Here is a 57671-nt window from a genome sequence, read left to right on the forward strand (position 1 = left end):
AAAAAGCTGCCTTTATGGCAGCTTTTTTTATGTCTGAAATTCGGCTGCGTGTCTGAGGTGCAGGAATTCGACGCCTCAGGCGTCGAATCCGGGGGATGATTTCAGCAGCAGGTCTTTGGCGCTCTGACGATCAAAAGGCTTTTGTTCCTGCTCGTGCTGAGCTTCGATTTCGTCTATTTGCTGAAACAGGTCAATTTCTTCATCGGTCAGGAAGTGCAGGCAATCACCGCCGAAAAACCACAGCAGATCGCGGTCGATGGCTGGCGACAATTGCGGCAGATGGTTAAAAATATGGGTGATCCAATCCTGCCCCTGGGTGTAGCCTGAATCAGTATGTTGCGTGAGCTGATCAATAACCTGCGTCAGCTGATGTAGAATCTCATCGCTGATAATCCCGCCAGCCTGGCTCTGTGCTTTGCTCAGGCGTTCATGAACCTGTTGCAACAGGTGGATATGATCATTCAGTCGTTCACTCATTAATACGCTCTTAAGGTCAAAAATTATGGTTCCTGCCCTGGTGGTACGAAATTTATCCAAAGTTTATGGCAATGGCTTTCAGGCATTGAAAGGCATTGATCTGACTGTAGAGCAGGGCGATTTCTTCGCCTTACTCGGGCCAAATGGCGCCGGTAAGTCGACCACGCTGGGTATTCTATCGGGTCTGGTGCAAAAAACATCCGGCAATGCCGAAGTTATGGGTTTTGATGTGAACCAGCAGGCATTCTCTGCCCGTCGTTATCTGGGGGTTGTGCCGCAGGAGTTTAATTTTAATCAGTTCGAAAAAGTGTACGACATCGTCATCACTCAGGCTGGTTATTTTGGCCTGACCGCGGCTCAGGCCGCGCCAAACACCGAGAAGCTGCTGCGTGCGCTTGATCTGTGGGAGAAGCGTGACCAGCAGGCGCGGATGTTATCCGGTGGAATGAAGCGCCGCTTAATGATTGCGCGGGCGTTGGTACACGAGCCTAAAGTTCTGATTCTTGATGAGCCGACCGCCGGCGTTGATATTGAGCTGCGTCGTTCTATGTGGATCTTTATGCAGGAACTGAATCGCGCCGGCACCACGATTATTCTGACCACGCATTACCTTGAAGAAGCGGAACAGTTATGCCGCAATATTGCCATTATTAATGATGGTGAAATTGTACAGGCTACGAGTGTCCGTAACCTGCTGAGCCAGCTGAGTACCGAAACGTTTATCTTTGATCTTAATTCCACTGTGGCAGAGGATTTTTCTCTGGCGGGGTTCGAGTGTCGCCGTGTCGCTGATGATTGTATTGAGGTGGTGGTGGAGAAAGGTCAGAGCATTAACCATATTTTTGTGTTGCTGACGCAGCAGGGCATAGAGGTTCGCAGTATGAGAACCAAGTCTAATCGTCTGGAAGAATTATTTGTCGATCTGGTCAGGGGAGCAAAAGCATGAGTCCGATGCGTATTCAATGGGTTGCCTTCACCACGATTCTCACTAAAGAAATCCGGCGCTTTACCCGTATCTGGCAACAGACGCTGTTGCCGCCGGCCATCACCATGACGTTGTATTTTGTGATTTTTGGTCAGTTAATCGGATCGCGAATTGGTCCGATGGGTGGCGTAGATTATATGGCCTTTATCGTACCGGGACTGATTATGATGAGTGTGATCACCAGTGCGTACGCCAATGTATCGAGCTCATTTTTCAGTAATAAATTCCAGCGCAGTATTGAAGAATTGATGGTCGCACCGGTACATCCCGGAACTATTTTGCTCGGCTATGTGTGTGGCGGTATTGCCCGCGGTGTGGGGGTTGGCATTATCGTTACGCTGCTGTCGCTGTATTTTACTCATTTGCAGATACACAATCTGCTTGTGGTTTTTCTGGTGATTTTATTGTCGGCCATGCTGTTTGCATTGGGTGGATTTATTAACGCTATTTTTGCCACCAAGTTCGATGATATATCCATTGTACCAACCTTTGTGATTACGCCGCTGACGTATCTTGGCGGGGTGTTTTATTCGATTAGCCTGTTACCGGATTTCTGGCAGGGTGTGTCTCTGTTTAATCCGATTTTGTATATGGTTAATACGTTCCGCTACGGCATTCTGGGAGTGTCAGACGTTAATATCTGGTTCTCATTAGGCATGCTGGTATTTTTTATTGTTGTTCTTGCGACTTACAGTCTTTGGCTGTTACGTCGCGGTGTCGGTATGCGACAGTGATCGAGGTGTAAAATGGCGTCAGTAACAAGCGAACAAAACCCGCTGGGTAAGGTTTCAGCCTATAAAGATGAATACGATGCGACGCTGTTGTTTCCGATTGAGCGGGAAGAGAGCTGGCGTGCCCAGGGTTTGAATCGCCACGAAGTACCGTTTTTTGGTGTTGATATCTGGAACGGTTATGAAATTTCCTGGTTGAACAGTAAAGGCAAACCGGTGGTTTGTCTGGCTGAGTTTCGTATCCCGGCTGTCAGTCGTTATCTGGTGGAGTCCAAGTCATTCAAGCTGTATCTGAATTCGTTTAATCAGACACGTTTTAACGACGCAGAAGACGCGCGTTTACGCATGGTGGCGGATTTATCGGCTGCTGCTGAGGCTGATATTGACGTTATTTTCCATGCTGTTGATGCAACATTTCCAACGCCACCGGCCGCCCGCTGTATTGATGATCTCGATATTGAAGTGAGCCGTTATGCACTGGATGCTTCTTTGTTAAAAACAACCGGAGGGCAGTTTGATGGCTGGCTATGCAGCCATTTGCTGAAATCCAATTGCCCGGTTACTGGTCAACCCGACTGGGGCACGCTGTATATTCATTACCGTGGTGCGCAGATTGATGAGGCTGGTTTGTTGAGTTATATCGTCTCATTACGCCAGCATCAGGATTTTCATGAGCAGTGCGCTGAACGCACTTATCGTGATATCTCACTGGCATGTAAGCCCGAGTCGTTAACTGTGTACGCACGTTACGTGCGCCGTGGCGGTCTGGATATTAATCCTTACCGTACATCCGAAGCCGGATTTATTGCCGAGAATTTCCGTCTGGTGCGCCAGTGAGCTTGGCGTCGGCCAGTAATGGCTGCGGTTAAAAAGGGCGGTTGCCGGAATAAAAAAACAGTGGCCTTGGCCACTGTTTTTTTATGCTGATTTTTATGGAAGTTTACTGTTTCTATACGGTTTTTATTAAGCCCGATTCTTTATTGGGTGCCATCGATGTCAGTTATTCACTTTGCCACGGATTTTATTAGCGGCTTTTTCCAGTGCGTCAGCCACTTTTTCGCGTTCTTCTTCACGGATTTTGTCCGACTCAAGGTAAAGCGAGAAGCCTTCCGATTCGTGGTTCATAAAGCTCGGGTTGGAACCCAGGTCGCGACGATAATCGATAACCTGATACAGCGGCACCGGGTCACGGAAGCCTTTAACCATCGCGCTGCCACGCTGGCGACAAATGATTTTATCTTTAATTAACGCGTAGGTTTCGTGGGAAACCAGAATCTCGCCGGCATCCGCTTCGCTTTCCAGGCGGCTGGCGAGGTTTACCTCTTTGCCGATGATGGTGTAATCCATGCGGCTTTCGGTGCCGAAGTTACCGACAGTGCAATAGCCGGTATTGATCCCCATACGAATTTGCAGCGGAGCGGTCATACCGTGCTCTGCCCATTGTTTGCGCAATTTCAGCATGTGACGGCGCATTTCAATGGCCATTGAGACGCAGGCAAGTGCATCACGTTTGGTGCCTTTACTCTTCGGGTCGCCAAAGAAAATCATCATGCCGTCGCCGATAAATTTATCGATGGTACCGCCGTATTTAAGGGCGATGCGTGACATGTCGGTCAGATATTGATTGAGCAAGTCAGTAAAGGCTTCGGCTTCCATTTGTTCGGAAAGGGATGAGAAACCCACAATATCAGAGAAGAAAATAACCAGTTTTTTACGCTGAGTCTCAAGCTTAGCCTGGCGTCGGCCGGAAAAAATGGATTCCCATACCTGAGGGGCGACGTATTTGGATACCTGATGGGACAGCGCCTGAAAGCGTTCAACCTGGCCCTGAAATTTTTGCTTCAACCGTATCAGATCGCGTGCCTGACGGTTGCTGTTAAAGGCTGATATTCCCAGATGCAGTCCGACGCCAAAGGCGGCGGTCAAAAACAGCTCGGGTGGAACCGGGGCGGCCGGCTGATGGCCGAACAGCAAAATACCGGCGGCGGCTCCGGAAATCAGTGAAATAATACAGAACGCCCAGGCGGTGATGCTGCCGACGATAATGAAGCTGGTATTGATCATAATCAGAAACAACACCGTCAGCTCGATTGGCAGTTGGATGTAGCCAAGAAAAACACCGCAGAGTACGGCATCAAAATGAATCAGAAACTGGCGTGTGGAATAGGCGCGTTTTTGCCGGAACGGACGGCTCAGAACATAAACGGCATGCGGATAGAGTATGCTGACGACGGCGACGACAATGGCCTGGTCTTCAAAATAGCCTTGCAGTATGCCCATCAGAACCGTGACAGCCGCTACCCCATAGCCCAGTATACGGGCCATGTAATCTTGTTTTGGTAGTGTGGTTTCCGCGAAATGAGACGGATCCTGACGGTTAGACATTGTGAGGGCCTGGAAAAATAATTGTTCTTATAATGGGTAACACGGCTCGGCCAGTGGCAATGATTGAGAACATCTATATACCCAGAATAACGCAGCTCAGCAAGTGCATGACGGCTAAGTCAGGCTTTTCATTGACGGTCACGACTTTACAATAGACATATGACGAACATATTGATTTGGATGCGCTAATGGAAGCTTTACGCATGTTAACTGAACGGGTTTCGGCTCCGCAACTGACCGGCCCTGGCATCACACCACAAGAACAGAATATTTTGCTGCGTTCTGCTTTACGCGCCCCGGATCACGCCTGGTTGCGTCCGAGCCGTTATCTTCTGATTGAGGGGGAAAACCGACGTGCGCTGGGAGAGATATTCCTGCAGGCAACGCCTGACTGGCAGAGTCTGAGCGCTGAAAAACAGCAAAAAGTGTTGAATATGCCGTTACGGGCACCGCTGTTGATTGTGGCCGTCAGTTGTATTCAGGAGCACCCTAAAGTGCCGCGTGACGAACAGCTTTTGTCTACCGGTGCAGGTGTACAGAATATTCTCAATGCCGCCTGGGCTTTGGGCTTGGGCGCAATCTGGCGTACCGGCGACATGGCCACTAATCCGCAGGTGATTGAGGCGCTGGGATTGGCACCACAGGATGTGATCGTCGGCTTTGTTTATATCGGCCACATTAACTGCACCCTGAAGCAACCCCCAGAGTTGCCGCTGGACGATTTTGTTACCCGCTGGAAAGCGAAATCGTCATAAAAACAAGCAATTAGCTCAGGATGGGTGTTGACGCTCAGGTCGCTGCTGCGTATAGTACGCGGCCTCTGAGCAGTGCTCAGATTAGGTGAGGTGTCCGAGTGGCTGAAGGAGCACGCCTGGAAAGCGTGTATACCGCAAGGTATCGAGGGTTCGAATCCCTCCCTCACCGCCACGAATTCTGAAAACCGCATGGTCCTCGGGCTATGCGGTTTTTTTATGCTCCGCGTTTACGTTGGAGAGCGGTGAAGGGAGGGTGCCCAACCCTCGTGGGTTCGTACCGACCGGGTTTATGCTGTGGCGTGGTCGGGATATCCCTCCGCTTTCTCTCGTCGGCCACTAATTTTAAAAACCGCGTACTTGCAAAAGTTCGCGGTTTTTTTATATCTGAAGCTTTGAGCTAAAGGCGGTGGGGTTGGGGTGAGAACCCTCGTGGGTTCGTACCGAGCGTAGCGACAAACGACCGGAGCCTGCGACGGCGTTCATCCCGACCGGGTTTATGATGTGGCTTGGTCGGGAGATCCCTCCGCTTTCTCTCGTCAGTCACTAATTCTGAAAACCGCGTACTTGCAAAAGTTCGCGGTTTTTTTATATCTGAAGCTTTGAGCTAAAGGCAGTGGGGTTGGGGTGAGAACCCTCGTGGGTTTGTACCGAGCGCAGCGACAAACGCCCGGAGCCTGCGACGGCGTTCATCCCGATCGGCGGTTTTTATCGCTGCAATTTTCATTCTGCCGGTATGTCGTTATCTGTTCCTGCTTACCGGTGCGTTGTGCGCGTGAATTCTCTATAATCGTCGGCCTTAAATCCGCATGTCACAGAGAATTCCATTTATGACGGTCCGCACCCGTGTTGCACCTTCGCCTACCGGCGATCCGCACGTAGGTACAGCCTACATCGCTTTATTCAATCTGGCGTTTGCCCGACAGCATGGCGGGCAGTTTATTCTGCGTATCGAAGACACTGACCAGGCCCGCAGTACACCGGAATCTGAACAGGCCATTATGGACAGCATGCGCTGGCTGGGCCTGGAGTGGGATGAGGGTCCCGACGTTGGTGGCGAGCACGGCCCATATCGCCAGAGTGAGCGCCGTGATGTCTATCTTGAGCACGTGCAGAAGCTGCTCGACAGTGGTCATGCGTTCAAATGCTACCGCACGGCGGCTGAGTTGGACGCTCTGCGTCTTACCCGTCAGGAGCAGGGGTCGCTGATGGCGTTAAAGCCTTCTGATTTGCTGTTGCCGGCCGACGAAGTGGCCCGCCGTGAAGCGGCAGGTGAGCCTTATGTGGTACGGATGAAGGTACCGGAAGAGGGTGTCTGTGTGGTGAATGATATGCTGCGCGGAGCCATTGAGCTCGACTGGGCTCAGGTTGATGCACAGATTCTGCTGAAATCCGATGGCATGCCCACCTATCATCTGGCCAACGTCGTCGATGATCATTTGATGAAAATCACCCATGTTATTCGTGGTGAGGAGTGGATTAACTCCGCACCCAAGCATAAGTTGCTGTATGAATACTTTGGTTGGGATATGCCGCATCTGTGCCACATGCCGCTGCTGCGTAACCCGGATAAAAGCAAGCTGAGTAAGCGCAAAAATCCAACGTCTATTCTGTTTTACGATCGCATGGGCTATATGCCGGAAGCACTGCTCAACTATCTGGGCCGTATGGGCTGGTCGATGCCGGATGAGCGTGAAAAATTCACCCGTGATGATATGTTTGCTCATTTTGATATCAAGCGTGTGTCTCTTGGCGGGCCGGTGTTTGATGTGGAAAAACTGCGCTGGCTGAACAGTTTGTGGGTGCGTGAGCTGGATGCTGAAACCTTTGCGCAGCGCTTTGCTGCCTGGGGTCTGCGTCCGCAGAATATTCTGTCGATCATTCCGCATGTACAGCCGCGTATTGAAACATTCTCGGATGTGGTGCCGCTGGCCGGTCATTTCCTGTCGGGCTTAACACCGCTGACGGCTGCCAGCTTTGAGCACAAAGCCTACGACGAAGAGCGTCTGCTGACGGTGCTGCAGTTTGGCTTATGGCAGCTGGAAGAGATTCGTCACTGGAATAAAGAAGACATTGAAGCGCGCCTGTTTGCCATGGCGCGTTTGTTGGACATTAAAGTCCGTGACTTCCTGTTCCCGTTCTTTATTGCCATTGCCGGTACGTCAGCCACGATCTCTGTGCTCGACAGTATGGCGCTGCTGGGGCCGGACATGAGTCGTGCGCGCTTGCGTCATGCGATTGATGTGCTGGGCGGTGTCGGTAAGAAGAAAGCCAAGAAGATGGAAAAGGACTACCAGCAGCTGTCAGCAGCGATTGCCGCTGAACTGAGTGCTGCGGCAGAGTCCTGATTTGCTGCGCCCGCTCATTCTGTCCGTAAGGGCAGGGTGGGTGGGCTGCAATGCCGGTTAAATCGGCTAAGTTATTGTTTCAGAAAATTTTTTCGCGTATTTCGACGCTTGCCGGTTGACAGTGTCGGGGGGCGTCAGTAATATTCGCGCACGTTTTGAGACGGGGCCTTAGCTCAGCTGGGAGAGCGCAACACTGGCAGTGTTGAGGTCAGCGGTTCGATCCCGCTAGGCTCCACCAAATACTCAAAGCAGTCCTTGTGTCCCCATCGTCTAGAGGCCTAGGACACCGCCCTTTCACGGCGGTAACAGGGGTTCGAATCCCCTTGGGGATACCACTTTGCGCCAACCTGATAGGGTTGTTCTGCATACGGGGCCTTAGCTCAGCTGGGAGAGCGCAACACTGGCAGTGTTGAGGTCAGCGGTTCGATCCCGCTAGGCTCCACCAATTTTTACGTACGTCCTTGTGTCCCCATCGTCTAGAGGCCTAGGACACCGCCCTTTCACGGCGGTAACAGGGGTTCGAATCCCCTTGGGGATACCATCTTTTCGGTTGTTATCAATCGTATCTGCTTACATTCCGTTTTCTTCATTTCTGTTGCTTCAAAGCGCTTATTCTTTGTTGTCGGAGCATTGCGCTGCTGATAACACTGCTCTGACAAACGCGTTACAATAGCGGACAATATTTCGGCTCTGCCTGGTTGGCTGTTGCAGGCCGTATTCCCGCATTAGCGTTTTCAGGATGCAGTTATGGTACATCTGCCCAATGTCATAAAAGAGAAAGCCCGCGCAATTAAGTTGGTCGTGTTTGATGTGGACGGGGTGCTGACCGATGGCACCCTGACGTATTCTGCCGACGGCGAGCAAGTAAAGCATTTCAATGTTAAAGACGGTGTTGGCATTAAATTGCTCGACGCTTATGACATCGTTACCGCCATTATTTCCGCCAAAGACTCTGCGCCATTGGCGCGTCGCGCTGCCGATCTTGGCATTCAGCATTTCTTTCCGGGTACAAAAGATAAATGGGCGGTGTTATCGGCGTTAATGGATGAGCTGTGGTTTGAGCCTGGTGAAGTCTGTTATGTCGGCGATGATGTGATTGATCTGAAAGTAATGAAAAAAGTAGGGCTAAGCATCGCCCCTGATGATGCCTTCTGGATGGTAAAGGATCACGCCGATCTGATTACTGATGCCGGGGGCGGTCGTGGCGTTGCCCGTGAAGTGGCGGATATTATTCTTGGCAGTCGTATGCCGTTGGATGAAGCCTATATTAAGGCCATGCTGCCTGAGTTTGAGGATAAAAAAATATGAAAATTCTGGTAACCGGTGCAGCCGGTTTTATTGGTGCTTTTACCAGTAAACGCTTTGTTGAACAGGGCCATGAGGTTGTTGGTATCGATAACCTGAATGATTATTACGATGTGAATTTAAAACACGGTCGTCTGGGCTGGTTGGCAGAGCAGTCCGGTTTTACTTTTAAACAGGTGGAATTATCCGACCGTGCGGCTGTGGATACGGTGTTTGCTGAGCATAAATTTGACCGCGTTGTTCATCTTGCGGCGCAGGCCGGTGTACGTTATTCGATCACTAATCCGCACGCTTATGTCGATAGTAATTTAATTGGCTTTGTAAATATTCTTGAAGCCTGTCGTCATAACGAAGTAGGGCATCTGGTCTATGCATCGTCCAGTTCGGTTTATGGTTTGAATACCAAAATTCCGTACAGCACGTCTGATCGTGTGGATCACCCGGTGTCATTGTATGCGGCGACTAAAAAATCGAACGAATTAATGGCGCATACCTATGCGCATCTTTACGGCTTGCCTGTGACCGGTCTGCGTTTCTTTACCGTGTATGGTCCCTGGGGCCGTCCGGATATGGCGTATTTCAGTTTTACCCGCGATATTCTCGAAGGCAAAACCATTAACGTCTTTAATCATGGAAAAATGCAGCGTGATTTCACCTACGTTGACGACATCGTTGAGGGTGTGACCCGCATTACCCAGAAAATTCCACAGGGCGTGAGCGGCTGGACACCGGAAAGCGGTGACTGCTCGCGCAGTTCGGCACCGTATAAAATTTATAATATTGGTAATCACAACAGCGTTGAGCTGGGTACGTTTATCGAAACCATCGAAAATGTGCTGGGTAAAAAAGCCAATAAACACTACATGGATATGCAGCCGGGTGATGTATTGGCAACCTATGCCAATGTTGATGATCTGGTGGAAGATGTTGATTTTGCGCCGAACACGCCACTGGCCGAAGGGATTGAACGTTTCGCCCGCTGGTATCGTGATTTCTACAAGGTTTAATAAGACAAAATGGTTGATTATAAAATTGTAATTCCGGCTCGCTATGGCTCCAGTCGTCTGCCGGGTAAGCCACTGATTATGCTGGCGGGTAAGCCGATGATTCAGCACGTGTATGAGCGAGCACAGGCAACCGGTGTGCAGGATATTGTAATTGCCACCGATGACGAACGCATTCAGGCCGCTGCGTTGGCATTTGGTGCCGATGTGGTAATGACCTCCGTGGATCACGAAAATGGTACTGAGCGTATAGCTGAGGTCGCACAGATCAAAGGCTGGGGCGCTGATGCCGTGATTGTGAATTTACAGGGTGATGAGCCGTTAATTCCGCAATCGTTAATTGAAAAGACAGCCGCCAGTTTGCTGGAAAATCCAGAGGCAGGTATGAGTTCGGTGTGTACGCCGTTGCGTGATGCGGCCGATGCATTTGACCCGAATGTCGTGAAAGTGGTGCTTGATCGTGCGCATTTTGCCATGTATTTCAGCCGTGCTTCGATTCCCTGGGATCGTGATGCTTATAAAATCAGCCTGCAGGAAATGACCAGTAAAATGCCGGTGTATCGTCATATTGGTATGTACGGTTATCGTGTGTCTTTTTTACAGCAGTACACGGGCATGGAGCCGTGTGCGCTGGAAACGACCGAGTCGCTGGAGCAGCTGCGCGCGCTTTGGTACGGCGTCAAAATTCATATGTCGGTGATTGAGCAGGCGCCGGGGCATGGTGTTGATACGCCAGACGATGTGGCCCGGGTGGAATCACTTTTAATGAGTTTGAGTTAAACGCCTCGCAGCTCAGCGCGGTGTTTATGATTAAAAAGGCTGCTGTGTCTGACACAGCAGCCATTTTTTTAGATACTTTTCTTTCTGGCTGGGCTATTTTTAGGCTGTAAGTCTTTGAAAAATCTGCTTTTCGGGACCTGGGGCCGGATTCACCTGGTGTGAGCAGGCCCTCACAGATGTTGTTGAAGTAAGGAGTACCACGATGGCATTGTCTATTTCTGAGAAGCTCGGTTATGCCGGTTTGCTGCCTTTTATTGCTGGCGCAGCAGCGGTCGTGCTGGGTGTTGAAGGGGGCGAAGAATTTTTTAAATTATATTCGCTGTTGATTCTGGCTTTTATGGCCGGTGGTTGCTGGGGGGTTGAACAGGCTAACCCGGAACAAATTGATGAGATTCCGCTGGAGTTATCCATCGGGACTTTTCTCTGGGGATTACTGGCGTATTTCCTGCCTACCAATGTCGCGGTGCTGATGTTTGTGGTTGGCTTCTGGTTGTTATTATGGACCGAAACCAATCCTATTTTTAAACGTGCTTATGCTGACTCTTATAAGCGTTTGCGTAATATTCTGACAGCAGCCGTGACGTTGCTGAATGTGATCGTATTTATTGCCGTTCACTGAGCGGTAATTAACGGGTGGGGCGATTACAGCCCCAGTCTGCGTCCTTCTTTGCATGGCTGGCTGCTGCGCCACCATTCCTGAAACTGATCCAGCATACGGGCAACTCTGGCGCGGTCATTCATACAGGCCGTCACTTTATTGCGCTCAATACCGATAAAAACCGCCGGGGTCATCAATATCTGATGGGTATTCACTGCTGAATGCACCTGCAACTGCATGCGGCTGCTCATGCGTTGCTGCAATTGCAACAGCGGGTGGTCAGCAATACCTGCATATTCGCGTGCAATTAACACGCGGATCGTACGTTGACGGGCGCCACGGATATAACGATTAAGACAGGTCAGTGTGGTTTTATCCGACCACAGCGGATGACTGAGATCGGCGATGCAAATATGTATCGCAGCCGGGCCAAAATGGCTGGCAATCTGCAGCAGACCTTCGGCCGCAGCGGGTTGTTCCAGAACGTACACTTCATTGTCTTTGCCCGGAATAAACTGCTCGCTGCTCTGGCTGGGGCGGCCAAGCACTTTGTTCATGCGCACATGGGGAATACCTGCATCCCAGCAGAACTCTTGTTCCGGTGAGAAACCGTTGCGGTAATAAAAACCGTAAGCCTGGGTTTGTACGGTGGCGCGTAACATACGGCCACGCATTTCTTTTTCGTAGTGATGTTCCACTGCCCGCAGCAGGCGGGTGCCCCAGCTCTGGCCACGGTATTCCGGCAGCACCGCCATGCGGCCGAAATAGCCATTGCTCAGCAGTCGTGCGCAGCCAACCGGGCGTTTGCCGTCGCGGGCAATAAAATGCACGGCGGTAGCGTCGTCGGTATCCCACTCCAGGTCTTCGGCGATGTCCTGCTCCCGAATAAATACGCGCTCACGGATGGCGCGCAATATGTCTCGGTGTTCTTTCCAGTTCGCGGTTTCAATCTCCAAGCTCGGTCTCCGGGCTGTACAGCATGTGTCGTTGCCAGAGGTTGACCAGCAGGCTTTGCGCCGTTGCGCCTGATGCCAGTTCCTTTAGCGTGTCTCCTTCATACTGGCTGTTGTCGGCCAGATAGGCAACTAACGCCAGATCACTTAATGGCAGATTCCAGCTGTGGCCGAGGGCGAAGAAGCTGCATTGATTCTCCTGTTGGCTGTAGGCGAAACGGGCGAATTCGGAACGACGCCATTGCGGGTATGCGTCCAGTTCGTCGTTTACTTCTTGCCAGCTGGCATCGTCTCTTGGTTCCGGCAGCTGTTCCGGGTATTTGGCTTCGGTCATCAACTTGCCCAAAACCTGCTGCAGACGCTCGTCATCGTTGAGGGCCGCGGTCAGCAGGGCACGCAGGCGCGCGATCGCGTCCTGATCAATCAGGCCCGGGGTCTGGGTTGGGCGGATGCCGGCATCGGTGTAGCGCTGGTCTTCGCTGGCGCTGGCGAGAATATCGTCCATTGCGGCCTGTGCCAGTTCCGCCTGGCTGGGCGCGCGAAAGCCGATGGAGTAGGTCATGCATTCGCCCTGGGCGATGCCGTAATGGGCCAGTTGTGGTGGCAGGTAAAGCATGTCGCCGGGGTTCAGGGTCCAGCGCTCGATTTCGTCGAACTGTTCCAGTACGCGGATTTTCGGGCCTTTAAGGATTGGCGAATCATCGTTGCACATCTGGCCAATACGCCATTCGCGCTGACCTTCGGCCTGCAGTAAAAAAACATCGTATTGGTCGTAATGCGGGCCGACCGAGCCGCCGTCGACGGCGTAGCTGATCATCAGATCGTCGATGCGCCAGCTGGGCAGAAAGCGGAAGTGTTCAAGAATATCGGCCGCTTCCGGAATCCAGTGGTCGACGGCCTGAACCAGTAAGGTCCATTTGCTTTCCGGCAGGGCGCGGTAATCGTCTTCTGTGAAAGGGCCGGTGCGGATGCTCCAGGGGCCGTCTTTGCCGTCTTCTTCGACCAGGCGTGATTCAATTTCTTCTTCCAGGCTCAGGCCGGCCAGTTCGGAGGAGCTGAGCAGGGGCTCGAAGTCCGGCCAGGCGTTGCGGATCAAAACCGGTTTCTGTTGCCAGTAATCGCGCAGGAATTCTTCAACGGACAGATGACCAAGGATATGCATAGTTGTTTACTCAGAATGCGGGTACAAAAAAGCCTCCGTCAGGCATGTACTGACGGAGGCTTTTGATTTTAAAACCGATTAAACGTTTTTCGCCTGATCTGCGGCATTACCGATGTAACTGGCCGGCGTCATTGCGTTTAATTCGTCTTTGACGGCTTGCGGCAGCTCCAGTGAGGCAATGAACTCGCCCATTGCATCGCGGGTAATGGCTTTGCCACGGGTAAAGGCTTTCAGTTTTTCGTAAGGCTGTTCAATGCCGTAGCGACGCATCACGGTCTGTACTGGTTCGGCCAGCACTTCCCAGGCGCTGTCGAGATCCTGAGCGATACGTTCAGCATTCACCTGCAGTTTGCTGATGCCCTTCAGGCTGGCCTGATAAGCCAGCAGGCTGTAGCCCAGACCTACGCCCATATTGCGCAGTACGGTGGAGTCGGTCAGGTCGCGCTGCCAGCGTGAAACCGGCAGTTTCTGCGCCATATGGTTCATAACCGCGTTGGCGATACCGAGGTTGCCTTCGGAGTTTTCGAAGTCAATCGGGTTCACTTTGTGCGGCATGGTGGAGGAGCCCACTTCACCGGCGATGGTACGCTGTTTGAAGTAGCCGTTGGAGATGTACGCCCAGATATCGCGATCGAAGTCGATCAGGATGGTATTGAAGCGGGCGATGGCATCAAACAGCTCGGCGATGTAATCGTGGGGCTCGATCTGGGTGGTGTACGGGTTGAAAGTCAGCCCCAGAGAGGTCACGAAGGTTTCAGCGTTAGCCGCCCAGTCGATATCGGCGTAGGCCGACAGGTGGGCGTTGTAGTTACCCACGGCGCCGTTGATTTTGCCCAGCAGTTCAACTGCTTTGATCTGCTTGATCTGGCGCTCAAGACGGGCGACAACGTTGGCCATCTCTTTACCCAGAGTGGTTGGCGAAGCGGTCTGGCCGTGGGTGCGGGACAGCATCGGCAGGGCCGCGTGCTCGTGTGCCAGAGCACGGATCGCATCGGTGACTTCCTGCATAACCGGCAGCATAACGTCGTCACGGCCGGCTTTCAGCATCAGCGCATGGGACAGGTTGTTGATGTCTTCAGAAGTGCAGGCGAAATGCACGAATTCATTAACCGCCATCAGTTCGCTATTGTCGGCAAACGTTTCTTTGATGAAGTATTCCACCGCTTTCACATCGTGGTTGGTGGTGGCTTCGATGGCTTTGATGCGCAGGGCATCTTCTTCACTGAAGTTGGCAACGATGGCATCCAGCTGTTGCTGGGTGGCTGCCGAAAAGGCCGGTACTTCGGTAATGGCTTCATGGGCCGCAAGGCGCTGTAACCAGCGGATTTCTACTTCGACGCGGGCACGGATCAAGCCGAACTCGGAGAAAATCGGACGCAGTTGCACGGTTTTGTTGCCGTAACGACCATCAATCGGAGAAATAGCGGTCAGGGCAGACAGCTCCATTGGGTTCTGGGAGGACATAGCGACTCTCAACGGACAATGAATGTAAGAATTTTAAGGCGCGCAATTCTACCGGATTTTTTTGTATATCTCAGCACCGGCGGTGATTTAACTGCGCTTTCATGTCGCGAGTGCCCGTTGCTGGCGGTGAAGGGGTGCCGGTAAGGGCATTTTGCCGCCGGGTTGGGCGTTATTGTCACTCACCCGTCACGCAGTTTCAGGTAGAATGCTGCGCAAATTTACAGGCCGTTAGCTGAGAAGTATTCATGCTGGACTCATTGCTGAGTTATTCCGACAGCCCCTTGTGGCTGGTTCTGGTGGTGATTGTATCGACCTTTATGCTGGAAGACCTGGCGATTATTGGCGCCGGGATGCTGGCCGCGAGCGGTAAGCTGGCGCCGGAAGTGGCCTTTGCCGCAACCTGTACCGGTATGTTTATTGGCGATACGGCGTTGTATCTGTTTGGGCGGTTGGCGCATGTCTGGCCATGGCTGGCGAACAAATTCCGCCATGATCTGATTCAGCGTCAGGTAAAACCTTTGCAGCAGGCTCCCTGGCATCAGCTGGCGCTGATTCGCTGCATGCCGGGGCTGCGTACCTTTGGCTATATCGCCTGTGGGCTGGCGCGGGTGCCGGGCTCGACATTTACCGTCGCCAATGTGGTTTCAATCGTGATCTGGGCGGCGATGATTTTTACCGTGGCCTTTGTGCTCGGTAAGCAGTATGCCGAAACCCTGCACGAGTGGCTGTGGTTTGTGCTGCCGCTGGCACTGCTGGTGTTTATTCTGGGTCAGCGGCGTTTGCGGGCACGGATGGAAGCTGCCTGACAGCAGGCCAGATCAGACAGCTCCGGGCATAAAAAAAGCGGCCTTGCTATTGGATTAGGGCCGCTTTTTTATTTTTCAGGCGTCAGATTCAGGCGTTGGCGATGGCACCTTTGTTAACGCCTTCAAATGCACGCACTTTGACACGGCTGTCAGGGTGTTGTTGTTTGATGGTATCGGCCAGGTGGCGGGCGATAAATTCGACGGTGGTGTCGGTGTTCATCATGTAATTGCGGCTGGCGGGCAGGGATAATTCAAATTCTCCCTGTTGCGCGCTGTAGCGGAATAACAGCTGTCCATCCTGTTCGCTGATGAGGTCTTCTTTGCTGCCCAGATAAATATCGGCCCAGCGTTCTGCCCATTGCTGTTCCAGTGCACTGCTGCGCTCATCGTCAAGCCAGATCTGAATGCGTGAGCGGTGACCGTGAGCAATGCGCTGGCAGTTGCCGTTGTGTTTTTTCAGGCCGTGACTGTAGTGGTAAGAGGCGCCATCAATGGTTTCTGCCACGAAGCTCAGTGTCAGTTGTTCAACATTGACCGGGAAATGACTGCGCAGTTGCTCACGGCACCAGTGGGCCACGCTTTTGGCGGTGATCTGTTCGGCATCGACCAGAGCAACGGCCTGACGCGGCGCCCGCATTTCCAGCAGGTCGCCGTTATCACCGTGCCAGCTGAGTTCAATGATGTCACCGCTGTGTTTCAGCGTCAGGGCTGGCGAATTGACCGGCAGCAGCAGGCGGTGATCGAGTTCGTCGTCCAGCCAGTTGCGCAGTGTTTTTTTAACAATGCCGAAATCACACACCATGCCTTGCTCGTCGAGTGCGCCGTCGAGTACGGCTGATGCCCACCAGGTTTCACCCACCAGGCCGCGTTTGGCGTCCAGATAGCTGAAGTCGACGTTGGTGAGTTGCTCTACGAATAACTGCATGGTGTTCCTCTGTAAGGCAAAGCCTGAAATAGCTGCGCATTCTAGCGGAAAGCAGCCGTGACGGCATAGCGTTACGGCGGTTGCTCCGTCTGTCGTGGTTGATTGAACCTGTCTCAGCTGTCCGGGTCTATGTGCTGCGCTGGATTCATAAAGAGTGGTTCCTGAGCTATCACGGCTGACAAAGCCTGTTATGATAGGCGGCATTTTTATATCTGAAGGATGCGCGAGTCGCTACGCGTCCTGTATTAACTGAGTGATTTCTTTGTATGGCTATGCATAAACTTCTGACGGCTTCTCTGATGTTTCCTACGCTCGCGGGTCTGATGTCCGGCTGCAGCGATAGTGGCTCTTCTTCCTCGTCAACAATTTCGGTCTATGTGCAGGCCGGGCAGGAAGATGTTTACAGTGCGGTGGTGCGTTCCGTCGCCATTACCGAAGCCGGTTTGCCAAACGAAGATGCCGAAGGACGTTTTGTGCGTTCTGAATACATCACGGATAAAGAAGCGACGGTGAAAGCCGTTGTCGCCAGCGGAGAGCTGCAGTTGTTTCAGTTAGTTGGCCGTGATGGTGATACCGATACCAGCACAGATGCCACGACCGTTCGCTGTCAGTGGGTTGCCGGGTGCGCGAACGGCGCGTTTGCCGCCGATATGGTGCAAACCACAAACCTGGACTGGCGTTCGGTGGCTTATGATCTCGGCAAAAATGAGCGTATCCGCGTCACGCCGCTGACTGATCTGGCCGCCCAGCTGGCGCTGGATTATGTCTATAACGAGAGTCTGGACAGCGGTTCCGGCACGGTGACGGATGTGCCTGTTGGCTGGGTTGAAACCGGCTATTACTCCGCGTATTCCACCGAACAGGCTATCTCTCAGGTTTCCCGGGTGTTCGGTATCAGCAATGTGCAGACGACGGAACCTGCGGATCTGACTCAGATTAATGAATGGCGTAAAGCCGATGCCGCCAAAGCGGCTGACAGTATTCGTTATGGTGCCTTGCTGGCCGCCTGGGCGCACCTGGCTGAAACCTATGGCAATGGATTTACCGAAGCCGTAGCCGCCGATTTCAGTGCGAATAAAGGCCAGATGATGCAGCAGGGCGGTGCTCAGACGCTGACGCTGGCGGCGCTGTACAGCGATGCCATCACTAACCTGCAGGCGCTGAACGTTACGGATACCACGTTGCAGGGTTATATCGCCGGGGTTGTCTCCGGATTGCAGGCGGATTTTGATTCATTTGTTACTCCGGGAGCTCTGACGAATAAGGTCCCTGATACCCTGCTGTCTCTGTTCGGACAGGGGGATTATGACGACTTCGTACTGGGCATTAAGCGCACCAAAGCGTTTGTCGGTGTGATGCGCAACTATAGTGAGGCCTTTTTCGAAGATGGCTATAAAGCCGAGATTGATCAGTACGTTGATCTGCTGAAAAAAATCGGCGATGAGCATGCCGCTAATCTGGATGCCATTGTGGTTGCCCAGCGTGAAACTCAGGCGCTGTACCTTCAGACCTATCTGGCCAATGCCGGTAATACCTGTGCTGATACGTCGGCCTATGTCTGGATTACGCCGGGCTCCTGTACCTATAACAACCAGACCCGTGTGATGACGCTGAACAGCGGCAAAATTATCGTCAGCCAGGCCGTGGCCGACGTGAATACCACCGATGCCGATGATAAGCCGACATCGTCCAATGCCATCGATGTATTGATTCGTGGCACCTACGAGCAGGGCACACTGCGCTTTGTCGTCGATAATGTCTATGAAGGTGACAATGCCGCCAACGATATCCTCTCGGCTTCCGGTGTGCGCGTGTACTACACAACGCCCGTCAGTACGCTGGCCGATCCGGCTGGTAACGAAATTCTGGGTTACGAAATGCGCTGGTCGGATTTCTCACTGTACGACACCAGTCGTGTGGGTGGTGCGGAAGAAGCCGAGGTTACCGGCAGTTACCGTATTTTCTTCCGCGGTGTGAAAGATCCGCAGGACAGCAACAGTGAGCGTCGTTTCAATATCGACACCGTGGTACTCAACGGCCGGATCTCCGATAAGGTTGGTGATGACAACGATCTGGATGTCGACTACTCGTCTGTGTATGTCGCCGCTACCAGTACCAATGCGTCGGAGTATTATCCGGCTAAACCTTTTGCTTCATTTAATGGCTTTTTCACCCCTAATCCTGCGTTTGCCAAAGGTGATTTATCCAATAACCTGGTCAGCTACGTGACCGGCGAACAGACGGTGGCTGGCCAGGCTGTGCAATATCTGGATTTTTATGTGCCGCTCGGCGAGTCACAACGTTTCCGTTTTTATCCGACGGTGAAGCGTGAAGATGTTAACGATGTAGACAATGATGACGACCGCACAGAACTGGTCAGCACCCACGATTTTGAAATATGCGATCTGAGCAATAGCGGCAGCGGTTGGGTGGTGAGTACGTGTCAGCCTAAGCAGCGCTTGTATGCCGAGCGTGATTTCCAACTGGCCATTAATGATCTGTGGGAAGCCGGTGTGTTCTCGCGGGTTGAGATACCGGGACGCGGGGTGTATTTCGTTACCTGGCCGACCAAGCCTGCCGATGCCAACGGTTGTCTGGCGCTGGCCGATCTGGCATCAACAGAAACTTCAATGGACGGAACCCTGTACGATCCGATGATGCTGGGCCTGAATGCCGTGCGTGTGACCAGCGAGGTTCGCTTGGACGATCAGCCGCGCACCTTATTTGATGTCTTGCTGAATGCACCGACCATGGATCGCTACAAACTCACCGCTGCGCTGTCGCATGACTATTCCAGTCTGACCAGTGGCGATGTGTATCTGGGCTCGGGTTCTGCGCTTGATCGTATCGTGTTGAGCCTGGATACCGACTCGTCGTTTAAAACCACCGGCAGTGTCGCGGTGTACAAAGACGGCGTTGCTCTTACATTGAATGACGGCACCGAAACCACCATCGACAGTGAGCTGACCGCCTATCTGCAGCAAAACTACAATCTGTCTCCGCTGCCTTATAAATACATCACCGGCAGCGATGGTAAATACGATCTGTGCGTGCTGGATAATAGCGCCGAAGCGACGGACAATACCGTGCTTGCCGATGCTGCCTTTACTCTGAATTTCCGTGATGTGGTGTATGGCCGAATTCGTCAGGAAAGTGGAATCTGGGTGATCCGTTACATTGATGGCAGCTGGGAAACGCTGTAATCCTGCTGTGTTCAAAGCATAAAAAAAGCGACTTACGGGTCGCTTTTTTTATGCCTGCAGGACAAGGTTCCGAAGGATCAGGCAAACAGCCAGTAATGCCCGGCGGTGCGCAAGGCTATGCCGATCAATGCGCCATAAATCGCGGGCCGGGCAACGGCTGCGACGGGTTTGCCAGCGGCAATAAGAATGGCAACACCGGCAACATCCAGCGGGCACAACAGCAGACCGGCGAGCAGGTTGATGTCCTGTGCGCTGAGTAATCCGAGCTGTATCTGTTCCATGGCAATGCCCATCATTGCCGTTCCACCGGCAATGTATTTGGTGATAACCAACAACAGTGTTTGCTGCGGAAAACCGGCCGCGCTGAGCAGGGGAGACAACAGGCTTTCCAGTGCACCAATGGCTCCGGTCAGGCGAATCAGATTCACTGCCACCAACGCAACCACCAATAAGGGCAATGCGCCCATGGCAATATCCCAGGCATCGCTACCGGCGCGGCGGATAACCTGCAGCAGCTTGCCGTGGTCAGGGTCGGCCTGCGGCAGCAGTTCGGCCGATGGTGGTGCGCTTTCTTCTGCACTCAGCGTGCGTCCGAATACGTAGTAGGTTGCGGCGGCGGCAATCAGACCGGCAGGGATGGCCAGCAGCAGTGTGGTTGGGATATCCAGCCCGGCAGCGGCCATCGGAAATACAACATTGGCCTGCGCCAGTGCCAGCACCATGGACAATGTCGCGGCGATATGACGCGGTGATGATCCGTTGCGCGCCATGATGGCGAGCGTGGCAATGGGGGCGGCGAAGCTCACCATCGACACCTGAATCAGGGCAAATACCCCCAGCCCCGTCAGTCCGAAAGGGCGCAGCAGTGGGCTGACTACGCGGACAATACGGTGCAGCAGGCCGCGAGCTTCCAGCCAGCGCATGATGCTGAGCATCACAATCATAATGGGCAGCAGAATAAACAATGCCAGTTCAACGGCGGAACGGCCGGAACTGAGAATGGTGGTAGCGATTTGGTCCATAACGGAGTGTCTGTTGCAAAAATGGCGACGATATCAGACTTCTTCATTGCTGGCCTGAGTGTTTATTTATACCGTTATCTATTTGGTGTTTTTACTGGGTCCTGGTTGCGGGTTATGCGGTTGTTCAGCCGAGGTGGGTTAGCAGTCGCCAATTCGTTCCTGTATACTTCCGCGTCTTAATTTGTAGCTGGCGATTGTCCGCAGTCGTTCAGTAGTGGTCAGAATGACCGGCAGCAGCCGGTTGTGATTGAATTTTTTTTGAGGCTTAACAATGACTGGATACGTTCAGAAGGGTGGCTTGCAGGTTGCTCAGGCGCTGTACGACTTCGTAAACGAAAAAGCGATTCCGGGTACTGGTATCGATGCAGAGAAATTCTGGGCAGAGTTCGACGTTCTGGCGAACGAACTGGCTCCTAAAAACAAAGCGCTGCTGGCCAAGCGTGATGATCTGCAGGCGAAAATCGACGCTTACCACACTGGACGCAAAGGTCAGTCTCACAATGCTGCAGAGTACAAAGCATTCCTGCAGGAAATCGGTTATCTGCTTCCGGAAGGCGCTGACTTTGAAGCAACAACCGCCAATGTAGAGCCAGAAATCGGTCAGATGGCCGGTCCTCAGCTGGTTGTGCCGGTGATGAATGCCCGTTTCGCTCTGAACGCTGCCAACGCCCGTTGGGGTTCTCTGTACGATGCGCTGTACGGCACCAACGTTATTTCTGAAGAAAACGGTGCGGAAAAAGGCACTGGTTACAACAAAGTCCGTGGCGATAAGGTTATTGCCTACGCCCGTGCGTTCCTGAACGAAGCGGCCCCTCTGCTGAGCTGCGACCACGTTGACAGCACCAAGTACGCGATCGAAGAAGGCAAGCTGGTTGTTACCCTGAAAGACGGCTCAACCACCACGCTAAAAAATGCTGCTCAGCTGGCTGGCTACAACGGTGATGCTGCTGCACCTGTTGCGATTCTGCTGAAGAACAACGGCCTGCATTTTGAAATTCAGATCGATGCAACCACGCCGGTTGGCTCTACCGATGCGGCTGGCGTTAAAGACATCCTGATGGAATCGGCACTGACCACCATCATGGACTGTGAAGACTCTGTTGCTGCGGTTGATGCGGCCGATAAAGTCGTAACTTACGGCAACTGGCTGGGCCTGATGAAAGGTGACCTGGCGGAAGAAGTGACCAAAGGTGGCAAAACCTTTACCCGTACCATGAACGCTGACCGCGAATACACCGGCCTGAACGGTGAAACCGTGAAGCTGAAAGGTCGTTCCATGCTGTTTATCCGTAACGTTGGTCACCTGATGACTAACCCGGCGATTCTGCTGGCTGATGGCAGCGAGATTCCTGAAGGTATCATGGACGGCATGATCTCGACTCTGATCGCCATCCACGACCTGAAAGGCAATGCGCCATTCCGCAACTCCACCGCCGATTCCGTGAACATTGTTAAGCCTAAAATGCACGGACCGGAAGAAGTGGCATTTGCCAACGAACTGTTTGGCCGCATCGAAGATGCATTGGCTCTGCCGCGCTTCACTATGAAAATGGGCATCATGGATGAAGAGCGTCGCACCACCGTTAACCTGAAAGAATGTATCCGTGCCGCGAAAGACCGTGTTGTGTTCATCAACACCGGCTTCCTGGATCGCACCGGCGATGAAATTCATACATCTATGCTGGCGGGTCCGTTCGTGCCTAAGTCGGTCATGAAGCAGCAGTTATGGATCAACACCTACGAAAACTGGAACGTAGACACGGGTCTGGAAACCGGCCTGCAGGGTCGTGCGCAGATCGGTAAAGGCATGTGGCCGATTCCGGATGAGATGGGCATGATGATGGAGCAGAAAATTGCTCACCCGAAAGCCGGTGCTAACACCGCATGGGTTCCATCACCAACGGCGGCAACACTGCACGCGATGCATTATCACAAAGTGGATGTGTTCGCCGTTCAGAACGAACTGAAAACCCGTGAACATGCTTCTGTTGATGGCATTCTGACCATTCCTCTGATGACCGCTGAAGAAGCTGCTGCGCTGACGCCTGAACTGATTCAGAACGAAATCGACAACAACTGTCAGGGCATCCTGGGTTATGTTGTGCGTTGGGTTGATCAGGGCGTTGGCTGTTCCAAGGTACCGGATATCAACAACGTTGGTCTGATGGAAGACCGCGCGACTCTGCGTATTTCTTCGCAGCACGTTGCTAACTGGCTGGAGCACGGTATTTGTACCCGTGAACAGGTTGAAGACAGTCTGAAGCGTATGGCAGCCATTGTGGATGGCCAGAACGCTGGTGATGCAGCCTATATCAACATGGCTCCAGGCTATGACGGTATTGCCTTCCAAGCGGCGTCTGACCTGATCTTCAAAGGTAAAGAGCAGCCAAGTGGTTACACTGAGCCACTGTTGCATGCTTATCGTCTGAAGTTCAAAGCCGCTCAGTAATCTGACGGTCTAGCGCTCACCTGGTGTGAGCTGAACAAAAAATGCCCGGTTTTGTCCGGGCTTTTTTTTGTGTAAAAGGGGGGTAAAAGCTGGGTCACTGCTGGCTGCTGACAGGGCGGACGGTTACAATCTGGCTACTTTCGCACTTAAAAGAAAAATAACTATGTTCTCAGTCCCCCGCATTTCTCTTCTGCTGGCGGTTTGTCTGTTGGCCGCATGCAGCGGCAATGGCTCCAGTACGAGCCGCAAAACGGAACCGGTAAAATACGTAAACGGCTATGTTGGCAGCAGCAGTGTACAGCGCGCGCTGATTCAGGCTGTGCCTATTGATGTGCAGGGGCAGACTGCGACCGAAGTTATCGACACAGACGATGGTCAGAAAGAAACCTATGCCGGTGCAAAAGCAAGCTCAACAACCTTGGCGTATTACCAGGTGCAGCTTGGCCGTGATGATATTGGCCGGCCAATAACCCTGATTGTCAGCGGCAAAGAAGACAACTCAACGCTGGAACGGTGTGAACTGGTTAATGGTTGTTACGACAGCTGGGCCTACCTGAGTGCGAAAGTCGTGCCGCAGGAATACGAGTTGCGCGCGTCGGTGGGTAATGCCCAGGATAATATGCGCATTAATGTGAACTGGGTGACGCATCTGGCCAGTGCCTTAGCCTACACCAGTTATATTGATAACAGCGGTGATGGCAGCAATCCGGATACGCCACGGGCGGGTATTTATACCGATTTTACGATTGAGCGTGCCAATTTATGGCTGAGCGCTTTATTTGATTTATCAGATATTATTTCGCTGCGGCCGCTGGCACCTTCCGAACTGTATAAAGACAGTGGTCTGGCTTCGGCAATTAAACAGGAATCGATTCTTTATGGTGCCATTGTTGCCGCCGGTCAACAGCTGGCTCTTGATGCCGGACAGGATCAGGTGGATTGGGTGGCCGATGTGGTCGATGAGTTCCTGCACAATCAAGGACAGTTCTATCAGCGCTCATCGACGCAAATATCGTTGTATGGCATCTACAGTGCTGCCCGAACTGTACTGCAGAATAATCGTGATTATATCGCTGCGCAGAATTATTCCGTGCCGTCTGAATTGGCAGGCGCTATTGCTGTGCTCAATCAGCGTATAGCAGCATTACAGGATAAAAATGATCAGCTGTCCGCCGTCGATATTCCGGCAAGTCAGGTAAAAGACTGGCTTGATCGCATTAATAATGCCCGTGCATTTATGGCCGATCTGAACGAGCGCCTGGTGAATTATAAAGGGCAGGCTCCCAATACTTGTCCAGCAGGTACTCCGCAGACAGATGAAAGCGGTTGTGTGCATAGTTTTATCGATCCGGCTTATGTCACCAAAACCGTTGAATACTACGATGCGCTGAACAGTATCTATGAAGGTATCGCGCCACAGTTGGCCGTGGGAACCGCTGCCGTACGGGATCGGGTGCTGGAATTGATTGGTTGCCTTAATTCCGGTTGTGCCGGTGATACCCGTTACGATGCCGCCAATAAAAAACTCACCGTCGATGGCCTTACTTTGACCATGGTGCCGGTTGAGCTGGGCGCAGAAATTGAAAAAGAAGGTAAATACAACGCGTTTGATATTCAGTTGTTGGGTCAAATGGTTGTGGATGCAGATGATCTGAACGATCCACTGGATACCGTTGCCAGTATTAAATTTAAAGAAGTAAAAACCACTAATGCTGACGATGAAGAGGTTAAAAGCTATTCGCGGGTACGTATTGTTTACAGCGGTGAGGAGGGTTTTGCTACACCACCTGATCCGATTACCACGCCTCCTTTAGGCTATGACCTGGAATGGCCGGATGTCGATATTCCTGCAACGGTGAATGGTGTTAAACAAGACTTTAGTCTGTATTTTTCGGCCAAACTGATCGGCGTTGATGATGTGTTAGTGCCGTCATCACCGATGCACTACAACCTGACGACGATGGCTTTGTCGCTGGTTGCGAGCAGTGATACAAAAGGTACGATTACTGAAGATGGTAAAGAGGTTGAGTTGAAAGACCTTGCTCAGGTTACGTTATCGGCCGAAGCCAGTAATGCTGCAAACTACTACTCTGATTCTGTCTGGCCTGAGCTGGACGATTATTTCCGTGTGCGCAGTGGTTTCGAATCCGGAATTATTGAGAGTAATCTTTTTGAATACCGGATTATGGAAAATCAAACGGTTTTGTACAGCGAGGTCAATGACGTAAAAGTGTTTCGTCAGGCGGATTATATCGATGTCAATATTAGCGGCTACGGCATCAACCGACTGGAGATTTTCTCTGATACCGACGGGCTGGCAGGTCTGCGTAAATGCTCCGTGATTATTAATGATGACAATGAGCGGGAAACCAGTGTTTGTACCCAGTTGAGTGAAAGCGATGAAGTGTTAACCATTCAGAAGTTGGTCGATGATGATTTGCTTGGCTTGTTCTCGATTCCCAGTCGTGGTGCTTACCGTCCGTTGTTTCCCGATGCTGACGACGATGGCAGCTACGAATTGGTCGTTGGCAGTGATGTGGCGCTTGATGGCAAATTGGAAGCCGCTTTTGCGCAGGGTATTAATAATTTAAGTCTGCGCGCAGCACACGAACTGACCGAAGGTCAGGGCAGCAGTGTTGAGCGGGCACCGCTGGCGATTGTCGATGTTAAATTAACCCGTAATTCGAAAGATGTGTGGGAATTGGCTGTTGCCGCAGGCTATGACTACGACTATCTGGTCGATGTGCTGCCAACCGGTGTGCGGGCGCAAAGTTTGTACCTGTCGTATCTGATTGGGAACAGTTCGGCTCCCGATGAAAATGATGCGGATGTTATTCGTAATTTTACTTTTGAATTAGGCGGCCTGATTATTTACCGCGGCGGCGTCAAACTTTTTACCTCGGAAGAAAAGGGCGAAAGTATTGGTGTTACGCTGGCCAGTCGTGTCGACTATGAGCTTGACGGCAGTGGGCAACCCTGTGGTGTGATTAACCGTAAAGATGAAATCGTGACCGGTAACTGTAATGCCGTCGGCTACCTGACTTATCGTAACTCCATTGTCGGTGTCATCCGTGAAGAGCGTGACGGTGTGTATGTAGTACGGTTTAGTGATGGCCAGTTCCTGGTGCTTGGCGGTTGAAGCAAAAAGTCCATCCCCGACGTTTCCTTGCGGCGTTCTTCGCCGCCATATCCGGCAGCTTTCTGCCAGCAGGCGTGCAGGCCGCCGACTGGCAGTTATATTCTGGCCTGGATATTCATGGCAGCTCCGAGCCGGTTTCTCTCACCGATATGATGTCGGGCTGGGACAGCGATTTTCAGTCCGGTACTTACGCTTATGCGGATGCCCGTTTTCGTTTTGGTATGCGCTTTCGCCATTGGCAGCTGGAGCGAGAGACGCGCTGGTATTACTACCTGACCTTTAATCGTGCCACCTCTGAGTTTTATCGTGAGCTGGAGCAAGGGCTGCCCGGTGCTGCCGACCGTGAGCTTGAGCTGGAGGTCAAAGGGCTGCAGGCGCGGGGAGTGCGGCTGGCGCATCAGCTCGACTTTACCTCGTTCAGCATTACCCCGGCGTTGGCTTATTACCGTGTTGGTCACTTTCAGTTCGGAACCCTGGAAGGCGTATCGGCAGCGGGAGATCCGCTGACAGCCTCGGCGGTGCTGGATTACCATTTTGATCAGGACAAAATTCTGGAATATCCGGCGGATGTCAGTGATGGTTCCGGCATCAGTATGGATATTTCATTCAGTGCCCTGCTAAAGGAGCGCTGGCAGCTGGATGCCGCCTTCAGTGATTTGTGGAACCGCTGGCAATTTGATGATGCGGCTTTTACCACCGGCTGTATCAATCTCAGTGGCGGTGGGCAGGCCGTGTGCAACAGCTCGGGTGCCGCTTCCGGCCGCTCGGGGCAGTCTTCTTACACGACGGATATTCCCTGGACGTTGAACGGTGGGGTTTATGACACCGCCTGGCAGGCCGGGTTGCGTTATTTTCAGCATGATCGTTACCAACGGTTCAGTATCGCCAAGGATTGGACGACGCCGCTGGGAGTGCTGGGTGCTTCGCTGCATTCAACTCATCAGCTCGGGCTGCACTGGCGCTCCGGCTGGCATCAGCTGGAAATTGTCAGTGATGATGCGCGTCCGGCCTATGCGCGCGATGTTCAGCTGCGCTTAGGCTTGATGCTGGACTGGTAACGTTCAGCAAGCTTCCTGCTATCTCTTATGTCGGACGTATCTCTGCGTGTGCCTCGCTTTAGCTTCGTATTCGGGTGTCATGGCTTTCACTGCGGTCGGCGGCAAAATCCGCTATGATGCGCGCTGAATTTTACCGGCGGATAATCTGCCGGTGCGTGCCGACCTGAGCAGCAGAGTATCCGATGTATCTGGAACATTTTGGTTTTCAGCGCTTCCCCTTCACCATTGCTCCTGATCCGGATTTTCTTTTTCCGTCGTCAGGTCATCAGGAGGCGTTGGCGCATCTGCACTATGCGCTTACCGGTCATGGTGGGCTGATTTGTCTGACCGGTGAAGTCGGTACCGGCAAAACCACGCTGTGCCGTGCATTCCTTGCTCAAACGCCTGCCGAAGTACGTACGGCCTACCTGTTTAATCCACAGTTATCCGCGACGGAGCTACTGCAAAGTCTGTGTGATGAACTGGCGCTGAGTTACGACTCCGGTGCGACACTGCGCGAGCTGTACGCTCTGCTTAACAAAGCCTTGCTGGAATGGTATGCCGCTGGCCAACGGGTGATCTGCGTAATTGATGAAGCGCAGAGCATGCCACCACCGCTGCTGGAGCAGATCCGGCTGCTGACCAATCTGGAAACCCATAAAGAAAAGTTACTGACGCTGATTCTGGTGGGGCAGCCTGAATTGCGTGAACTACTGGCGCGCCATGATTTGCGCCAGCTTAATCAGCGCATTACTGCCCGTTATCATTTGCAGCATCTCAGTCTGACCGAAACCCGCGCCTACCTGCGGCATCGCTGTGCTCAGGCCGGCGTTGATGCTGTGCTGTTCAGCCCGCACGCGGCCCGCCGGCTGTGGCGCGCCAGTAGTGGCGTACCCCGCTTAATCAATAACCTTGCTGACAGAGCCCTGCTTGGAGCTTATGCCTGTGGGCGCCATCAGGTGGATGTTGCGTTGGTTAAGGGGGCGGAGCGGGAAATTCTCGGTGAGGCTCCGCGGTTATCATGGCTGGCTTTTAAGCCGTTGCTGGCGGTAACGGCGCTGCTTGCTGTCTTGCTGCCGGTCGTTATGTTCAGTCCATTGTTCAACGATGCCTTTACGGCCTGGCAAACGCCGGCGGCGGACGTCGTTGCTTCGCCGCTTTCATTGCTGACGGCGGGCACAGATTCAACCGCAATAAGCTGTGAACAGCTACAGGGAGAGCGTCGCCAATGCCTGTGGGTTGACTGGCCTTTCCTGCGGCTGCAGCAACTATCACTGCCGGTCGCCGTGCAAATGAAAACATCTGAAGGGTTTGACTGGCGTCTTCTGAGTGATGAGCTGAACCCGGCATCTTTTGCCGGACAGGCGTTGTTGCTGTGGCAGCCTCCCGCCGGATACAACGGCCAGCTGGTTCGCCCCGGACAAAAATCCGATCTGATTTTATGGATACGCCAAAAGCTCAATATGGAATGGCAGGCTGACTGGCAGGTCATCAGTCCGGAAGGACAAAACAGTAAAGTGGACGCGCGTTTTTATGATCCTTTACTGGCCAACCGGGTGGCACAATTTCAGGCTGAGCATGGATTAAGCACCGATAAAATCATTGGCCCGGAAACGTTACTGGTGATGCAAAAAGTCGAGCGAGCAACTAACGCTTCCGGTCTGGCAGCGGAGGAGGGTTGAGATGTCTTATATCCTCGATGCCTTAAAAAAATCAGAATTGCAGCGTGCTCAGCAATCAAATTCCTCAGCAAGTGTTGCGCCTGATGCCCCCGTTACGCTGGTCGACCAGACCGAATCGGCGTCTGCCATAACCGTTATTGCGTTATTACTGGCGGTGTTGGTTTTGTTAGCGGTTTTACTGTTTAGGCTTTTGCCTCTGCAGGGTACGGAGCCTGAAGCGGCGGTGGCACAGACCGTAGTTTCAGCCACTGATAAACCGTCCACCAGGCGTGATCAGGCGAAGCAAACGGCACCCACCGAGAGACCACTCAAAGAGCATGTCGCAGAGTTTGTGCCCCCACCGGTTACGGTCACGGAACCGACTGTGCAGATAAAACCGGTTGATGCACCTGCCGTCGCCGCAGCAGAAAACAAAACCTCGCCGGAAGCGGCCGCCAAAGCACCTGCCGCCGCTGCACGCCGCGTGGATAATGCCCGCTCATTACCGCCGCTGGATGCATTGCGCCGTATTCCACCATTAATGATTACCAGCCATATCTACAGCCCGGTCGCTGAAAAGCGTACCGTCAGTATGAATAATCGTGAATGGAATGAAGGTGATCTGGTCGCTCCCGGTGTGGTGCTGTCAGAAATAACCCCCACGGGTATTTTACTGGATGTGGACGGCTGGCCACTTCATATTGGCCGCAGCAAAGGCTGGCAGGCTATCCCCTGATGCGAGAAGAACATCATGCTGAGCAGTGAAAGCAAAGAACGTATTCAGGCGTTGTATCGTGAGTGTATTAAAGCTCTGGATTTACGGCCGCGTTATGGCCAGCGGGTCATGATCGCAGAAATTGCCAAAAGCCTTGGTTCAATCCATGAGGATGACAAAGGCCAGCGCGATAACGACAGCGGAATTGCCGTTGTTGAAGCCGGTACCGGTACGGGTAAAACGCTGGCCTATCTGCTTGCGGCATTACCCATGGCGATTGAAAAAGAGAAAAAACTGCTTATTTCAACGGCAACCGTGGCGTTGCAGGAGCAGATTCTTGATAAAGATTTACCCAATTTAAAAAAGACCATTTCGCTGCCGTTTAATTTTGCCCTGGCGAAAGGGCGTGGGCGTTATTTGTGTTTACTAAAACTGGATAAATCATTGCAGCATTTGTCCGGGTTGCTGTCGACGGTCGATTTATTTGAACAGACGCCGGAAGAGCAGGACAGGGAGCTTTATGAGTCTCTGTTACAGTCTTATGGTTCCGGAAAATGGGATGGTGATCGTGACCGTCTGACCGATGCAATTGAAGATAAACAGTGGTCGCACTTAACCGCGACTCATCGTGAATGCTCTAACCGCCGTTGTCCGCATTTTCAGAACTGTGCTTTTTATAAAGCCCGCAACGCCATGGAAGAGGCCGATGTTATTGTCGCTAACCACGATTTGGTACTGGCCGATCTGTCATTGGGTGGTGGTGCAGTGCTGCCAGCGCCGGAAAAAACCATTTATGTCTTCGATGAAGGGCATCATCTGGCGGATAAAGCACTCAATCACTTCCGTTTAGAAGTGGGCGTGCGCGCTCAGCGGCAATGGTTACAGCAACTGGAAAAAGGCATTGAACAGTTTGTTGCTGCCAGCGGAATTCCGCACAGTATTATGCATTCGTTAACTGAAGCACCACAAAATATCCGCGATATTTTGCAAAGCATCAGTCTGGTCTGGCCATTATTGATGGACATGATCGGGGAGCAGGAACGGCTGCGTTTTGAATCGGGAAAAATGCCGGAAAACCTTCGCCAGTTGCTGATTAATATTAAAGGGCCGCTGCAGCCACTGCTGCTGTGTCTGGATAAACTCAATGACATGCTGCAGAAATCCCTCGATCCGAAAGAAGACGGCGATTTTACCCGCGATGTCGCCGAGTCATGGCAAGCCCCGATGGGGATTATGTTTTCACGCGCCGAGCAATTGTCTGAAGCACTGTCCTGGTTGTGTGCTGAAGAAGCAGAAGGTGCGTTGCCGGTTGCCCGATGGTTATCAAAAACGCCGTTCGGTGATGGCTGGGATATTCGTCTGAGTGCATCGCCTATTGCGGTAGCTGATCAGTTACGAAAAAACCTTTGGTGGCGTTGCTACGGTGCTGTCGTCACATCGGCGACATTAACAGCGCTGAACAGCTTCAATAAATTAAGCTGGGAAAGTGGGTTGCCTGACTGGGCGAATTATCAGCGGGTGATGAGTCCATTTGATTATCAGCAGCTGGGCGAATTGCAGCCGGTGTCGCTGGCCTCTGATCCTAAAAGTGATCAGTTTCAGGCCGACATTGAAGACTGGCTGAAAAACAATATTGATTTAAGCCGGGGTACGCTGGTGTTATTCAGCTCACGGGCGCAGCTGGAAGCTACCCGAGACACTTTTCTGCATGACTGGTACGACCAGCTGTTATGTCAGGGATTTTTACCTAAAGCGGAAATTGTCCGTCGTCATAAAGAGCGCATTGATAAAGGCGAAGGCAGCATTATTTTTGGTCTGGCGAGCTTTGCCGAAGGGATCGACTTACCGGGTGAATACGTCACCCACGTGGTTATTGTGAAAATTCCCTTTGCGGTGCCGGATGATCCGATTCAGGCGGCGATCAGCGAGTGGATGGAAAGCCGTGGGCGCAATCCTTTTATGGAATTAACCCTGCCCGCTGCTTCTATTCGCCTGGTGCAGGCATGTGGACGGTTAATCCGTACTGAAGAAGACCGTGGACGCATCAGTATTCTGGATAAGCGTTTGCTGTCGCATCGTTATGGCAAGTTATTGCTCGATTCTTTGCCGCCGTTTAAACGGATTTCATAACAGCAGGCGCATAAAATAAAAAAAGCCCGGAGCTATTAGGTTGCTGCCGGGCTTTTTTATTTATCAGAGCTCTGGTTTTTAAGCCAGTTGTTCTCTGACGTCGTTTTCGTTCTGATCACGGATCATCAGCAGATGACCTTCAAGATAGGCCAGTAATTTCTCGGCTTCTTTTAAATCACGCTGAATCAGCAGGCAGCGTAAAACTTTGCGGTCACGTTCCATTATACGTACATGATAACGTGCGCCGGTTTCCGGGATCTCCAGATACAGGCTTCGGCTGGATTCAGACAAACTCAGATCAACATGAGTCTGCTCAAGTTCGCAACCGGCAAAGTTGAGGTTGTTAATGCGCACGGTGTGTTCTTTGCCACTGACGTCATCAATCAAGCGATAGGGCTGTTCAAGAGGGCGCTGGCGGCTTTGCAGGCGCTGGTCGGCAAAATCATACGCTTCCGGATTGTAAATTTCGGTGCCTTCAATGCCTTCGAGTGACTCGCCACACATGAAGCGGTGAAACAGTGTGCTGGAGGCTTCTCTGCGTTCAAACTGCGCAAGGTGGTCGGCATTTTTGATGATCGCAAAGGTTGCATCAGTGCATTGGCGGGCGACCGCTGCATTTTCTGATGGCAGGGTGAAGTTATCGAATTCACCGGTGGCAATCATGGTCGGGCATTCAGGAAAGCGCTCGAATCCCGGGAAGTCCAGCAGGCGCTGGGTATTCTGCGCATAGCGCTGACGTTCGTTGTCGTTCAACCGGGCAATCTGACGGAACAACAGGCGACGGTAGGTCGGGCTGACTTCCGTTGCCTGCAGGCGGTTATGGTTGATCAGGTTGCAGACTGCTGTGGCGGCAAAAGCATTCATCTCACCGGCCGCCAGCAATTCCAGAGAATCTTCCAGTAGGGTGATCAGGCTTTCACGGCGGAAGCAGGTAATGCCGGATAACAATAAGCGTTCTATGCGTTGCGGATAGGCCGCAGCGAACAGCGTCGCCATTGCTGAGCCGTAACTGATCCCCAGCATCTGCACTTTATCCAGCTGCTGTTCGCGACAGAATAATTCGATCAGATCGGCGTAGTCGTTCAGGCTGAGTTCCGGTGCCAGTTGGTCATTGCTGCCCTGAGATGGGAAGTCGGCCAGAATAACCGGATGTGTGCTGAGCACTAATTCAACTTCGTTTTTGAAGGAGGTAAAGCTCTGAAAAGCACCACCAAGAAAGACAACCGGGGATTTATGCAGATTCTCAGGCAGGCTGTACGCCTGAAATTCAACTTTATATTGCCCGCGAGGTGTTTCCAGCAGCTGGATGCGGGGAGTGTTGCGTAGATCGGCGGCGGAGAAGGTAGAGAACTGCATAACACAATTGGCTCTTTTATTCTTATAGTCCGATGACTCTACCCCATTTATAGACAAATGGCCATAGTTGTATGTTTTCTTTACGGAACGTTGAGATTTTTCTAAGCTGCTGATTTTAAACAGTATTTTGTATTTTTGCGGGCCGTTTCAAAAAAGGTATCAGATGAAATGGCCCGCGATGTCCGACTTATTGCTGAGGCAGGTTGATGGTGAAAATGATCTCTGACGGGGTGACATCCACCCGGTACTCACCGCCTGGCGTCTGGTGGGTTTGAGCATTGATATTGTCGCTGTTGGGGATGCTGATTGCGAATTGTCCCGGAGCAATGGTATACCCCAATCCGGCAGGTGGTGTGACGTCGGGTGTAATGTTTGTCGGAAATTGCAGGTTACTGTAATCAATCGGAGTGCCTGGTTCGATTCCGAGCACGTCGCGCAGGTAGTCTTCTCGTTGTGCCTGCTGCGGGTCCAGAGTCGGTGTGTGGAATTCGTAAATGTCCTGGTTGAGCAGGGCGTTGTCTCGTTGCTCGGACAGATATTGATCGGTGATCTGAGTGGGTATTTCTGCGCCGCCTTTTAACGATGCGCTTTCGTTGTAGGGTTGATCCAGCGGCGAGACACGCAGTGAAGCATCGCCCGGGTTATTCTCTGCAGATTGCCCGGCTGGTTGGCGACGCACAATAACCGTGGTATCGCGAATATAGGCTTCGGTCATTTCTTCGGCAGGAATTTCTGTAATTTCAGCCTGGGCGTTAAGACTGCTCAGTAGGCCTGCAGGCAGCAGAAAGGGTAATGCCAGCGGCATAAAAACAGAAAGAAAAGAGCGTTTCATAGCGGCGTGTCCGGTGGGTTTTTCTTTATCCTAGAGTAGGGCGGTAAAAGGACAAGGCACTTTACGACAAGTTTGCTTAGTGTCCGTCTTCTATATAAGTTGCACGGTTTTATGTGGTCGCGGTGCGGGCATAACTTAAGCATTGCCCTTTAATCGTGGAAGGTTGCTTTCCAATCTGCGCTTTTTCATTTGTTACGCCTTCGCAGGTGTCGCTAAATACTGCGTTGTCGGGCACTATTGCGTCCGGATTGTTGTCCATTCGTTCTCTGCGTTTTATTAAGGTCACAATGAACATTTCAGAATCATCCCTGCCTTTATGGATTGGTCTGCGTTATCTGGCGGCCAAACGGCGAAACCATTTTATTTCTTTTATTTCCGCATCCTCCATGGTCGGTATGACGCTCGGCGTAGCCGTGCTGATTCTGGTGTTATCGGTGATGAATGGATTTGATCACGAACTGCGCGAGCGCATTCTTGGCATGGTGCCTCACGGTGTGTTGTACGAACGTGGCGGCATCGATGACTGGCAGGCGCTGGCCGAACAGGTTGAGCAGCAGCCCGGTGTGGTGGCTGCTGCACCCTTAACCCGCTTGCAGGGCATGCTGGGCTATGGCGGCCGCGTGCAGGGCGTTATGGTTACGGGAATTGAACCTGAAGCTGAGGCACGCGTGTCAATTCTGCCGCAGCATGTCATTGATGGTCGTCTGGAAGATTTGCAGCCCGGCAGCTTCGGTGTGTTGCTGGGCAGTCTGTTGGCTCAGCATCTGAATGTGGTGGTGGGTGACAAAATCACCCTGATGTTGCCGGAAGCGACACTATCACCCGCAGGTGTTTTACCACGGGTTAAACGTTTAACCGTAGTGGGTATTTTTTCGGTGGGTGCCGAGCTGGATGCCAATCTGGCGGTGGTGAACCTGGAGGATGCGCGTAAGCTGGGTCGTATCAATGCCCAGGCGCAGGCTTTGAGGGTGAAATTCAGCAACCTGTTTGATGCCCCGGCCGGTATCTGGCGCATGGTTAATACGCTGGATGGCTATTACACCGGCAGTGACTGGACCCGTACCCATGGCAATTTATTTCAGGCCATTAAACTCGAAAAAACCATGATTGGATTGCTGTTGCTGATCATCGTGGCAGTGGCCGCATTCAACATTATTTCAACATTGGTGATGGTCGTCACTGATAAGCAGGCCGACATCGCGATTTTGCGTACCATGGGCGCACGACCATCGACCGTAATGGGCATTTTCATGGTGCAGGGGCTGTCTATCGGTCTGGTGGGGGTTGTGCTGGGTACGATACTGGGCATTCTGGGTGCGTTGAGTATCTCCGATATTGTGGCCTGGGTTGAGCAGACCTTTGGTTTCCAGATTTTAAGCGCCGATGTGTATTTTATTTCTTATCTGCCTTCACAGTTGTTATGGAGTGATGTGGTGATTGTAACCAGCGCCTCACTGTTGCTGAGCTTTTTTGCAACCCTGTACCCATCGTATCGCGCGTCACGCGTGCAGCCAGCGGAGGCTTTGCGTTATGAGTAATTCTTCCTGGGTACTGGAAGCCAGCGGCCTGCGTAAAACCTATACCTCTGGTCCGCAGGCCGTCACGGTTTGGCAGGATGTGGATTTAAACGTTAAAGCTGGTGAATCGGTGGCCATTGTCGGTGCCTCGGGTTCCGGTAAAACCACCTTGCTGAATGCGCTGGGTGGTCTGGATACGGTGGATGCCGGTTCGGTCATGATTGGCGGACAACTGCTGAGCAAGTTGAGTGATAAGCAGCGTACCCGCTTACGTAATCAGGAGATTGGTTTCGTTTATCAGTTTCATCATTTGTTGCCGGAGTTTTCGGCGCTGGAGAATGTGATGATGCCGCAATTACTGGCCGGTGTGGCGCGTAAAGCCGCCGCCGCCCGTGCGCGTGAGTGTCTGGCGCAGCTGGGGCTTGAGCACCGTGTTGACCATAAGCCAGCGGAGCTGTCCGGTGGCGAGCGTCAGCGCACAGCGATTGCACGGGCCCTGGTCAATCGCCCGCGTCTGGTGTTGTTGGACGAGCCCACCGGTAACCTGGACCAGCAAACGGCGCGGCAGGTAGAAGCGGCGATGCTGGCGTTAACCGAGCAGGTAGAAACGGCGTTTATTATGGTGACCCACGACAGTGAGTTGGCCGGAAGAATGGATCGTTGTCTGCAGTTGCGGGATCTGACGCTGTCACCCTGGCAGGGATAAGGCTGGGGCACTCTTTCTCATCGGCCGGCAGTATTAATTAGCGCCGGCTGTCAGTTACTTTCTTCGTTTTCTGCGGCACGCTTCAGGCGATTAATGCGGCGCTTTTTCCAGTTATTAATGATGTGCATACGCCACGCCAGATGAATGGAAAAATAGCCGCACACCCCAAAAAACAGGCCAACGGTCAATGACCCGACCAGCAGCGGTTGCCAAATAGAAACCAGCTCGTTGAGCACCCAGTCCAATGACAGTTCGATGCTGAAGTTGGTACTGGGAGTCCCCAGCAGCCAGGTGCCGAACAAGTAGGTGCCGTAGAACAGCGGGGGAATGGTAATGGGGTTGCTGACCCAAACGAGACCAACAGAAATCGGTACATTGGCATTGGCGTAAAAAGCAAAGAACGCGGCAATTCCCATCTGAAACGGCATGGGCAGGAAAGCCGTGAATAAACCAATAAAAAAGGCACGGGCAACCGAATGGCGGTTAACGTGCCAGAGATTGGGTTTGCTGAACAGCGGGGAAAGGAAGCGCAGAGATGGATTACTCTGTACCTGTTCCGGCGATGGAAAAAACTTTTGTAAAAACTTTTTAGGCATGAACATCGCCAGCTGATTTATGCGCGCCGATTATGCCGATAATGCCATGGAGTGGCAATGCACCAGATCGTTCTCCTGTGTGCCTTCGGCATTGCTGTCGGTACGTTGCTGACCCCGGTACAGGTCTTTGTGCTGGTTCTGCCTGTTCTGGCGCTGACTTTGTTCGCTCTGGCGTTCATGTACTTTCCCATGTTGCGACTCCAACTCCCGCGCAGGCGCGGACCATGGCTGTATCGGCTGAGTAAGTTGGCTGCGCTGTTGGCCGGCATGCTGGCGGCGCTGTTGTATGGCAGTTTCTGGCTGCAGGCGAATCTGGGTCATCGTTTGCCGCTGGATATGGATCGCACTAAAGCCACGCTTCATTTGCGGGTGCTGGATGTGGCTAAGCGTGAGCAGGGGGTGCGTCTTATTGTGCAGGTGCTACCGGCTGAGCAGGCATCCGCCATGGCCGATCCTGAGGCGGTCGCTGCCAATCCATTTCCTGAATTACGCAGGTTGCAGCTTGGCTGGTACCGACCTGCCTTTGAGCCGCGCAGTGGCATGCTGTTGAATGCCGATGTCGTGTTACGCAGTCCACGGGCGTTCGCTAATCGCTTACCTTTTGATTACGAAGCGTTCCTGTTGTCTTCCGCTATTGATGGCGGCGGATACATTCGCAGCGCGCGGCTGCTGGACGAAGGACGGCCATCTTTGCGTGAGCAGTGGCTTGGCGGGCAACGACAGCAGCATTCAGAAGCGGCCTGGCCTTGGCTGGCTGGCCTGGTGTTTGGTGAGCAGCAGGCATTCAGTGCGGAACAATGGCGGCTGGCTCAGCATACCGGCACCTTACATCTGTTGGTGGTCAGTGGTCTGCACGTTGGCATGGTGGCGGCACTGGGTTGGTTGCTGGCGTTGGCGGTTATCCGTTTGTGGATTTTGCTCAGCGGGCGCGGTTTACGGCATCCGGCACTGGTCCGTTTGTTACTGGTCGGAGCTGTCAGCGGCGGTTATGTCTGGCTGGCCGGAACCGGTATTGCGCTGCAGCGCGCCTGGATCATGATTATGGTGCTGCTGTGGCTGTTTTTCAGTGGCTGGCGGCTGAACTGGCTGAGTGCGCTTAGCCTGGCGCTGCTGTTGGTGCTGTTGCTGAATCCATTAATCTGGACCCGCGCAGGCTTTGGCTTTTCTTTTATTGCCGTGTTGTCGTTGCTGGCCTTTTTTAATGGCCGCACTAATGGACGGTTGCAGGCGTTGGTGCTGCCGCAGTGGGTGGTGTTTGTCACCATGCTGCCGCTGCTGTGGTTTTGGGGCTTGCCGGTCAGCCTGATGCAGGTATGGACGAATCTGCTGGCGATTCCGTTACTCAGTTTGCTGATTTTACCGCTGGCATTGCTGGATGTGAGCCTGGCGTGGCTGGGTGCCGTTTTTGTGAGTGCGGATGTTTTCAGTGCCGCGCAGCATGCGGCGCTGGTCGGCATGTTGGATGGCTTACTGGCAACTGCCGGAGAGTATTTCTGGCAATTGCTCCGGGTACTGCAACAGCAGCGCTGGCCAATGCAGTTCTGGCAGCCGTGGCCTGTGCTTTTGTTCTGGCCTGCGTTATTGCTGTTGTGGCGCTTGGGGGTCAGTGCCGCGCTGAGCTGGGGCGCCATGTTGTTATTGGTGTTGGCGTTATTTTGGTCTCAGTCTTCTGCGCCGACGTATCGGGAGCAGGCGATCATGCTGGATGTCGGGCAGGGTCAAAGTCTGGTGTTTATTTCCAACCATCATGTTCTTGTGTACGACACCGGTGCCCGTTTTTCGGCGCATTTTGATGCCGGTTCCGCATTGCTGCTGCCGCTGCTGAAGCAGGCTGGCGTGACGCAGATTGATACGCTGTTGGTCAGTCATTCCGATATCGATCATGCCGGTGGTCTGGATTCGGTTCTGCGCGGTGAGTTGCCGGTGCGGCAGTTATTGCTGGGGCAAATGCTGGCATCGGTTTTGTCTTTGCGGGGGTCTGCTACGTCATGGAGAGAACCGGTTGTCTGCCGAACACTGGCGGAAGCAGGCTGGCAGGAGATGGATGCGGCGCTGCGTTATCGCATTCTGGCATTGCCCGCGCCGCGGCTGACGCAGGTGGCCGATTCCGATAATAACCAGTCCTGTGTCGTGCAACTTGATTGGTTTGACCGGCGTTTTCTGCTGACCGGTGATATTGAGCGCGATCTGGAGCAACAACTGGTTGCGCATTTCGGCGCTGATCTGCGATCCGATGTGCTGGTATTGGCTCATCATGGCAGTCGCAGCAGTTCGTCATCTGTTTTCCTGGAGGCCGTGCAGCCTGCGCAGGTGTGGATTTCTGCGGGCTTTAATAACCGCTTTGGTCATCCTCATGCCGATGTGATCAGCCGCCTGAATACATTGAATATTCCCTGGTATCTGACGGCCCGCGATGGCGCGCTGTTGATGGCCTCGGATGGGCAGCTGACGACGGCGCGTTCCGGTTGGCAGCCGCCCTGGCGACAGCCTTGAGAGTGCCTCTGATCATTCCCCTTTTGATTAAGCGTTGAATTATCAGAGATGCCCTTGATTTTATTCATGATTCTGCGCACGGTCCGGCACTTTCAGCGGCGTTGCAGGTCTTATGCTGCCGCCCGGGCTTGTGCTAGAGTACGGGCCAAAATAACTGGCAGGAGTAGCTGACAATGCTGGAAATCATCCAGAGCGGTGGTTGGATGATGGTACCTATCATCATTTCTTCTATTTTGGCGTTGGGAATTACCGTTGAACGGTTCTGGACCTTACGTGCAGGGCAGATTGCACCACGCGATTTGCTGGCACGGGTATGGGGCTGGATGAAGAATAATCAGCTCGACAGTGCCCGTATTAAAGAATTACGCGCCTCCAGTCCGCTCGGACGCGTTTTGGCCGCTGGCTTGATCAATTCCCGTCATGGTCGCCAGATTATGAAAGAAAGCATCGAAGAAGTGGCGTCCCATGAAATTCATGAAATGGAGCGCAATCTGAACGCCCTCGGTACTATCGCAGCCGTCGCACCGTTGATGGGCCTGCTGGGTACGGTGTTCGGTATGATTCAGGTGTTCTCTGAGATTATGACCCAGGGGACCGGACAGGCGAATCTGCTGGCCGGTGGTATTTCTGAAGCCCTGATTACCACCGCAGCGGGCCTGATTATCGGTATTCCTGCACTGGTATCGCACCGCATGCTGCAGCGTCGCGTGGATGAAATTGTGGTCTTTATGGAACAGGAAGCCATCAAACTGGTTGATGTTCTGCATGGTGATCGTGAAGTGGCGGATTCCTCAGAGGCGGCCTAAGTGAACTTCAAACGACAGAATCGTGAAGCAGTGGACGTCAATCTGACGCCACTGATCGATATCGTATTTCTGCTGCTGATTTTCTTTATGGTGTCGACCACCTTCACCAAAGAAAATCACCTTAGTATTGATCTGCCGGAAGCAACCGCGGAAGCGTCAGAAGCGCAGCCGCAGGCGATTGAAATTCTGATTTCGGCCAGCGGTGAATACAGTATTAATGACCAGACACTGATCAATCATCAGCTGGATACGCTGAAACGCGGCCTGCACAAAGCGCTGGATGGTCGTCAGGCCGCGCCGGTGGTTATTACCGCCGATGCCAAAACACCGCATGAAGCGGTGGTGCGGGCGATGGATGCCGCCGGCCAGCTGGGACTGGTCAACCTGAGCATTACCACCCGTCAACCTGGGAAGTCTGAATAAACCCCATGAGCAACGAAACCTCCACCAGGCGTCTGTACGGACGCCTGCTTTCGTATGTCTGGCCACACAAACTGGCCTTTTCTGTGGCCATTGTCGGCTACATTATTTTTGCCTCGGCTGCACCGGTGATGGCTCACCTGATGGGGTTGGTTGAGCAGACCTTGTCTGACCCGCAACCGGATAAGATCCTCTTATTGGTGTGTCTGCTGATGGGCACCTTCTTTTATCGCGGCATCGGTACCTTTCTCGGTAAGTTCTTTATCGCGGTGGTGGGGCGCAACGTGGTACACAGCCTGCGCACCGAGCTGTTCAATAAAATGACCCGTCTGCCGAGCCATTATTACGATGGCGAATCCAGTGGTCGTTTGATCTCAAGGGTAATTTTCGATGTGGATCAGGTCACCGGTGCTTCCACCCGTGCCTTAACCACCACGGTGCAGGAAGGCGTTACCGTTATTCTGCTGATGGCTTACCTGATCTGGCTGGATTACAGCCTGACGCTGATTTTCCTCGGCCTGGTGCCGGTGATTGTCTTGGTGGTCGGCTTTGCCAGTCGATTTTTCCGTCGTTACAGTCAGCGTATTCAAAAGGCGATGGGCGATGTGACCCAGGTAACCAACGAGAGCATTAACGGTTACCGTGAAGTGCGCACCTTTGGCGGCACCGAATACGAGCAGCAGCGCTTTCGCAAAGCCAGCGATTATAACCGTAAACAGTCGCTCAAATTCGGCCTGACCGAAGCCATTAACGTGCCACTGACGCAGCAGATTGTCGCCGTCGGTCTTGGCCTGATGGTGTACCTGATGTTTCAGCGTGTCGCCAGTGGCAGTATGAGCAGCGCCGAATTTCTGCAGTTTATGACCGCCGCGTCGTTAATCGCCAAGCCGCTGCGCGCGCTGACGGATATTAATGCCGTGATTCAGAAGGGCATGACCGCAGCCGAATCTATTTTCTCGGTGCTGGATGCTGATGCCGAAATTGATCAGGGCACTAAAACCCTGGACCGCGCCGATGGCAATGTACGTTTTGAGGATGTGCGCTTCCGCTATCACGGCGCCGAAAATGATGCCCTGAAAGGCATCAACCTCAATGTCACAGCGGGTACTTCCGTTGCGTTTGTCGGCAAATCCGGCAGCGGTAAAACCACATTAGTGAATCTGATTCCGCGTTTTTACGAAGTAGGCTCCGGGCGTATTCTGCTAGATGGTGATGATATCCGCGATCTGACTCTCGACAGCCTGCGCGATCAGATTGCCATCGTCAGTCAGCAGGTCACGCTGTTTAACGCCAGTATCCGCGACAACATTGCCTACGGTTCGCTGGCGGATAAAACCGATGATGAAATCATCGCCGCCGCCAAGGCCGCCCATGCCGATGAATTTATTTCCCGTCTGCCGGAAGGCTACAACACCGAAGTCGGTGAAGACGGCGTACTGCTGTCCGGTGGCCAGCGCCAGCGTATCGCCATTGCCCGTGCGATTCTGAAAAACGCCCCGGTGCTGATTCTGGATGAGGCCACTTCTGCGCTGGATACCGAGTCTGAACGCCATATCCAGGCGGCTATGGAAGAGGTGATGAAAGGCCGTACTACCTTTGTGATCGCCCACCGTCTGAGCACCATTGAGAGCGCTGACCGTATTGTGGTGATCGATCAGGGCGAAGTGCGTGAAGACGGCTCCCATGCCGACCTGATTGCACAGCAGGGCATGTACGCTCAGCTGCACCAGATTCAGTTCAGCGAATAACAGTACTATGAGCAATGCTCTCGCCGGGCTGGCGGCACGGACTGAACGCAACTGGTATGGCTCGGTGCTGGGCAATCTGTGGTTGTTGCCGCTCTGGCCTCTGGTTTGGGCGGTCGTGCATCTGCGCCGCCGGCGCTTTCTGCGTCATCCGCCAGCAGCCAATCCTGTGCCTGTGGTGGTGATTGGTAATATTACCGTTGGCGGAACCGGCAAAACGCCGCTTATTACCTTGCTGGCAGAGCGTGCCCAGGCGCTGGGGTTGCGTCCGGCAGTGGTTAGCCGTGGCTACGGTGCTAAAGCGCCGCAGTATCCTCTGGATCTGACGGCTGATACGCCGGTAGAGCACAGTGGTGACGAACCCCGTTTGCTGTTTAACCGCCTGAATGCCGCTACCTCCTTTTGTCCGGTAGTGGTTGATCCTGAGCGCCGCCGTGCGGTGGCTGAGCTTGCCGGCCGGGCGGATATCGTTTTCAGTGATGACGGCCTGCAGCATTACGCCATGGCCAGAGCCGCTGAAATCGTGGTGGTCGATCATGCCCGTGGTTTTGGTAACGGCTGGTTGCTGCCGCTGGGGCCATTACGCGAGCCGCTTGCACGGCTTAAAACGGTGGATCTGGTGTTGCGCAACGGTGCGGATTTTCAGGTGCTGCCGACGGCACTGGTGAACGCTGTCAATGGTGAGCAGATTGCCCTGCACAGCTTCAGTGGCCAGAAAGTCGTGGCGGTTTCCGGTATCGGCAATCCGCAGCGTTTTTACGACTCACTTAGCAGTCTGGGAATGCAGCCACAGGAACACAGTTTTGCCGATCATCATCAGTTTCAGCCAGATGATCTGGCGTTTCATGACCAAACCCCTGATCTGCCGCTCGTGATGACGGAGAAAGATTGGGTAAAATGCCGTCACTTTGCCCAGCCCAACTGGTGGTATCTGCAGGTGAGTGCCGTCCCTGAACCTACATTACTGGCGCAGCTGGATTCTTTATTAATGACCTGGAGTGGAAAAACCCATGGATAAGCAATTACTGAGCATGCTGGTATGCCCGCTGTGCAAGGGCAAACTCAAGTATGAAAAAGACGCACAGGAGCTGCTGTGTACCTTTGATGGTTTAGCGTTCCCGCTACGCGATGGTGTGCCGGTGATGCTGGAAGGTGAAGCACGCCGCATGAGCGAAGAAGAAAAGCTCGAAAAAGCGCAGAAAGCCAGTAAAGAACAGGCCGAGTAAGCACTGTGCTGCGTGTGCTTTTTGTGTGTCTGGGTAATATCTGCCGTTCGCCGACCGCCGACGGCGTTTTCCGCAGCATGGTTGCCTCTGCCGGGCTGAGTGATCAGGTGCAGGTGGATTCAGCCGGCACCGCCGCCTGGCATATCGGCAAAACGCCCGATCCGCGTACTATCAAAGCCGCGGATGAGCGTGGTTACGATTTATCGCTGTTGCGTGCGCGTCAGGCGCTGGCCGCCGATTTTGATCAGTTTGATTATGTGCTGGCGATGGATCTGGAAAACCTCAGCAATCTGCGCGCATTAAAACCCGCCGCTGCGCGTACTGATCCCCAGCTGTTTTTGCGCAGCTTTGCCCGCCGCTTTAACATCGACGAAGTACCGGACCCTTATTATGGCGGTGCCGATGGCTTTGAGCAGGTGCTGGATCTGGTTGAAGATGCCTGTGAAGGTTTGCTGGCCGATATCCGCCAGCGTTTAAACCAGCGTTCAAAGGAAGCACCGTGAATCATCCCGTGCCTGAGGTACAGCAGAACTACGATCTGTCGGCGCTGAATACGCTGCGCTTACCGGCCAAAGCCGAAGCCTTTGCGCGTTTTTCTTCCGCCTCGGAATTGCTCAGTCTGCTGACGCTGGCGCAACGGCATAACTGGCCGGTGCGTGTTCTGGGCGGCGGCAGTAATGTGTTGCTGGCCGCCGATGTGCATGGTCTGGTACTGCAGTCGGCCATGACTTCGGTGCGTTTGCTGCGTGAAGATGTTACCCATCGCTGGCTGGCGGTGGATGCAGGCATGAACTGGCATCAGTGGGTACAGGGCAGCACAGAGTTTGGTCATGGGCTGGAAAATCTGGCGCTGATACCGGGTTCTGTCGGTGCTTCGCCGATTCAAAATATTGGTGCTTATGGTGTTGAAGTTGCCGACTGCATCGACTCGGTATCCGGCATTCAGCTCAGCTCTCGCCAGTGGCGCACGCTGAGTGCCGCCGAATGCCGCTTTGCCTATCGTGATTCCATTTTCAAACATGAGCTGGCTGGCGATTTTATTGTCACCCGCGTGGTCTTCCGTCTGGGTAAAATTTTTCAACCGGATCTGAGTTATGGCCCTTTGGCTAGCTGGGCGACGGCGCAGGGTGATGCCATTTGTCCGCAGGCGTTGATTGAGCAGGTGTGTGCGATCCGTAAGAGTAAATTGCCGGACCCGTCGCAGATACCTAACGCGGGATCGTTCTTCAAAAATCCGCTGGTATCGGTTTATCAGGCTCAGCAATTGCGTGAGCAATACCCTGCATTGCCGGTCTATCAGCAAGCTGATGGTCGTATCAAACTGGCGGCGGGCTGGCTGATTGAACAGGCCGGCTGGAAAGGGCGCTGGCTTGGCCCTGTGCGGATGCACGATCAGCAGGCACTGGTGCTGACGACGAATGGCGCGGCTGCTTATGCCGATATTGAGCAGCTGCGTAATGCGGTGGTCGACAGTGTGAATGAGCAATTTGGTGTGCAGCTGGAGCCTGAGCCGCAGCCGTTCTGAACATGATTTCAGCATCATGTCAGCCATAAAAAAACCGACGTTATGCCGGCTTTTTTATTACTGCAGTCTGGAGCTGTTTTGTCGCTTCATTCAGAACGTAAACTGACTGAGCTGCAGTCCGCTTTCTTCGCTCCAGCGGATCATCCAGCCGGAATTGTCTGACCAGTCGCCCAGTACCAGACGGCGGCGTTCGCGCCCGTTGTGCATCCAGCGGTGATCATCCGGGCGGTGGGTGTGGCCATGAATCAGGGTGGTAACACCGGCCTGATCCATTTCACGGTCTACCTCCTCAGGAGTGACATCCATAATGTCGGAGCTTTTCATCTGCTGACCGCTCTGGCTTTCACTGCGCACTTGGCGGGCAAAGGCGATGCGTTCTTCCAGTGGTTTACTGAGAAAGTCCTGCTGCCAGGCCGGGCTGCGGAACATCTGGCGCACTTTCATGTATTCCACATCGCGGGTGCAGAGGCTGTCGCCGTGCATCAGCAATACTGGCTCGTTAGCCAAGGGAGTCACGGTAGGGTCGTCCAGCAGAGTGGCGCCGGTTTGTCCGCAGAAGGTTTGGCCCAGCAGGAAATCGCGGTTGCCGTGCATGATAAACAGGCGGGTGCCTGAATCGCTGAGGCTGCGCAGAGCTTCTTTAATGGCGCTGACGAAAGGATGATCAAAGTCATCGCCCATCCAAACTTCAAAGAAGTCGCCGAGAATATAAAGCGCATCGGCATCCTGCAGATTCTGGAGATAATGCACAAAGCCCTGAGCCATGGCCGGGCGGCCAGGCTCCAGATGCAGATCGGAGATGAAATAAACCGCCATTACGCGATGATTTCAGCTTTTTCGATGATGACGTCATCGACAGGAACGTCCTGATGGCCCATACGGGTGGTGGTTTTAACGGCTTTGATGCGGTTAACCACGTCCATGCCTTCAACCACTTCACCAAATACAGCATAACCCCAGCCCTGAGTGGACTTGCTGGTGTGGTTCAGGAATTCGTTGTCAGATACGTTGATGAAAAACTGGGCGCTGGCGGAGTGTGGATCCATGGTGCGGGCCATTGCCAGGGTGCCAACGGTATTTTTCAGGCCGTTGTCGGCTTCGTTTTCGATTGGCATGTCGGTTTCTTTATTAACCATACCGGGTTCAAAACCACCGCCCTGAATCATAAAGTTGTCAATTACGCGGTGGAAGATTACGCCGTCGTAATAGCCTTCTTTTACATACTTTTCGAAGTTAGCGGCAGTTTTCGGCGCTTTCTCGTGGTTCAGTTCAATTTTGATGTCGCCGAAGTTGGTTTTAAGCAGGATCATGTGAAGCCTCTGTCATTGAATCGTGTATCCCTTGATGGGATTGAGTGCGTATAATACCGCCTTTTTCGCGGCCTGACAGCGCCGTAGCACGATTGCCGGAATATCCGCCCGGAACAGCTTCCGCGCGGTCAGCTTGCCGGTACTACTCAGAAACGGATGGTTATGACAGACACAACTCCAAACAGCCACAATTTCATTGCCAAAATCGTTCAGGATGACCTCGCCAGTGGTAAGGTTCAGAGCGTTGTTACACGCTTTCCGCCTGAGCCCAACGGTTATCTGCATGTGGGCCATGCCAAATCAATCTGCCTGAACTTCGGCCTGGCCGAACAGTTTAATGGCCAGTGTAACCTGCGTTTCGACGATACTAATCCGGAAAAAGAAAGCCAGGAATTTATTGATGCGATTAAAGACGACATCACCTGGTTAGGTTTTCACTGGGCAGGTGATGTGCACTATGCCTCCGATTACTTTGACCAACTGCACCAGTGGGCATTGCACCTGGTGGCAGAAGGTAAAGCCTATGTCTGTGATCTGAGCCCGGAGCAGGCGCGCGAATACCGTGGCACCCTGACCGAAGCGGGCAAAAACAGCCCGTTCCGTGAGCGCACGGCAGAAGAAAACCTGGCGCTGTTTGAGAAAATGCGTGCCGGTGAGTTCGACGAAGGCGCTTGTGTGCTGCGCGCCAAAATTGATATGGCATCGCCAAACATGAACCTGCGTGATCCGATCATCTATCGTATCCGTAAGGTGCATCATCACCAGACCGGTGACAAATGGTGTATCTACCCGACCTATGACTTTACCCATGGACAGTCGGATGCCATCGAAGGTATTACCCATTCCGTCTGTACGCTGGAATTTGAAGATCATAAGCCACTGTACGACTGGTTTATTGCCAATCTGCCGGTGCCGGCACAGCCGCGTCAGTACGAATTTGGCCGCCTGAATCTGGATTACACCGTGACCTCCAAGCGCAAACTGAAAGCTCTGGTGGATGAACAGGTTGTGGCGGGCTGGAATGATCCGCGTATGCCAACGGTTGCTGGTATGCGTCGTCGTGGTTTTACACCGCGCTCAGTGCGTAATTTCTGTGACATGATCGGTGTGACCCGCAGTGACGGTATGGTCGATGTGGCGATGCTGGAGCACGCGCTGCGTGACGATCTGAATAAACATGCACCGCGTGCGATGTGTGTGATCCGGCCGTTAAAAGTCGAGATCGAAAATCTGGCCACCGATCATCTGGAAATGCTCAGTGCCGAATATCATCACGAGCTGGATCTGGGTTCGCGCGAAATGCCGTTTACCCGTGAGATCTACATCGATCAGGATGATTTTAAAGAAGAGTACAGCAAGAAATTCAAAAAGAAATTCACGCCGGGTAAACGTATCCGTCTGCGTCATTCTTATGTGATCGAAGCAACCAGCTACGAAAAAGATGACGCCGGTAATGTTGTGCTGGTGCGGGCGAAATTAATTGAAGGCACGCTGGGTGAAAATCCGGCCGACGGTGATAACCCGAAAGGGGTGGTGCACTGGGTTTCGGCCAGTCATTCGGTGCAGGCAGAATTGCGCCTGTACGAGCGTCTGTTTAATCACCCGACGCCGGATAAAGTCGACGGCGATTTCATGCAGTTTGTAAATCGCGATTCGCTCACTGTTACTACCGGCTGGGTTGAACCTGCGCTGGCCAATGTCGGTGCAGAAAGTAATTTCCAGTTTGAGCGTGAAGGCTATTTTGTCGCCGACCGCTACGATCACAGCGCTGACAAGCCGGTCTTTAACCTGACCATTGGCTTGCGTGAAGATAAATCACTGCAGGCAGATTAAGGCTGATTATGACTTTGCAGATTTTTAATACGCTGACGCGTCAGAAAGAAGAATTCAAACCGTTACAACCGGGCAAGGTTGGCATGTATGTCTGTGGTATGACGGTTTATGATTTCTGTCACCTGGGTCATGCCCGGGTGATGGTGGCGTTTGATGTTATTGCCCGCTACTTGCGTCACCGTGGTTATGAGGTGAATTACATCCGTAATATCACCGACATCGACGATAAAATTATCAAGCGCGCCAACGAAAACGGCGAAGCTTTTGATGCATTAACCGAGCGCTTTATTGCTGAAATGCACAAAGATGCCGACCTGCTGGAAATTGAGCGTCCGAATGCGGAGCCAAAAGCCACGGCGCATATCGACGATATTATCCGTCTGGTCGAAACCCTGATCGCCAAAGGTTATGCCTACGCGCCGGGTAATGGCGATGTGTATTACTCGGTGCGTAAATTTGAAGGTTACGGCAAATTATCCGGCAAAATTCTGGATGATTTGGAAGCCGGTGCGCGTGTCGATGTTGACGAACATAAACAAGACCCTCTGGATTTTGTGTTGTGGAAGGCAGCCAAAGCTGACGAGCCACACTGGCATTCGCCGTGGGGAATTGGTCGTCCGGGCTGGCATATTGAATGTTCTGCCATGTCATCCTGCTGCCTGGGGGAAACCTTCGATATTCATGGTGGCGGCCCGGATCTTAAATTTCCGCACCATGAAAACGAAATTGCCCAGTCAGAAGCGGCTACGGGTAAAAAATACGTGAATACCTGGATGCATGCCGGCGCGGTTCGTGTCGATGGTGAAAAGATGTCCAAATCGCTGGGCAATTTTTTCACTATCCGTGAAATTCTGGAAAAATATCCGGCGGAAGTGGTGCGCTTTTTACTGCTCTCCAGTCAGTACCGCAGTGCGATCAATTATTCCGAAGACAGCCTGAAAGAAGCGCACACCAAGCTGGAGCGTTTTTATAATGCGCTGCGCGGCGTGGCGGTGGGTGAGGTTGCGGATATTGATAATGAATATTCGCAACGTTTCCATGCATCGATGGATGATGACTTCAATACGCCGGAAGCCATTGCCGCTTTGTTTGATCTGGTGCGGGCGGTGAATAAAGCCGATGGGGCAGAGCAGGCAGCATTGGCTGGTCAGTTGCGTTATCTGGCGGGTGTGTTGGGTTGTCTGCAATCGGACCCGGAAGCCTTTTTGCAGTCTGGTGCGGATGTCGATGAAGCCTGGATTCAGGGCATGATCAGCAAACGTGCTGAGGCCAAAAAAGCCAAAGATTTTGCTTTGGCTGATCAGGTTCGTGATGAGTTGCTGGCACAAGGCATAGTGTTGCGCGATGGCCCGGAAGGCACCAGCTGGTCGAAGCAATAATCCGCCGTTAGCGACCGATATGAAAAAGCCCGGGCAGAGTGATCTGTCCGGGCTTTTTTGTGTTCTTTATATTCAGTGATTACTGCTTGTGCAGGGTCTCGCAGGCAAACAGGGTGTTTTCCAGTAATTTGGCGCGGGTCATCGGGCCTACACCACCGGGAACCGGGGTGATGAAAGCGGCACGTTCGGCAGCGGCGGCAAAGTCCACGTCGCCAATCAATTTGCCGTCGGCCTGACGGTTAATGCCCACGTCAATTACGGTAGCGCCGGGTTTGATCCATTCACCTTTCACAATACCGGGTTTGCCAACGGCAACCACGACAATGTCAGCCTGCTGAACATGGTACGCCAGATCCTTGGTGAAGCGGTGGCAGGTAGTGACTGTGCAGCCTTTTAACAGCAGCTCCAGTCCCATTGGGCGGCCAACAATATTGGATGCGCCAACGATAACGGCATGTTTGCCACGAACGTCTTCGCCGGTGCCTTCGAGCAGGTCAACGATACCGGCCGGAGTGCAGGGGCGGAGCATCGGCATGCGCTGTGCGAGGCGGCCCAGATTGAACGGGTGGAAGCCATCAACATCTTTGGTCGGGTCGATACGTTCAAGAATTTCATCGGCTTTCAGGCCGGCGGGTAAGGGCAGTTGCACCAGAATGCCATCAACAGTGGCGTCGTTGTTCAGTTCGTCGATCAGGTCCAGCAGCTGCTGTTGTGATGTGGTTGCTGCCAGATCATAGGCTTTGCTGATAATGCCCACTTGTTCGCAGTCTTTTCGCTTATGCGCCACGTACACCTCAGAGGCTGGGTCGCTGCCGACCAAGATGACCGCCAGACCGGGCGCGCGCAGGCCTTTATCGGTGCGGGCCTGAACCTGCTGTTTAATGGATTCGCGAATCGCTTTGGCAGTGGCATTGCCGTCGATCAGTTGAGCGGTCATAAGCGCAGTAAACCTGTAGCAGTTATCAAAGCGCGCGATTTTCTCATGCGCGCTGAGAAAAACAAAGGCACCGCCCGCGTAAGCCTCCAGATAAATGCGAAAGCGGTTAAAAAATCACCGAACCGATTGTTTTTATTAATTATTTTCAAAAAGACGTTGACGAGGTTGGGGCTCATCTATAATATGCGCAGCCACTTACAGGGCACTTTGCCAAGTAGGTGAGTTCGGGGTATAGCGCAGTCTGGTAGCGCGCCTGGTTTGGGACCAGGATGTCGGGAGTTCGAATCTCTCTACCCCGACCATTTAATATCTGTATTAAATGGACATGCGCCCGTAGCTCAATTGGATAGAGCATCGGCCTTCTAAGCCGAGGGTTGCAGGTTCAATCCCTGCCGGGTGCGCCATATTGGCAAGCTCAGCAAAATTTGTGGTGGCCGTAGCTCAGTTGGTAGAGTCCAGGATTGTGATTCCTGTTGTCGCGGGTTCGAACCCCGTCGGCCACCCCACTCCTCCCCCTAAATTCCTTTTGTTTATATCTCCTAAGTGTTTGATTGTTCAAACATTCTAAATGGTTTCATTCGTGTCATGCCTTGCGTTATAATCCGCGCCTTTCTGATTTTATCGGCGTCAGGCACGAGGCCTGTGCGTTATTTCTTGAACAGTATATTGAGAGGCATCTATGCAAGTGTCCATTGAGACCACATCCGGTCTTCAGCGTGTAATGACCATTGGCGTTCCTGCAGCAGAAGTAGAAGGTAAAGTGACTGCTGAATTGAAGCGTATCTCCAAAGGCCAGCGCGTAAATGGTTTCCGTAAAGGCAAGCCGCTGCCTCCGGCTGTTGCCAAGCGTATGTTCGGTAAGCAAGCACGCTACGAAGCCATTTATCAGCAGATGCAACAGTCTTTCTTCAAAGCTGTGCAGGATGAGAACGTTAAACTGGCGGGTATGCCAACTTTTGAACCTACCGTTGACGAAGACGGTAAGGATCTGGAATTTAAAGCAACATTCGAAGTGTATCCGGAAATCACTCTGGCCGATTTCGGTGGTATCGAAGTTGAGCAGAAAACAGCAACCGTAACCGATGCTGATCTGGAAACCATGTTGGATACCCTGCGTAAGCAGAATGCCCAGTGGGAAGAAAGTGCTGAAGCAGCGGCTGATGGCGACCAGGTTGTGATCGATTTCGAAGGTTTCATCGATGGTGAAGCATTTGAAGGTGGCGCGGCTAAAGGTTACAGCCTGACTCTGGGTTCTAACTCAATGATTCCGGGCTTCGAAACCGGTCTGGTGGGTGCAAAAGCAGGCGAAGAGAAGACTCTGGACGTTGCTTTTCCTGAGGACTACCACAAAGAAGAACTGAAAGGTAAGCCAGCTCAGTTTAAAGTAACCGTTACTGCGGTTAAAAAACCTCAGCTGCCAGAACTGAATGAAGAATTCTTCAAAGGTTTTGGTGTCGAAACCGCTGATGAAGCTGAATTCAAAGTAGAAATCCGCAAAAACATGGATCGCGAACTGGATCGTGCCGTGCGTAACCTGACCAAGCAGCAAGTGATTGCTGGCCTGGTTGCAACCAACGAAGTGGAAGCGCCGTCTTCCCTGGTTGATCAGGAAATTGATCGTCTGCGTAAGCAAGCGGTTCAGCAGTTTGGTGGTGGTCAGCAACTGGATCCGAACATGCTGCCAGCTGAACTGTTCAAAGATCAGGCTGAGAAACGCGTTGTTATCGGTTTATTGATGAATGCGGTTATCGAAGCAAATGAATTGACGCCTTCGGCAGAAAAAGTAGCTCAGTTGATCGAAGAAGTGGCTGCGACTTATCAGGATCCTGAAGAAGTTCGCAACTACTACAACAGCAACCCGCAGCAGAAATCTCAGGTAGAAGCATTGGCTCTGGAAGAGCAGGCTGTTGAGAAAGTTCTGGCCGGAGCTAAGATCAGCCAGGCAGAAGCCACTTATGAAGAAGTGATCCGCGCGGCTAACCAGCCAGCCTGATCACTCACAGAGTGACTGACACAACGCCAATCAATGGCTAAACTCAGAGACAGCCGCACAACTCGCGGCTGTTTTTGTAAAAAAGCTAATTATGTCAGGGAGTACAGGGTCGAATGTTTGACTCCATGAAACAACAGTCAGAAATCATCCAGGCAAGCGGTCTGGTTCCAATGGTGGTAGAGCAGTCAGCCCGCGGTGAGCGTGCCTACGACATCTACTCGCGCTTGCTGAAAGAGCGCGTTATCTTCCTCGTGGGGCCGGTCGAAGACCACATGGCTAACCTGGTGGTGGCGCAGTTGCTGTTCCTTGAGTCTGAGAATCCGGACAAGGATATTCACCTGTACATCAACTCACCGGGCGGCTCCGTGTCTGCTGGCTTGTCTATTTACGACACCATGCAGTTTATCAAACCGGATGTCAGCACCATGGTGATTGGTCAGGCCTGCAGCATGGGTGCATTCCTGCTTGCCGCCGGTGCCAAAGGTAAGCGCCTGAGTGTACCGAACTCCCGCGTCATGATTCACCAGCCAAGTGGTGGTGCTCAGGGGCAGGCGACGGATATTCAGATTCATGCGCGTAATATTCAGGACACGAAAGAACGCCTGAACCGGATTCTGGCTCATCATACCGGTCAGAGTATTGAGCAGGTAACAGCAGATACTGAGCGTGATAACTTTATGGATCCTGATGCTGCACTGGCTTACGGACTGATCGATAAAGTCGTAACCAACCGCGGTTGATTGATTTAAGGCCGGATAACTCTGTTCCCGGCCTTGAAATACCCGATAAAAAGATCCATCTTCTGGATCAGTGCAACGAATAATGAGGCAGTCGAATGACCGACGATACAAAAGGCAAGGGCGACGATAGCGGTAAGCTGCTCTATTGCTCATTCTGCGGTAAGAGTCAGCATGAAGTACGCAAGCTGATTGCCGGGCCATCGGTGTTCATCTGTGACGAATGTGTTGATCTGTGTAATGACATCATTCGCGAAGAAGTACAGGAAGCCGAGAATAAAGGCTCAGGCGACAAACTGCCTACGCCGAAAGAAATCAAGGTGACTCTGGATGAGTACGTTATTGGCCAGGAAAAAGCCAAAATCGTTCTCGCGGTAGCGGTTTATAACCACTATAAGCGTCTGCAGAGCGGAGAAGGCAAAGCAGAGGTCGAGCTGTCCAAGAGTAATATTCTGCTGATCGGGCCAACCGGTAGCGGTAAAACGCTGTTGGCTGAAACTCTGGCGCGTCTTTTGAATGTACCTTTCACCATCGCTGATGCGACCACGCTGACTGAAGCCGGTTACGTGGGTGAAGATGTTGAAAACATCATCCAGAAATTGCTGCAGAAATGTGATTACGATGTTGAGAAGGCCCAGCGTGGCATTGTTTACATCGATGAAATCGACAAAATCTCGCGCAAATCAGATAACCCGTCAATCACCCGTGATGTATCGGGCGAAGGCGTGCAGCAGGCATTGCTGAAACTGATTGAAGGCACGGTTGCTTCTGTTCCGCCGCAGGGTGGGCGTAAGCATCCACAACAGGAATTCCTGCAGGTTGATACCTCCAATATCCTGTTTATCTGTGGTGGTGCGTTTGCTGGTTTGGACAATATCATCCGTGATCGCTCAGAGAAGAGCAGTATCGGCTTTTCTGCAACCGTAAAAGGCAAAGAGCAGCAGAAAGCGGTGGGTGAGGTTCTGCGCGAAGTTGAGCCGGGCGATTTGGTTAAATACGGTCTGATTCCCGAATTTATTGGTCGTCTGCCCGTTGTTGCGACTCTGGATGAGCTGGATAAAGATGCGCTGGTGCGTATTCTGACCGAGCCACGCAATTCTCTGGTGCGCCAGTATCAGAAATTGTTTGAAATGGAATCGGTTGAGTTGGAATTCCGCGATACGGCACTGGATGCAATTGCAACCTGTGCGATGGAGCGTAAAACCGGTGCGCGTGGTCTGCGCTCTATAATGGAAGGTGCGTTGTTACAGACCATGTACCGTATTCCATCTGAAGACCATGTAGCTAAAGTAGTGATCGAAGAAAATGTTATTAACGGCGAAGCAGAGCCGTTGATCATTTATGAAACGGCAGACGTTGGTAAGGTTTCACCCGACAACGCCTGATACTGATCATTATTGTTCAAACAAAAGGAGCCAATGGCTCCTTTTGTTTTTTCAGGCCTTGTATTTCTTGCGCTTCGCCCTCACTTCCTGACATATTGGCGTCAAAGACGCAGTTTTTAGGTGCATGTTCATGACTCAAGAAGTATTACCACTATTACCCCTTCGTGACGTGGTCGTTTTTCCTGCTATGGTGATTCCGCTGTTTGTGGGACGGGAAAAGTCGATCAACGCACTGGAAGAAGCGATGAGTCTCGACAAGCGAATTATGCTGGTCGCACAAAAAGATGCATCGGACGACGAACCTGGCAGTGACGACATGCATGAAGTCGGCACTATCGCCAATATTCTGCAATTGTTAAAGCTGCCGGACGGCACTGTAAAAGTGTTGGTTGAAGGTGATGTGCGGGCGCAGCTTTCAGAACTGATTGATGAAGAAGAATTATTTCGTGGCACGGTTGAAGCTATTGCCGCTGATGAATTAACCGAACGTGAAAACGAAGTGCTGGTGCGCTCATTAACCGGGCACTTTGAGCAATACGTTCAATTATCAAAGAAAGTCCCCAGTGAAGTGTTGTCAACGATTTCCGGAATCGAAGACGCCTCGCGCCTGGCCGATACGATTGCGGCTCATATTTCTCTGAAGCTGGATGAGAAGCAAAATGTTCTTGAAATGTTAGACCCGCGTGAGCGTGTTGAGCATTTAATGGAATTAATGGAATCGGAAATTGATCTGCTGAAAGTCGAAAAACGCATTCGCGGTCGCGTTAAAAAGCAGATGGAAAAAAGCCAGCGTGAGTATTATCTGAATGAACAAATGAAAGCCATTCAGAAAGAGCTGGGCGATCTGGAAGATGGCGGCAACGAATTTGATGAGCTGACGCATAAAATCGAACAGTCCGGCATGAGCAAAGACGCGCGTGAAAAAGCCGATGCTGAGCTGAAAAAATTACGCATGATGTCACCCATGTCGGCCGAAGCTTCCGTTGTTCGTGGTTACCTGGATTGGTTGGTGAACCTTCCCTGGAAAAAACGCAGCCGTGTGAATCATGATCTGGCCAATGCTAAAGACATTCTGGATGCTGATCACTTTGGTCTGGAAGAAGTAAAAGAACGCATTCTGGAATACCTGGCGGTACAGACCCGGGTTAAAAAAGTCAAAGGCGCCGTGTTGTGTCTGGTTGGGCCTCCAGGGGTTGGTAAAACGTCGCTGGGTAAATCTATTGCCCGTGCAACAAACCGCAAGTTTGTGCGCATGGCTTTGGGCGGGGTGCGTGATGAGGCCGAAATTCGTGGTCATCGTCGCACTTATATTGGTTCCATGCCGGGCAAGCTCGTACAGAAAATGTCCAAAGTGGCGGTGAAAAACCCACTGTTTCTGCTTGATGAAATCGACAAAATGGGTATGGATCACCGCGGCGATCCGGCTTCCGCTTTGCTTGAGGTGCTGGATCCTGAGCAGAACTCAACCTTTGCCGATCATTATCTGGAAGTGGATTTCGATCTGTCCGATGTCATGTTCGTGTGTACCTCCAACAGCATGGATATTCCGGGGCCACTGCTCGATCGTATGGAAGTTATTCGTATTCCGGGTTACACGGAAGCTGAAAAGGTCAGCATTGCACGCCGCTATCTGCTGCCAAAACAGATCAAACTGAACGGCCTGCATGAGCGTGAAATTGAAGTCAGCGATGATCGCCTGCGAGACATTATACGCCATTATACCCGTGAGGCTGGCGTTCGCGGTCTTGAGCGTGAGATTGCCAAGCTCTGTCGTCGCGTTGTGAAAGCCAACATGCTGGAGAAAAATCAGCAAACCCGTGAAATCAGCGAAGAGCTGCTTGATGAATATCTGGGTGTACAGAAATTCCGTTACGGCCTTGCCGGATTGGATAATCAGATCGGGCAGGTCACCGGTCTGGCCTGGACGTCTGTCGGTGGTGAGCTTCTTACACTGGAGACGGCTGCAACGCCCGGTAAGGGACGCATTGTGAAAACAGGCTCTCTGGGTGACGTTATGCAGGAATCCATTCAGGCGGCGCTTACCGTTGTGCGCAGTCGTGCTTTAGGCATGGGTGTATCACCGGAGTACTTTGAGAAGCATGATCTGCACGTTCATGTGCCTGAAGGTGCGACACCGAAGGATGGCCCAAGCGCGGGTATTGGTATGGCCACGGCTTTAGCGTCTGTAATGACCGGAATTCCGGTGCGCGCAGAAGTCGCTATGACCGGTGAAATTACCCTGCGTGGCAAAGTGTTAGCGATTGGCGGTCTGAAAGAGAAATTGCTGGCCGCTCATCGTGGTGGAATTAAAACCGTTATTATTCCGAAAGAGAACGAAAAAGACCTGCGCGAGGTTCCGGCCAACATTCTTGAAGACATGAGCGTCGTTGCGGTTGACTGGATTGACGAAGTGCTGGATCTGGCACTGGAAAGCAAACCGGAGCCTCATGTTGGTGAAATTATCACCAAAGATGAGGCTGCCGGGAAAAAAGACGACAATACCAGGCCCAGTACCCACTAAGGCCGCTTGACGGTATGGGGAGTGCTTGGTATAAATCGTCGCTCTAATATTTTCCTGTAGCGAACGCCCAGTCGCCTAACAAGAATTCACTATTGCGCACAGAGTAAGGGGATAAGTGTGAACAAATCTGAATTAATCGATGCAATTGCAGCTTCTGCAGACATTCCAAAAGCAGCAGCAGGCCGTGCTTTAGACGCCATGATCGAAACTATTGGCGGTGCACTGAAAGAAGGCGATCAGGTCGCTCTCGTTGGTTTTGGTACTTTTATGGTTAAAGAGCGCGCTGCTCGTACTGGCCGTAATCCACAAACCGGCGCTCCGAT

47 protein-coding genes and 8 tRNA genes (1 of these 55 only partly in view) are annotated in these 57671 nt (G+C 52.6%); 42 read left to right on the forward strand and 13 right to left on the reverse strand.

Annotation, left to right across the window (positions count from 1 at the left end):
• Window positions 1–75: 75 nt before the first annotated feature.
• Window positions 76–477: a PA2817 family protein gene (locus NYR02_RS11225; protein WP_260976458.1), complete on the reverse strand. Its 402-nt coding sequence runs from the start codon at window positions 475–477 to the stop codon at window positions 76–78.
• Window positions 478–499: 22 nt separating this feature from the next.
• On the opposite strand from NYR02_RS11225, the gene NYR02_RS11230 reads away from it, so the two are divergent.
• From NYR02_RS11230 to queF, 3 genes are read left to right on the forward strand one after another with little or no spacing between them, the layout of a single operon-like run.
• A complete protein-coding gene (locus NYR02_RS11230) occupies window positions 500–1423 on the forward strand; it encodes an ABC transporter ATP-binding protein (protein ID WP_260976776.1) in 924 nt (307 codons plus the stop codon).
• Window positions 1420–2196, forward strand: coding sequence for an ABC transporter permease (locus tag NYR02_RS11235; protein WP_260976459.1), 777 nt, complete (start codon window positions 1420–1422; stop codon window positions 2194–2196). Before NYR02_RS11230 ends, NYR02_RS11235 begins: the two co-directional genes overlap by 4 nt.
• Window positions 2197–2208: 12 nt before the next feature.
• Window positions 2209–3030: an NADPH-dependent 7-cyano-7-deazaguanine reductase QueF gene (queF, locus tag NYR02_RS11240; protein ID WP_260976460.1), complete on the forward strand. Its 822-nt coding sequence runs from the start codon at window positions 2209–2211 to the stop codon at window positions 3028–3030.
• Between the two features lie 159 nt (window positions 3031–3189).
• On the opposite strand, the gene NYR02_RS11245 is transcribed toward queF, so the two are convergent.
• On the reverse strand, window positions 3190–4518 hold the full coding sequence (locus tag NYR02_RS11245; RefSeq protein ID WP_260976461.1) for an adenylate/guanylate cyclase domain-containing protein: 1329 nt from the start codon (window positions 4516–4518) through the stop codon (window positions 3190–3192).
• 248 nt (window positions 4519–4766) lie between these two features.
• On the opposite strand from NYR02_RS11245, the gene NYR02_RS11250 reads away from it, so the two are divergent.
• From NYR02_RS11250 to NYR02_RS11300, 11 genes are all read left to right on the forward strand, one after another.
• On the forward strand, window positions 4767–5333 hold the full coding sequence (locus NYR02_RS11250) for a nitroreductase family protein (protein WP_260976462.1): 567 nt from the start codon (window positions 4767–4769) through the stop codon (window positions 5331–5333).
• Window positions 5334–5417: 84 nt separating this feature from the next.
• A tRNA-Ser gene (locus NYR02_RS11255) sits at window positions 5418–5505 on the forward strand.
• A gap of 655 nt (window positions 5506–6160) precedes the next feature.
• Window positions 6161–7678: a glutamate--tRNA ligase gene (gltX, locus tag NYR02_RS11260; RefSeq protein WP_260976463.1), complete on the forward strand. Its 1518-nt coding sequence runs from the start codon at window positions 6161–6163 to the stop codon at window positions 7676–7678.
• 162 nt (window positions 7679–7840) lie between these two features.
• Window positions 7841–7916: transfer RNA gene (locus tag NYR02_RS11265), tRNA-Ala, on the forward strand.
• A 21-nt stretch (window positions 7917–7937) separates the two neighbouring features.
• Window positions 7938–8013 (forward strand) — tRNA-Glu (locus NYR02_RS11270).
• Window positions 8014–8047: 34 nt separating this feature from the next.
• A tRNA-Ala gene (locus tag NYR02_RS11275) sits at window positions 8048–8123 on the forward strand.
• A gap of 20 nt (window positions 8124–8143) precedes the next feature.
• Window positions 8144–8219 (forward strand) — tRNA-Glu (locus NYR02_RS11280).
• Between the two features lie 206 nt (window positions 8220–8425).
• A complete protein-coding gene (locus tag NYR02_RS11285; RefSeq protein WP_260976464.1) occupies window positions 8426–8986 on the forward strand; it encodes a KdsC family phosphatase in 561 nt (186 codons plus the stop codon).
• Window positions 8983–9990 (forward strand): NAD-dependent epimerase, encoded by a 1008-nt coding sequence (locus tag NYR02_RS11290; protein ID WP_260976465.1) that lies wholly within the window; start codon window positions 8983–8985, stop codon window positions 9988–9990. Before NYR02_RS11285 ends, NYR02_RS11290 begins: the two co-directional genes overlap by 4 nt.
• A gap of 9 nt (window positions 9991–9999) precedes the next feature.
• Entirely contained in the window at window positions 10000–10767 is a 768-nt protein-coding gene (gene kdsB, locus NYR02_RS11295; protein WP_260976466.1) for a 3-deoxy-manno-octulosonate cytidylyltransferase, read from the forward strand.
• Between the two features lie 202 nt (window positions 10768–10969).
• Window positions 10970–11386, forward strand: coding sequence for a DUF3429 domain-containing protein (locus NYR02_RS11300; RefSeq protein WP_260976467.1), 417 nt, complete (start codon window positions 10970–10972; stop codon window positions 11384–11386).
• A 23-nt stretch (window positions 11387–11409) separates the two neighbouring features.
• On the opposite strand, the gene NYR02_RS11305 is transcribed toward NYR02_RS11300, so the two are convergent.
• From NYR02_RS11305 to purB, 3 genes are all read right to left on the reverse strand, one after another.
• Window positions 11410–12321 carry a GNAT family N-acetyltransferase gene (locus tag NYR02_RS11305; protein ID WP_260976468.1) on the reverse strand — a complete coding sequence of 304 codons (912 nt, stop codon included), beginning with the start codon at window positions 12319–12321 and terminating at the stop codon, window positions 11410–11412.
• Window positions 12311–13480 carry a cupin domain-containing protein gene (locus tag NYR02_RS11310; RefSeq protein WP_260976469.1) on the reverse strand — a complete coding sequence of 390 codons (1170 nt, stop codon included), beginning with the start codon at window positions 13478–13480 and terminating at the stop codon, window positions 12311–12313. The genes NYR02_RS11305 and NYR02_RS11310 overlap by 11 nt, the downstream gene beginning before the upstream one ends.
• 78 nt (window positions 13481–13558) lie before the next feature.
• A complete protein-coding gene (gene purB, locus NYR02_RS11315; RefSeq protein WP_260976777.1) occupies window positions 13559–14926 on the reverse strand; it encodes an adenylosuccinate lyase in 1368 nt (455 codons plus the stop codon).
• Window positions 14927–15189: 263 nt separating this feature from the next.
• Here purB and NYR02_RS11320 point away from each other — a divergent pair, with 263 nt between their 5' ends.
• Window positions 15190–15750: a DedA family protein gene (locus tag NYR02_RS11320; protein ID WP_260976470.1), complete on the forward strand. Its 561-nt coding sequence runs from the start codon at window positions 15190–15192 to the stop codon at window positions 15748–15750.
• An 88-nt stretch (window positions 15751–15838) separates the two neighbouring features.
• Here NYR02_RS11320 and NYR02_RS11325 read toward each other — a convergent pair whose 3' ends face one another.
• Complete coding sequence (locus tag NYR02_RS11325) at window positions 15839–16675, reverse strand: 6-pyruvoyl trahydropterin synthase family protein (RefSeq protein WP_260976471.1); 837 nt, start codon at window positions 16673–16675, stop codon at window positions 15839–15841.
• 299 nt (window positions 16676–16974) lie between these two features.
• Between NYR02_RS11325 and NYR02_RS11330 the strand changes: the two genes are divergently transcribed.
• Entirely contained in the window at window positions 16975–19878 is a 2904-nt protein-coding gene (locus NYR02_RS11330) for a hypothetical protein (RefSeq protein ID WP_260976472.1), read from the forward strand.
• Between the two features lie 77 nt (window positions 19879–19955).
• Here NYR02_RS11330 and NYR02_RS11335 read toward each other — a convergent pair whose 3' ends face one another.
• On the reverse strand, window positions 19956–20900 hold the full coding sequence (locus tag NYR02_RS11335) for a nucleoside recognition family protein (RefSeq protein ID WP_260976473.1): 945 nt from the start codon (window positions 20898–20900) through the stop codon (window positions 19956–19958).
• Between the two features lie 271 nt (window positions 20901–21171).
• Here NYR02_RS11335 and NYR02_RS11340 point away from each other — a divergent pair, with 271 nt between their 5' ends.
• The 6 genes from NYR02_RS11340 to dinG all read left to right on the forward strand — a co-directional run bounded on the left by NYR02_RS11340 (window position 21172) and on the right by dinG (window position 32031).
• Window positions 21172–23349, forward strand: a complete 2178-nt coding sequence (locus NYR02_RS11340; protein WP_260976474.1) for a malate synthase G — start codon at window positions 21172–21174, stop codon at window positions 23347–23349.
• A gap of 163 nt (window positions 23350–23512) precedes the next feature.
• Entirely contained in the window at window positions 23513–26488 is a 2976-nt protein-coding gene (locus NYR02_RS11345; protein WP_260976475.1) for a hypothetical protein, read from the forward strand.
• Entirely contained in the window at window positions 26485–27546 is a 1062-nt protein-coding gene (locus NYR02_RS11350) for a hypothetical protein (protein WP_260976476.1), read from the forward strand. The genes NYR02_RS11345 and NYR02_RS11350 overlap by 4 nt, the downstream gene beginning before the upstream one ends.
• 182 nt (window positions 27547–27728) lie before the next feature.
• Entirely contained in the window at window positions 27729–29207 is a 1479-nt protein-coding gene (locus tag NYR02_RS11355) for an ExeA family protein (RefSeq protein WP_260976477.1), read from the forward strand.
• A gap of 1 nt (window position 29208) precedes the next feature.
• Window positions 29209–29922, forward strand: coding sequence for a general secretion pathway protein GspB (locus tag NYR02_RS11360; protein WP_260976478.1), 714 nt, complete (start codon window positions 29209–29211; stop codon window positions 29920–29922).
• A gap of 15 nt (window positions 29923–29937) precedes the next feature.
• Entirely contained in the window at window positions 29938–32031 is a 2094-nt protein-coding gene (dinG, locus tag NYR02_RS11365) for an ATP-dependent DNA helicase DinG (protein ID WP_260976479.1), read from the forward strand.
• Window positions 32032–32109: 78 nt separating this feature from the next.
• Here dinG and NYR02_RS11370 read toward each other — a convergent pair whose 3' ends face one another.
• Window positions 32110–33387, reverse strand: coding sequence for an alpha/beta fold hydrolase (locus NYR02_RS11370; protein ID WP_260976480.1), 1278 nt, complete (start codon window positions 33385–33387; stop codon window positions 32110–32112).
• A 187-nt stretch (window positions 33388–33574) separates the two neighbouring features.
• Complete coding sequence (locus NYR02_RS11375) at window positions 33575–34219, reverse strand: hypothetical protein (protein WP_260976481.1); 645 nt, start codon at window positions 34217–34219, stop codon at window positions 33575–33577.
• Window positions 34220–34506: 287 nt separating this feature from the next.
• Between NYR02_RS11375 and NYR02_RS11380 the strand changes: the two genes are divergently transcribed.
• Entirely contained in the window at window positions 34507–35757 is a 1251-nt protein-coding gene (locus tag NYR02_RS11380; protein WP_260976482.1) for a lipoprotein-releasing ABC transporter permease subunit, read from the forward strand.
• Window positions 35750–36442, forward strand: coding sequence for an ABC transporter ATP-binding protein (locus NYR02_RS11385; protein ID WP_260976483.1), 693 nt, complete (start codon window positions 35750–35752; stop codon window positions 36440–36442). Before NYR02_RS11380 ends, NYR02_RS11385 begins: the two co-directional genes overlap by 8 nt.
• Window positions 36443–36492: 50 nt before the next feature.
• On the opposite strand, the gene NYR02_RS11390 is transcribed toward NYR02_RS11385, so the two are convergent.
• The gene (locus NYR02_RS11390; RefSeq protein WP_260976484.1) at window positions 36493–37038 is read right to left on the reverse strand and encodes a DUF2062 domain-containing protein; all 546 of its coding nucleotides are present in this window, start codon (window positions 37036–37038) and stop codon (window positions 36493–36495) included.
• Window positions 37039–37095: 57 nt separating this feature from the next.
• Between NYR02_RS11390 and NYR02_RS11395 the strand changes: the two genes are divergently transcribed.
• The 8 genes from NYR02_RS11395 (at window position 37096) to murB (ending at window position 45253) form a co-directional block, all read left to right on the forward strand.
• Complete coding sequence (locus tag NYR02_RS11395; protein WP_260976485.1) at window positions 37096–39531, forward strand: DNA internalization-related competence protein ComEC/Rec2; 2436 nt, start codon at window positions 37096–37098, stop codon at window positions 39529–39531.
• Between the two features lie 173 nt (window positions 39532–39704).
• On the forward strand, window positions 39705–40337 hold the full coding sequence (locus tag NYR02_RS11400; protein ID WP_260976486.1) for a MotA/TolQ/ExbB proton channel family protein: 633 nt from the start codon (window positions 39705–39707) through the stop codon (window positions 40335–40337).
• On the forward strand, window positions 40338–40760 hold the full coding sequence (locus NYR02_RS11405; protein ID WP_260976487.1) for an ExbD/TolR family protein: 423 nt from the start codon (window positions 40338–40340) through the stop codon (window positions 40758–40760).
• Window positions 40761–40765: 5 nt separating this feature from the next.
• Entirely contained in the window at window positions 40766–42505 is a 1740-nt protein-coding gene (gene msbA, locus NYR02_RS11410) for a lipid A export permease/ATP-binding protein MsbA (protein ID WP_260976488.1), read from the forward strand.
• Between the two features lie 7 nt (window positions 42506–42512).
• On the forward strand, window positions 42513–43520 hold the full coding sequence (lpxK, locus tag NYR02_RS11415; protein ID WP_260976489.1) for a tetraacyldisaccharide 4'-kinase: 1008 nt from the start codon (window positions 42513–42515) through the stop codon (window positions 43518–43520).
• Window positions 43513–43728: a Trm112 family protein gene (locus tag NYR02_RS11420; RefSeq protein WP_260976490.1), complete on the forward strand. Its 216-nt coding sequence runs from the start codon at window positions 43513–43515 to the stop codon at window positions 43726–43728. Before lpxK ends, NYR02_RS11420 begins: the two co-directional genes overlap by 8 nt.
• Before the next feature lie 5 nt (window positions 43729–43733).
• Window positions 43734–44231, forward strand: coding sequence for a low molecular weight protein-tyrosine-phosphatase (locus NYR02_RS11425; RefSeq protein WP_260976491.1), 498 nt, complete (start codon window positions 43734–43736; stop codon window positions 44229–44231).
• Window positions 44228–45253: a UDP-N-acetylmuramate dehydrogenase gene (murB, locus tag NYR02_RS11430; protein WP_260976492.1), complete on the forward strand. Its 1026-nt coding sequence runs from the start codon at window positions 44228–44230 to the stop codon at window positions 45251–45253. The genes NYR02_RS11425 and murB overlap by 4 nt, the downstream gene beginning before the upstream one ends.
• Before the next feature lie 90 nt (window positions 45254–45343).
• Here the strand turns inward: murB and NYR02_RS11435 are convergent, their stop codons facing one another.
• On the reverse strand, window positions 45344–46069 hold the full coding sequence (locus NYR02_RS11435; RefSeq protein ID WP_260976493.1) for a UDP-2,3-diacylglucosamine diphosphatase: 726 nt from the start codon (window positions 46067–46069) through the stop codon (window positions 45344–45346).
• Entirely contained in the window at window positions 46069–46563 is a 495-nt protein-coding gene (locus tag NYR02_RS11440; protein WP_260976494.1) for a peptidylprolyl isomerase, read from the reverse strand. The genes NYR02_RS11435 and NYR02_RS11440 overlap by 1 nt, the downstream gene beginning before the upstream one ends.
• A 162-nt stretch (window positions 46564–46725) precedes the next feature.
• Between NYR02_RS11440 and NYR02_RS11445 the strand changes: the two genes are divergently transcribed.
• Together NYR02_RS11445 and cysS are read left to right on the forward strand one after the other, a co-directional pair.
• On the forward strand, window positions 46726–48396 hold the full coding sequence (locus tag NYR02_RS11445) for a glutamine--tRNA ligase/YqeY domain fusion protein (RefSeq protein WP_260976495.1): 1671 nt from the start codon (window positions 46726–46728) through the stop codon (window positions 48394–48396).
• An 8-nt stretch (window positions 48397–48404) separates the two neighbouring features.
• On the forward strand, window positions 48405–49775 hold the full coding sequence (gene cysS / locus NYR02_RS11450) for a cysteine--tRNA ligase (RefSeq protein WP_260976496.1): 1371 nt from the start codon (window positions 48405–48407) through the stop codon (window positions 49773–49775).
• A gap of 79 nt (window positions 49776–49854) precedes the next feature.
• Here the strand turns inward: cysS and folD are convergent, their stop codons facing one another.
• Window positions 49855–50712, reverse strand: a complete 858-nt coding sequence (folD, locus tag NYR02_RS11455) for a bifunctional methylenetetrahydrofolate dehydrogenase/methenyltetrahydrofolate cyclohydrolase FolD (protein ID WP_260976497.1) — start codon at window positions 50710–50712, stop codon at window positions 49855–49857.
• Window positions 50713–50937: 225 nt separating this feature from the next.
• Between folD and NYR02_RS11460 the strand changes: the two genes are divergently transcribed.
• The 8 genes from NYR02_RS11460 to NYR02_RS11495 form a co-directional block, all read left to right on the forward strand.
• Window positions 50938–51014, forward strand: a tRNA-Pro gene (locus NYR02_RS11460).
• A gap of 25 nt (window positions 51015–51039) precedes the next feature.
• Window positions 51040–51116: transfer RNA gene (locus tag NYR02_RS11465), tRNA-Arg, on the forward strand.
• Between the two features lie 26 nt (window positions 51117–51142).
• A tRNA-His gene (locus tag NYR02_RS11470) sits at window positions 51143–51218 on the forward strand.
• Between the two features lie 173 nt (window positions 51219–51391).
• The gene (tig, locus tag NYR02_RS11475) at window positions 51392–52705 is read left to right on the forward strand and encodes a trigger factor (protein WP_260976498.1); all 1314 of its coding nucleotides are present in this window, start codon (window positions 51392–51394) and stop codon (window positions 52703–52705) included.
• 113 nt (window positions 52706–52818) lie between these two features.
• Window positions 52819–53445, forward strand: a complete 627-nt coding sequence (gene clpP / locus NYR02_RS11480; RefSeq protein ID WP_260976499.1) for an ATP-dependent Clp endopeptidase proteolytic subunit ClpP — start codon at window positions 52819–52821, stop codon at window positions 53443–53445.
• A 95-nt stretch (window positions 53446–53540) separates the two neighbouring features.
• Window positions 53541–54827 carry an ATP-dependent Clp protease ATP-binding subunit ClpX gene (gene clpX, locus NYR02_RS11485; protein ID WP_260976500.1) on the forward strand — a complete coding sequence of 429 codons (1287 nt, stop codon included), beginning with the start codon at window positions 53541–53543 and terminating at the stop codon, window positions 54825–54827.
• 130 nt (window positions 54828–54957) lie between these two features.
• The gene (gene lon / locus NYR02_RS11490; protein WP_260976501.1) at window positions 54958–57348 is read left to right on the forward strand and encodes an endopeptidase La; all 2391 of its coding nucleotides are present in this window, start codon (window positions 54958–54960) and stop codon (window positions 57346–57348) included.
• 117 nt (window positions 57349–57465) lie between these two features.
• Window positions 57466–57671: the 5' portion of an HU family DNA-binding protein gene (locus tag NYR02_RS11495; RefSeq protein ID WP_260976502.1), read on the forward strand. 67 nt of this gene lie beyond the right edge of the window; the window shows 206 of its 273 coding nt (coding positions 1–206); its start codon is at window positions 57466–57468; its stop codon lies off the right edge, out of view.

It is taken from the genome of Thalassolituus pacificus, from assembly GCF_025318105.1.
Lineage (GTDB): Bacteria > Pseudomonadota > Gammaproteobacteria > Pseudomonadales > Oceanobacteraceae > Venatoribacter > Venatoribacter pacificus.

What these genes read in the sequence shown, in the direction of transcription:
- NYR02_RS11225 (WP_260976458.1), bottom strand. Translation starts at nt 477, where the DNA reads ATGAGTGAACGACTGAATGATCATATCCACCTGTTGCAACAGGTTCAT.
- NYR02_RS11235 (WP_260976459.1), top strand. Translation starts at nt 1,420, where the DNA reads ATGAGTCCGATGCGTATTCAATGGGTTGCCTTCACCACGATTCTCACT.
- queF (WP_260976460.1), top strand. Translation starts at nt 2,209, where the DNA reads ATGGCGTCAGTAACAAGCGAACAAAACCCGCTGGGTAAGGTTTCAGCC.
- NYR02_RS11245 (WP_260976461.1), bottom strand. Translation starts at nt 4,518, where the DNA reads ATGGCCCGTATACTGGGCTATGGGGTAGCGGCTGTCACGGTTCTGATG.
- NYR02_RS11250 (WP_260976462.1), top strand. Translation starts at nt 4,767, where the DNA reads ATGGAAGCTTTACGCATGTTAACTGAACGGGTTTCGGCTCCGCAACTG.
- gltX (WP_260976463.1), top strand. Translation starts at nt 6,161, where the DNA reads ATGACGGTCCGCACCCGTGTTGCACCTTCGCCTACCGGCGATCCGCAC.
- NYR02_RS11285 (WP_260976464.1), top strand. Translation starts at nt 8,426, where the DNA reads ATGGTACATCTGCCCAATGTCATAAAAGAGAAAGCCCGCGCAATTAAG.
- NYR02_RS11290 (WP_260976465.1), top strand. Translation starts at nt 8,983, where the DNA reads ATGAAAATTCTGGTAACCGGTGCAGCCGGTTTTATTGGTGCTTTTACC.
- kdsB (WP_260976466.1), top strand. Translation starts at nt 10,000, where the DNA reads ATGGTTGATTATAAAATTGTAATTCCGGCTCGCTATGGCTCCAGTCGT.
- NYR02_RS11300 (WP_260976467.1), top strand. Translation starts at nt 10,970, where the DNA reads ATGGCATTGTCTATTTCTGAGAAGCTCGGTTATGCCGGTTTGCTGCCT.
- NYR02_RS11310 (WP_260976469.1), bottom strand. Translation starts at nt 13,480, where the DNA reads ATGCATATCCTTGGTCATCTGTCCGTTGAAGAATTCCTGCGCGATTAC.
- purB (WP_260976777.1), bottom strand. Translation starts at nt 14,926, where the DNA reads ATGGAGCTGTCTGCCCTGACCGCTATTTCTCCGATTGATGGTCGTTAC.
- NYR02_RS11320 (WP_260976470.1), top strand. Translation starts at nt 15,190, where the DNA reads ATGCTGGACTCATTGCTGAGTTATTCCGACAGCCCCTTGTGGCTGGTT.
- NYR02_RS11325 (WP_260976471.1), bottom strand. Translation starts at nt 16,675, where the DNA reads ATGCAGTTATTCGTAGAGCAACTCACCAACGTCGACTTCAGCTATCTG.
- NYR02_RS11330 (WP_260976472.1), top strand. Translation starts at nt 16,975, where the DNA reads ATGTTTCCTACGCTCGCGGGTCTGATGTCCGGCTGCAGCGATAGTGGC.
- NYR02_RS11335 (WP_260976473.1), bottom strand. Translation starts at nt 20,900, where the DNA reads ATGGACCAAATCGCTACCACCATTCTCAGTTCCGGCCGTTCCGCCGTT.
- NYR02_RS11340 (WP_260976474.1), top strand. Translation starts at nt 21,172, where the DNA reads ATGACTGGATACGTTCAGAAGGGTGGCTTGCAGGTTGCTCAGGCGCTG.
- NYR02_RS11345 (WP_260976475.1), top strand. Translation starts at nt 23,513, where the DNA reads ATGTTCTCAGTCCCCCGCATTTCTCTTCTGCTGGCGGTTTGTCTGTTG.
- NYR02_RS11355 (WP_260976477.1), top strand. Translation starts at nt 27,729, where the DNA reads ATGTATCTGGAACATTTTGGTTTTCAGCGCTTCCCCTTCACCATTGCT.
- NYR02_RS11360 (WP_260976478.1), top strand. Translation starts at nt 29,209, where the DNA reads ATGTCTTATATCCTCGATGCCTTAAAAAAATCAGAATTGCAGCGTGCT.
- dinG (WP_260976479.1), top strand. Translation starts at nt 29,938, where the DNA reads ATGCTGAGCAGTGAAAGCAAAGAACGTATTCAGGCGTTGTATCGTGAG.
- NYR02_RS11370 (WP_260976480.1), bottom strand. Translation starts at nt 33,387, where the DNA reads ATGCAGTTCTCTACCTTCTCCGCCGCCGATCTACGCAACACTCCCCGC.
- NYR02_RS11375 (WP_260976481.1), bottom strand. Translation starts at nt 34,219, where the DNA reads ATGAAACGCTCTTTTCTTTCTGTTTTTATGCCGCTGGCATTACCCTTT.
- NYR02_RS11380 (WP_260976482.1), top strand. Translation starts at nt 34,507, where the DNA reads ATGAACATTTCAGAATCATCCCTGCCTTTATGGATTGGTCTGCGTTAT.
- NYR02_RS11385 (WP_260976483.1), top strand. Translation starts at nt 35,750, where the DNA reads ATGAGTAATTCTTCCTGGGTACTGGAAGCCAGCGGCCTGCGTAAAACC.
- NYR02_RS11390 (WP_260976484.1), bottom strand. Translation starts at nt 37,038, where the DNA reads ATGCCTAAAAAGTTTTTACAAAAGTTTTTTCCATCGCCGGAACAGGTA.
- NYR02_RS11395 (WP_260976485.1), top strand. Translation starts at nt 37,096, where the DNA reads ATGCACCAGATCGTTCTCCTGTGTGCCTTCGGCATTGCTGTCGGTACG.
- NYR02_RS11400 (WP_260976486.1), top strand. Translation starts at nt 39,705, where the DNA reads ATGCTGGAAATCATCCAGAGCGGTGGTTGGATGATGGTACCTATCATC.
- msbA (WP_260976488.1), top strand. Translation starts at nt 40,766, where the DNA reads ATGAGCAACGAAACCTCCACCAGGCGTCTGTACGGACGCCTGCTTTCG.
- lpxK (WP_260976489.1), top strand. Translation starts at nt 42,513, where the DNA reads ATGAGCAATGCTCTCGCCGGGCTGGCGGCACGGACTGAACGCAACTGG.
- NYR02_RS11420 (WP_260976490.1), top strand. Translation starts at nt 43,513, where the DNA reads ATGGATAAGCAATTACTGAGCATGCTGGTATGCCCGCTGTGCAAGGGC.
- NYR02_RS11435 (WP_260976493.1), bottom strand. Translation starts at nt 46,069, where the DNA reads ATGGCGGTTTATTTCATCTCCGATCTGCATCTGGAGCCTGGCCGCCCG.
- NYR02_RS11440 (WP_260976494.1), bottom strand. Translation starts at nt 46,563, where the DNA reads ATGATCCTGCTTAAAACCAACTTCGGCGACATCAAAATTGAACTGAAC.
- NYR02_RS11445 (WP_260976495.1), top strand. Translation starts at nt 46,726, where the DNA reads ATGACAGACACAACTCCAAACAGCCACAATTTCATTGCCAAAATCGTT.
- cysS (WP_260976496.1), top strand. Translation starts at nt 48,405, where the DNA reads ATGACTTTGCAGATTTTTAATACGCTGACGCGTCAGAAAGAAGAATTC.
- folD (WP_260976497.1), bottom strand. Translation starts at nt 50,712, where the DNA reads ATGACCGCTCAACTGATCGACGGCAATGCCACTGCCAAAGCGATTCGC.
- tig (WP_260976498.1), top strand. Translation starts at nt 51,392, where the DNA reads ATGCAAGTGTCCATTGAGACCACATCCGGTCTTCAGCGTGTAATGACC.
- clpP (WP_260976499.1), top strand. Translation starts at nt 52,819, where the DNA reads ATGTTTGACTCCATGAAACAACAGTCAGAAATCATCCAGGCAAGCGGT.
- clpX (WP_260976500.1), top strand. Translation starts at nt 53,541, where the DNA reads ATGACCGACGATACAAAAGGCAAGGGCGACGATAGCGGTAAGCTGCTC.
- lon (WP_260976501.1), top strand. Translation starts at nt 54,958, where the DNA reads ATGACTCAAGAAGTATTACCACTATTACCCCTTCGTGACGTGGTCGTT.